Genomic DNA, 57671 nt, shown 5'->3' on the forward strand with positions numbered 1-57671 from the left:
GCGAGGTGCCGGCGGGCCGCCTCGGCGTATCCGGCCGGAGCGTTGAGTCCGGTGCCGATGGCCGTGGCGCCGAGGTTGATCTCATGGATCAACTGGACGGCCTCGTCAAGACGATTGCGGTCCTCGTCGATCATGACGGCATAGGCCGAGAACTCTTGGCCGAGCGTCATCGGCACCGCGTCCTGCAACTGTGTACGGCCCATCTTGAGCACGTCACGGAACTCGACGGCCTTGCGGGCGAAGGAGTCCTGGAGTACGGACATCGACCTGAGCAGTCGACGGACCGCGAAGACCGTCGCGATCTTGACGGCGGTCGGGTAGACGTCGTTGGTCGACTGGCCGAGGTTGACGTCCTCGTTGGGGTGCAGGAAGCCGTACTGCCCCTTCTCGTGCCCCAGCAGTTCCAGCGCCCGGTTGGCGACGACCTCGTTGGCGTTCATGTTGGTCGAGGTGCCGGCGCCGCCCTGGATGACATCGACGACGAACTGGTCGTGCAGCTTGCCGTCCCGGATCTCCCGGCAGGCCTCGACGATGGCGGCGGCCTTCCGCGGCTCCAGCAGTCCGAGCTCCTCGTTGGCGAGGGCGGCGGCCTCCTTGACGGCGGCGAGGGCGTCGATCAGATGCGGGTAGGCGGAGATCGGGGTGCCGGTGACGGGGAAGTTCTCGGTGGCGCGGAGCGTGTGGACGCCCCAGTAGGCGTCGGCGGGAACATCACGGTAGCCGAGCAGGTCGTGCTCGCTGCGGGTGACGGCGGCGGTCATGAGGGTACGGTTCCTCTTTCTGGGAGAGGGGACATGAGCGCCCCTGCAAGGGGCATGGTGGACTGCGCGCCGGCCACACCCGGCCCGCAGCCGTGAAACTGGACGTCCGGCAGGGCTCTGGGATCCGGCGTGTGGATCACCGAGGCGTCGCGAGGTCCGGCAAGCGCATCTCACGGCCTCGATGATCCGAACGACAGGCCCTGGGCGCGATCCCGGGCCGCGACCGGCTCCAGCGCACGGACGGGCCGCACGCGGCCGACCGCCTGCCCGCCTCCGAGGAGCGTCTCCCCCTGGAACTCGACGAGCAGATCGGGATCGACACCGGCCCGCGCCAGAGCGGCCGCGGCCACGGGCACCCGCGCCCGGTCCGCGCCGTCGGCGATCTTCACGGCGACGGCGCGCCCGTCCGGCAGCGCGGCGACCTGTACGCCCTCGAAGCCGTCCTTGGCGAGCAGCCCGGGCACGGCCCGCATCAGCGCCGCGACGTCCCGCCCGGAGCCGGAGGCCATCTCGGCGTGCTCGTGCATGGCGTCGGCCACGCGCGCCTCCGGCGTGCCGGGGGCGGCGCCGGTGACGCGGGCGGCGGCCCGAGCGAGGCCGTGCAGCGAGACGGAGAAGAGGGGTGCCCCGCACCCGTCGACACTCACCCGCGCGATCCGCTGTCCCGTGAGGTCCTCGACGATCTCGGCGACGGCCTGCTGCAAGGGGTGTCCGGGGTCGAGGTAGCCCTCGACCGGCCAGTCGTTGAGGACGCAGGTGTAGAGCATGGCGGCGTGCTTGCCGGAGCAGTTCTGGGCGAGCCGGGAGGGCGGCCGGCCTTCCCGGACCCAGGTGTCCCGAACGACCGGGTCGTAGGGCATGTCCGGGACGTTGCGCAGGCGGTCCTCGCTCAGCCCGGCGAGTTCGAGGATCCGCCGGGTCCCGGCGAGGTGCCGCTCCTCGCCCGAGTGGCTGGCCGCGGTGAGCGACAGCAGCTCGCCGTCGAGCGGCAGCCCGACGCGCACCATGGCGACGGCCTGGAGGGGCTTGAGGGCCGACCGGGGGTAGAAGGCGGCCTCGATGTCACCGAGCTGGAACTGCACGCGTCCCTCGGAGTCGAGGACGACGACGGAACCGTGGTGGGTGCCCTCGACGAGCCCGTCGCGTATCAGGTGGGCGACGGGGGCGTGGAGGGGCTCCCGGATCAGGGGTGCGTCCGCGACGGAAATGCTGAACATCACTGCCTCTTGTCGGGGGACGGTGCGTGGCTCACGCGTCGGTTCCGGTGGTGGGTCGGGTGGTGCGGGTCCGGGCTGTGACGCGGCCTCGGACGCCGAACCATCCGCCGACCAGCGCCGCGACGATCAGCGGCAGGCACAGCACGGTGCTGCGGCCGGCGCCTCCGTCGGCGTACATCAGGACCAGGACGGTGGCGAGGAAGGCCAGCGTCACGAGTTCGGTCCAGGGAGAGCCCGGCAGTCGGTAGCCGGGGCGGGTCAGCTCGCCCTTCTGGGTCTTCTGCCAGAAGAGGAGGTGACAGATCATGATCATGCCCCAGGTGGAGAGGATGCCGATCGCCGCGAAGTTCAGGACGATCTCGAAGGCGTCCGCCGGGACCACGAAGTTCAGGCCCACACCCAGGACACAGATACCGCTGGTCAGCAGGATGCCGCCGTACGGGACCTGGCTGCGGCTCATCACGCGGGTGAACTTCGGCGCGGATCCGGACATCGCCATGGAGCGCAGGATGCGGCCGGTGGAGTACAGGCCGGAGTTCAGGGAGGACATGGCCGCGGTGAGGACGACGAGGTTCATCACACCGCCGGCCGCGGGGACGCCCACCTTGGACAGGACGGTGACGAAGGGGCTCTGCCCGGCGGTGTACTCGTTCCAGGGCAACAGCATCGACAACAGCAGCACCGAGCCGACGTAGAACAGTCCGACGCGCCACATGATCGAGTTGATCGCCTTCGGCATGATCCTCTCGGGGTTCGGGGTCTCGCCGGCCGCGACGCCGACCAGTTCGACGGAGGCGTAGGCGAAGACGACGCCCTGAATGATCAGCAGCATCGGCAGCAGGCCGTTGGGGAAGACGCCGCCGTTGTCAGCGATCAGGGACGGGCCGGCGGCTGCGCCGTCGACGGGATGCCGGGTGACCAGCAGGAAGACGCCGATGCACATGAAGATCACCAGTGCGCTGACCTTGACGATCGCGAACCAGAACTCCAGCTCGCCGAAGATCTTGACCGAGATCAGGTTGACCGTCAGGACGACGACCAGGGCGATCAACGCGATCAGCCATTGGGGGATGTCGGAGAACATGCCCCAGTAGTGCGTGTAGGTGGCCACGGCGGTGATGTCGGCGATGCCGGTGGTGGCCCAGTTGAGGAAGTACATCCAGCCCGCGATGTACGCGCCCTTCTCGCCCAGGAACTCGCGGGCGTACGACACGAAGGCGCCGGAGGAGGGCCGGTACAGCACCAGTTCACCGAGGGCGCGCACGACGAGGAAGGCGAAGACGCCGCAGACCGCGTAGGCGACGAAGAGGGAGGGGCCGGCGTCGGCCAGGCGGCCGCCCGCGCCGAGGAAGAGACCGGTGCCGATGGCGCCGCCGATGGCGATCATGTTGACGTGCCGGGACTTCAGGGACTTGCTGTAGCCCGCGTCGCCGGCGTCGACATGTGCGGCCGGTGTGCGCGTCTCTTCCTTGAGGTGCTGCTCGCTCACGCCTCGGGTCCGCCTTCCGTGGGGGTTTCCGTGCGCGCGGGTCGCACGATGTCGGTGAGGGTCGTCTCGACGCGGTCGAGGTGGTGCGCCATCGCGTCCGTCGCGTCGAGCTCGGAACCGTCCATCAGTGCCTCGACGATCGCCCGGTGCTCGCAGTTGGACTGCTCGCGGCGGCCGCCCAGTTCGTTGAGGAAGGCCGACTGGCGCGCCAGTGCGTCGCGGATCTCCTCGATGACCCGGCGGAAGACCGGGTTCTGGGCGGCCTGGGCGACGGCGAGGTGGAACAGCGTGTCGAGGGCGACCCAGGAGGTGGTGTCGGTCTCCCGCTCCATGCGCTCCAGCAGGTGCGTGAGGTGGTCGAGGTCCTCGGGGGTGCGGCGCAGGGCCGCGTAGCCCGCCACCGGGATCTCGACGTGCCGGCGCACCTCCAGCAGGTCGCTGGCCGCGTAGTCGCCGAAGGTGGGGTCCTCCACGGAGCTGGCGACGACGAAGGTGCCCTTGCCGGTCTTGGAGACGGTCAGGCCCATCGTCTGGAGGGCGCGCAGGGCCTCACGCAGCACGGGCCGGCTGACCTCGAGGGTGCGGCACAGCTCCGCCTCGGAGGGGAGCTTGTCCCCCACCGCGTACTCGCCGTTCTCTATGGCGGCACGCAGATGCGCCAGGACCGCTTCCATGGCGCTGATCCGTCGCGGACCCTGACTGGCTGTCTTGCTGTCTGACAGGTTCACGGGAGTGATCCTGCGGGTGCCGTAGCGGCACTGTCAAGGCTCGGCGGATGAAAATATTCACGGGGAGCGGAGCCTGAAAACCGTCACCCTGCTCGTCTCCCAGGACGACCCGACCCGAGGGCTGCTGCCCTACGTGACGCTGCTCGGCCGCGACCCCGTCCGGGACACCGTGTCCAACCCCGCTACGGGTACGGAAGCCACGGCCGGCGCAGGGTCGCCGACGCCCTTCACCCGCGCCGTCCATCCGTGCCACCAGGACTTCGTGAGCGAGATGCCCGGTCAGGCCATCCCGCGCAGGACGACCTTTCCGGCGATGGTGCCGGACTCGGCCAGCCGCATCGCCTCGGCGGCCTGGGTCAGGGGCAGTTCGGCGGCGATCCTGGCGGTGATCTCACCTCGACGCAGAGCTTCGAAGACCTCTGCGAGGTCGGCGCGCAGCCGGTCCTGGAAGCGACCGCGGTTCAGGGCGCGGCCGGCCCAGACGTTGAAGAAGTAGGCGCGGCGGCCGTTGGGCAAGGCATTCCACAGCCACACCCGGCCCAGCAGCTTGAGGACGGGCCACTGCCTGGACCCCTCGTCGTCGCGGGTGGAGGCGCTGCCGTAGGAGACGAGGGTGCCCCCGGGGGCGAGGAGGTGCCAGGAGTCGACGATGCCGCGGCCGCCGACGTGGTCGAAGACGGCGTCCACGCCCCCCGGGGCGAGTTCGCGGACGCGGGCGGGGACGTTCTCGGAGCGGTAGTCGATCGGGGTCACCGCTTGTTCCCGCAGGGCGGCGTGGTGGCGTGCGGAGGCGGTACCGATCACGTTCGCCCCGGCGGCGTGGGCGAGTTGCACCAGGACGGAACCGACTCCCCCGTTGGCGCCGTGCACCAGGACGGTCTGCCCGGCGCGGACGCGAGCCTTGCGGTGCAGCATCTGCCAGGCCGTGATGCCGTTGATCACCACGGTCTCCGCCTCCGCCGCGCGGATGCCGTCCGGGACCGGCACCAGGTCGGCGGCGTCGGCGACCACATGGCTGGCCCAGCCGCCGACCTTCAGCAGCGCGGCCACCCGGGTGCCGACCAGACCCGCATCGACGCCCTCGCCGACCGCCGTCACGGTGCCGACCAGGTCGTATCCGGGGACGAAGGGGAAGGGCGGCTGGTCGTAGTAGCGGCCGCGGCGCATCTGCTGTTCGGCGAAGGAAACACCCGTGGCTTCCATGCGGACGACGACCTGCCCCGGGCCGGCGGCCGGGACGGCACCGCGCCGCACCTGAAGCCCTTCCGGCTCGACCTTGCCCGGCAGCACGACCTCGACCATCCCTGTGGCGTTCATGACGACCTCCCTCGACTCCACCAGCGTCGTTAGTAGCTGGCACTTTCGTTAGAGGCTATAACTCCCCCGAGTGACGGTCAAGTGCGTTCGTAATAGGGTCTAACCCTGGTTGCCGACCAGCCGCTCCGGCAGGAGAGCAGGCGGACACGACAAGGAAGGGACGAGCCCATGGCCATCGAAGGGAAAGAGACTCCACGCGAGCGCTACCGCGCCCAGCTGCGGACCGAGATCAAGGAGCGCGCCTGGGAGCAGATCGCCGCAGCCGGGGCGCCGGGACTGTCCTTGAACGCCATCGCCAAGCATCTGGGCATGAGCGGCCCCGCCCTCTACCGGTACTTCGCCAGCCGGGACGAGCTGATCACCGAGCTGATCCGGGACGCCTACCGCAGCCTCGCCGACACCCTCCGCGCCACCGCCGCCTCGGGCGCGGACCTGGCCGGACTGGGACACGCACTGCGCGCCTGGGCCCTGGACGACCCCCAGCGTTACTTCCTCATCTACGGCACACCCGTCCCCGGCTACCACGCCCCCGACGACATCACCATGATCGCCTCAGAGATCATGGACACCCTCCTCGATGCCGCCGAGCCGGCCGCCGGCCCCGTCGCGGCCACCGGGGAGGAGACTCCGCTCGACTCCCATCTCGCCGAACACCGGCAGTGGGCAGGCGACCACCCCGCTCCCCCAGCCGCCCTGCGCCGCGCCCTGCACTTCTGGACCCGCCTGCACGGCATCCTCTCCCTGGAACTGGCAGGCCACTTCGCCGGCATGGGATTCGACCCGGCCGAACTGTACGAGAACGAACTACGGCACCTGAAGGCCGTCCGCTGCCGGTGAGCGCCGGCGCCTCACATGCCGCGGTCCGGGCCGTACCAAGGCTCGGGACGTTCGCCGGCAGACATCGGGAGGTGCTGCAGTTTCACGGGGCCCGGACAGAAAGCTGTTCGTAGCGACGGTGCGGGCGACGGCACCCGGCCAATCACACCACCGTCCGATCCAGGGTCCAACGGTGGCGGCCCAGCCGCTCGGAGGACTCGATGTCCTTGCGAGCGATGCGCGGGACGATGCGTCGCGGTACGGAGCCCCCGTCCCAGGTGGACACCTCCGGAGCCCAGGTGGCGTACCCGATGACCCTGCCGTCCTGCGTCTCCTCGAGGAAGCACCGCAGGCGCGGTGGCTGCGTATCGAACAGCAGGGCCTCAAGCCGCTGGGCCAGGTCGGCCGGCGGTGCGGCCGCCCTTTCGTACGCGGCGTGCTCGGCAGCCAGCCGGGCGATCTGGGCTGCGACGCGATCGTCGTCGCCCCCTGGCGTGTACCGCGGAAGGGCACATGGAGCGTGGCATCGTCCGGGCACTCCGCTGCCGGCTCCGACAGGCTCCGCGACAGCGTTGATCGGGTTCCGGGCATGGCCAATGAGCTGGGACCGTTGACCGACAGAGTGTCCGGCAACGAGTTCGACTTCTGGCCGCCCAGGCCGGCCACCGCTCGCCTCGGCTACCGGGCCTTCGACCGGCAGTGGGTGGTGGCCGACCCCCGCGTGATGGATACGCCCCGCCAAGCCCTCTGGGCCGGCCCACGCAGGTTTTCGTCGTTGAGCGGTGCTGGTGGCGGGTTCCGCCCGGCGGCGGCCGGCTCTACGACGGCCCCGGCTCCGCCTCCCGAGCCATGACCCGGCGGGCCGCCTCGGCCTCCGCGGCCACCGGCGAGAGCTCGTCCAAGGTGTCGAGCGCGGTGTCCGACTCCAGTTCGCTCTCCCACACCGCCGCCAGCCGTTCCTGGTCTTCCTGAGGGCGAGAGACGACAGAAGACCTTTCCTCCGGGTCCAGGGCCTGAAGGAACCGTTCGACCGAGTGCGCTGGCATGCCGTGCTCCTTGTCGTCGTGGAGTGCCACCTCCGGTTCAACATGGCTGCCGGCGCCCCCGCCGACACCGCGCACGGCCCGCCGCCACTCCGATGGACGCGCTCTTTCCTCCCCATGCGTTCGGCACGCGCGTCGAGGACGGAGGCGGAGGGGGGATCTGGCGGCCCGGTATGAGGCCTACTGAGACCACAAAAATGGGCGCGCCCCCCCCTTGGGCTCACCGCGTGAGCGACCCGATACAGAAGATCGTGACGCGGCTGCCCGACTTGAAGAAGGCATCGTCTCCCTGGCCCGCCGATACGGTTCCTCCGCCGCTCGGATCTGGTAGTACCTCAGTCGCCCTGCACCTCGACGCCTTCGGGCCGCTCACGCCGGCACCCCCTCGATCCCGCGGCGCAGGAACCGTCAGGCTGCTGGCTCCAGCAGTCCCCACAGGAGAGTGCTGGATCCCAGCGCGAGACGGCGAAGGCGGGGAAGCGGCGGGAGAGGGAGCGGGGAAAGCCCCGGGGGCGCGAGACATCGACCGGCTGACCTACCGCGCCGCGCGGGCCCGGTGCTACTTCAGCAGACGGGCCGCCCTCACCCGCTGGAGGTGGATCACGACGTCGTGCGACTCCGCGAGCCGGATCTGCGGTGCGTCCACGATCCCGGGGTAGGTGGCGCCGATGTTCTTGACGGTGTGCGGCGTGGCGAGCCAGGTGCGGGCCGCCGCCGGGGCGTTGCGCAGGTCCGCCACGAAGTCGCGGTACCGTACCCGGTCGAGGGTGTACTCGACGGTGCCGGGCGCGGCCGCACCGACGGTGAAGCGGTGGACGCCGCCGTCCTGCCCCAAGGCGTTGAACGAGCCCCGGTCGAAGGTGAGGCCGACACTCAGGTAGCCGCGGCCCAACTGCTCGCGGAGGAAGCCGCCCTGGACCTTGGGATAGGTGACGGGGGCGTAGGTCCGAACTGCGATGTGGCCGTTGTGGGCGGCGAGCACGATCTTGTCGCCGGTCTGCCGCTGCCACCAGGCGACGTTCTCCGCCATGACTTGGTCGCGGTAGCGCATGGCGTCGGGGATGTCCTCGGGGTTGTCCAGGTCGAAGGCGTACAGCGTGGTCATCTGGTGGATCGCGGTGGCGTGCTGGAGAGCCCAGGCGTACGCGTCGGCGTCGGTGCCCGTGCCGGGCCGCTGCTTGAGCAGGTCCACCGCCCGGCCGGTCCGCTCGGCGAGTTCCTTGCGTTCGGCCAGTGGCTTGGCCAGGTAGTCGTTGACGTACGTCTCCGCGTCGGTGGCGGGCCGCAGGCCCCGGTACAGCTCGGTGAGCCGCGGGGCGAGTTCGGGGCGGGCCGTGGCCGCGTAGGCGTTCACCTTGTCGTACAGATCGGCACCGGCGAACCCGTTGTCGTCGCCGACGAAGCGGACCGGGTCCGTGGGGTGCTTGACGTTGTACGTGCGCATCCACTGGAGCAGATCGCGGTACTCGGCGTTGTTCCAGAACTGGTAGGTGCCCTGGAACTCCTCGTCCATGATCTGCTTCAAGTCGCCCTCGCCGCGCAGGAGGTAGGCGTCGAGCCGCAGACCGGTGCTCCAGGGGGCTTCGAGGGCGAAGGCCCTGAAGCCCTTCTCCTCGACCAGGTACCGGAAGACCCGGTGCTTGACGGTGAAGAACTCGTGCGAGCTGTGGGTGGCCTCGCCCAGGCCCACGACCCGGGCGTCGCCGACCATCCGGCCGAACGGCCGGAGGTCGGCCAGGCCGCCATGGGGCTCGGTGGTGCGCAGCGGATGGGCCACCCGGCCGAGGGCCGCCTCAGGGGAGCGGAACGCGGCGTCCGCGGCCCCCTCCGGGCCGGCGGGCGCGGCGGCATCGACGGAGGCCGATGCGGCGGTCGGAGCAGTCGGGGTGGCGGCGGAGGCGGCCGGTGCGACGGCCAGGGTGGCTCCCAGCGGGACGAGCAGGGCGGCGAGCAGGGCCTTGTGCGTGTTCATGGGCCCAACTCTCGCCGCACGGGGACGCACCGGACCATCCGCTGCGCCCCCCGATCGACCGGGGGGTTGGCTACACCCGTCGATGGGACCTGGTGCAGTGGAGACGAGCGGCTTTACAGGCAGTCGCAGCCTTGGGCGTAGAACCCCGGAAGGCTTCGGACTCATCGACGATGCGCCCTGAGCACGGTTCCCGACATGCGGAGGGCGCAATCAGCGCGGCCGAACGCGCATTCCGCACGGTGAGTAGGGTTGACGGGGTGTCCCTTGAGACAGGGCCACGCCGTTGGATGTCGTGGTGCGCGGCCAGGCCGGGGCGCGCAGATCTTCGTTGAAGGGTCTGGAGACGTGTTTGTCATCGTTGGATGAGTTGCAGGCCCTGCTGGGCGTGCCCGTCGCCGGGAATGCGATCCCGGGTGGCTGGGACGAGGTGGAGCAGTACGTCGGTTCGGCCCTGCCGTGCGACTTCAAAGCGTTCCTCAGCGCGTACGGCAGCGGGCTCATCTGCGGCGAGCTCGCTGTCTTCCATCCGCAGGGGTCGAGCCCGCTGCTGGAGCGGATGCGCAGGACGCACGAGACGTTCACCGAACGTCGGCAGCGGGCCTTGAGCAGCGGGAATGCCGAGCATGTCCCGTATCCCTTCCACCCCGAGCCCGGCGGGCTGATCTCGTGGGGGTACGACCACAGCGGGGACGAGCACTTCTTCTGGCCCTGCGACCCGGACTCGAGTCGGTGGAAGGTCGTCACGATGGTTCATGAAGAGGGCTGCGTGACCTTCGACGGGCCGTTCTCGGCCTTCGTCCTCACGTTCGTGCGGCGGCTGCTCGACGTGGACCGGTACCACGGCATCGACCCCGATGCCCTGGAGTACCTCGAGCCGGAGGACCTCGAAGAACTGGCCGCCGCCGGGGAGATCGGCCCCGTCCAGCCGGGCTTCGAACCGTTCTGACAGACCGAGCCCGGAGGCTCAGGGCACCGTCCGGCGGTGACCGGGCCAGCAGCGCTCGGACGTGGGCTGCCGCGCAGTGCGGGGACGGTCCTCGGCCCGACCCACACTTGTCAGGGACAGGGCAAACGACGCAGACCCGGCGGCCCGACCGGACGTGGCGGGGCCCCCGGACCCCCGAGGCGGAGGGCCGGAGTTCGGGGACAGAGGGTCGCTTGTGGTGGTCAGGTGACCGGGACGGTCAGCGGGTGGCGCAGCCGGTCCAGTCCGGTGGCGTTGCGCAGGCGTTGCTCGTGCTCTGCCCGGGCAGGCCTGGGCGCGGCGGTGCAGGACGGCGGGGTAGTGCTCGCGCAGCGGTGAGCGGACCTGGTTGGTGATCTGCCGGCGACTCCAGAGGCTAGTGCCGGGCCCGGGCCGGCACTGCTGTCGAAGTCCGTCGGGCGGGACCGGCCGGCCGGCCGCAGCGGGACGCCGTTCGCGGTCACGCCGTCCGGCCGTCAACGGGGAAGCCGGCCGAACGAGGACGGACGTGTGGTCATTCATGATCGCTTCATCGGGATGTCATTCGGAACGCACCGCAGACCGGCACGATCGCCATGGCGACTCTGGACCAGACCGGTTATCTGTGCGTTATCAATCCGTGCGGGGAAGCCGCGTCCACGACCCCGAACCGAAGGAACAGGAAACCCGTGAGACTCACCCCTCTCGTGATCACCGCGGCCTCCGTCACGCTCGTCTCCCCGGCCGTGGCTCACGCCGACTCCCCCAGCTCCTCCCCCGCCGCACCTCGCGTCAGCGTCCCCGGCGGGCGGTACGAGGGTGCCGTGGAGCTGAAGTTCCAGGTCGAGCGCGGTACCACCGTCCGCTACACCCTGGACGGCACGACGCCGACCCGCGACAGCCGCGTCTACTCGCCCGGCAACCCGCCGCAGATCAAGAAGGACACCAACGTCACGGCGGTCGCCTTCCAGGGCAACCGCAGCAGCGTTCCGGTGTCGTACGGCTACCTGATCAGGACTCAGGAGAAGCCGCTCGCCCGCTTCGTCGTGATGTCCGATGTGCATGTCGGGGACCACGCCGGCAACGACGCGAAGTACGAGAGCTTCTTCGACACCATCGGGTCCGTCTTCCCCGATCCGGACGCGATCCTGTTGAACGGCGACATGATCAACGACAACGGCGACGGCAAGGGCCCCGACCACAAGATCGTCTCCGAGATCTTCCAGGCCAACCTCGCCCGCAAGGGCATGACCGGCACCAAGGTGCTGATCTCCAACGGCAACCACGACGCGAGCCTCGCCGCGATACGGGACGGGTACCCCAGGGAGTGGTTCCCCGACTCGGGCGACGGCTACTACGAGGCCGAGGTGAACGGCCTGCACGTGCTCACGGTCAACACCGAGAGGTACAACTCCGACGCGGCCCAGCGCACCTGGCTGAAGGAGCGCCTCGCAGCGATCACCGCCGACCCGGCGTACGCCGGCAGGCCCGTCCTGATCCAGGGGCACCGGCCCATCACCGGCACGGTCATGGACGGCCAGCAGACGGCCAACCCCCGCCTCGCGGAGGACCTGAGCGCCTACCCGCAGGCCATCTACTTCTCCGGCCACTCGCACCTGAACATCAACGACGACCGCTCCATCCACCAGCGCGACTTCACCTCGGTCAACGACGGTTCGATGTCGTACATCGAGATGGACCACGGCTACCAGATGGTCACCGACAACGGACTGGCGAACCGCTTCGAGTCGCCGACCGCACAGGCGCTCTTCGTCGAGGTCTACAAGGATCGTACGGAGATCGCGCGCGTGAACATGGCCGCGGACAAGCACGACATCTACACCGACGGCAGGTGGTCGGCGAGCTGGCAGCCGCCGTACGCCAGCGCGGGCACCCTGAGCGGCGCCACCTGGACCGTGCGTCTGAAGGGTTCGACGAGCCAGGAGATCAAGGACAACTTCCGCTACACGGATGCCGCGCGCAACACCGTGGCACCGGAGTTCACCACTCGTCAGCCGTTGTCCCAGGTGCAGGACGACAAGGGCGCCACGGTCCTGCGGATCGCCCAGGCCACCGACGACCAGATGGTGCACCACTACGACGTCGACATCACCGACGCCTCGACGGGCAAGCCGGTCGTCTCGTCCAAGGTCTTCTCGGACTACTACTTCATGCCCCGCCCGAACACCCTCGACATCCCCGTACCGGGCGCGGTCGAGGGCGGCCGGTATGTGGCCCGGGTCGTGGCCGTGGACGCGTACGGGAACGCCTCACCGGCCGCCTCGCTCACGTTCAGCAGGTAGGCAGCGCCGCGCGGATGCGGGTGACTGTCGCCGCTCCTGGGGCGAGTTCCGCAAGCAACGGCCCAGCACCGACGCCGGCCGACTGACCGATGACGGACACGGAACAGCGGGGCGCCGTCCTCTGGGGGGCGCCCCGTCTCCGTTCCGCAGGAGGGTGAGCGTCGGGCCCACGCGGATCAATTCGGGTGACAGCCCGCACGGGGGTCGGCTAGCCATGCCTCATGACCCTTCGTGTGCGCCTCGCCCACCTGTCCCGGGAGACCTGGGAGGACGTGGCCGAGCTGACGGTGACCGATGAGCAGCGCGACCACATCGCGTCCAACCTGTACTCGATCGCGGAGAGCCGCTTCCTGCCGGGCTTCGTGACCCGTGCGGTGATGTGGGACGAGCGTGCGGTGGGCTTCGCGATGTACGGCCCCGACCCCGACGACGGTCACATCTGGCTGTACCGCCTGATGATCGACAGGGATTCTCAGGGGCGGGGTCTGGGCAGAGCCGCGCTCCAGGAGATCGTGGCGCATGTGCGCGACGAGTTCCGAGCGCCCGTTCTGCGACTGGGGGTGAGTGCCGCCAACGTCGCGGCCAGGAACCTCTACACCTCCGCCGGGTTCGTCCCCACGGGGCTGACCTTCGGCGACGAGGACATCCTGGAGCTGCGTCTCCTCGCGGCCCTGCCCCCGCGGGCGCCACGGACGCCGTCCTGACCCACGGGGTTGGCCTTGGCGGTGGCCGGCAGGGACGAGGTCGGCCCGCCGTGCGGAATCCGGACGGTGCATGGGCGGCCATCCGCTGGGGGCCGGTCGTTCATCTCGCACGGGAAGAGGTGTGGCGGGGTGTGACCGGGCAGGACCGCGCGCCGGTCTTCGCCGGTGCGAGTGAGTCAACACAGGTGTAGAGAGGAGACATGTCGCAAGGTCTCGACGAACGTCACCGGCCGGCGCCTCCGGGCCGGGCGCTGGTCGCCATCCCGATCGCATGGATCATTGCGGTGACCGTGACGGACCTTCTTGTACCGCCCCACATTCATCTGGGACCGCTGCTCGTCGCGGCCCCGGCGATCACGCCGTTGTTCGGCGGCCCCTGGACGGTGGGACTGGTAGCCGCACTGGCCGTGATCGCGCAGACGGTCATCGGCGTGCTGCGCGACCCTGACGAATTACTTTCCGCCAACCACGAGGCCCAGGTCATCGCCCTGCTGCTGGTGGGAGCGAGCCTCGTCATCTTCAGCGTGGTGCGGGAGCGTCGGGCGAAAGAGCTGAAGCAAGTACGGTACGTGTCCGAGGCAGCCCAGCGTGTGGTTCTGCCCCCGCTCCCCCGACAGCTCGGACCGCTGCGCACCGCCTCCCTCTACCTCGCCGCGGAGGCCGAGGCCCAGATCGGCGGAGACCTCTACGCTGCGGCACGCACCGCCTCCGGCACCCGGCTGATCGTCGGGGACGTGCGCGGCAAGGGCATGACCGCGGTCAACGACGCCGCACTGCTGCTCGGAGCGTTCCGCGTCGCGGCACACCGCCAGGCGAGCCTCGACGAACTCGTGGCCTACCTCGACCGAAGCGTGTGCTGGGACCTCATGGAACCCGGCGAGACCAGCCGCTACGGAGAAACGTTCATCACCGCCACCGTCCTGGACATCCCCGACCAGGACGGCCGTATCCAGATGATCTCCTGTGGGCACCCCCCACCCATCGTCCTCCGCAACGGCCGGCCGGTCACCGTGCACGCCCGTCGTCCCGCACCGCCGCTGGGACTGGGCGAACTGACAGCCCCGCGCTACCACGTCGAGAGCTTCCCCTTCGGGCCGGGAGATCTTCTGCTGCTGTACACGGACGGCGTCACCGAGGCCCGCGACTCCGCCGGCATCTTCTATCCGCTCCCCGAGCGCATCACCGGGTGGACCGAGACCGATCCCGACGCCTTCCTGGGCCGTTTCCGACGCGACCTGCTGCACCATGTCGGCGGGCACCTGGACGACGACGCCGTCATGATCGTCATTGAGCGCCCGGCCACGCAGGAGCGCAGCGGAATGCCGAGCACGCGGTCGAAGATCTTCCGCCGGACGGGTGGAGGCGGGCCGGACCTCGGCCGGGAGGGGTGAGGCTGCGGAAACCTCGACCGGCGCATCTCAGCACCACTCCCGGTCACTGGGGACGCGCCGGCAGCGTGGTGGCGGGAAGCGACTCCTCCACCCAGATGACCTTTCCACTCACGGTGTACCGAGTGCCCCAGCGTTGGGCGAGTTGGGCGACCAGGAACAGACCTCGCCCGCCCTCGTCGGTGGTCGCGGCCCGCCGCAAACGCGGGGACGTGCTGCTGCAGTCGGAGACCTCGCAGATGAGAGCACGGTCGAAGATGAGCCGCAGCTCACTTGGCTGCGCCGCGTACCGGATGGCATTGGTCGCCAATTCGCTGACGATCAGTTCGGTGGTGAAGGCCAGTTCCCCGAGCTGCCATGCGGACAGTTGCCGAGCGACTTCCTGGCGCAGGTGGGAGACAGCGGCAGGATCGTCGGGCAGTTCCCAGCGCGCGATGTGCCGGTCGTCCAGGGACCGTGTCCGAGCGACGAGCAGGGCGACGTCATCGCTGCGCTGAGCAGGCACCAGCGCATCGACCAGGGCTCGGCACGTCTCGCCGGGCGGTCCGTGGGTTGTGCGGAGAAGTCGCCGCATTCGGTCGAGCCCGGTCCCGATGTCGCGGTTCCGGTGTTCGATGAGGCCGTCGGTGTAGAGGATCAACTGGCTTCCCTCGGGAAGTTGGATGTCGAGTGTCTCGAATGGCAAACCGCCCAGCCCGAGTGGTGGCCCGGCGGGCACCTCGAGGTAGTCGACAGCGCCGTCGGGGAAGACGACAGCCGGAGCCGGGTGACCCGCGCGTGCGAGGGTGCAGTGCCGCGACGTGGGGTCGTAGACCGCGTACAGACAGCTCGCGCCGACGATCTCTGCGGGGTCGGCCGCCTCGGTCTCCGGGTCCAGGTCGAGGCGGACCACCAGGTCGTCCAGCCGAGCCAGAACGTCCTCCGCGGGAAGGTCCAGGTCGGAGAAGTTACGGACGGCCGTACGCAGCCGCCCCATGGTGGCCGACGCCTGGAGGCCGTGGCCGACCACGTCGCCGACGACCAGGGCGACTCGCGCTCCCGACAGGGGAATGACGTCGAACCAGTCTCCGCCCACGGCCGACTGGGCAGGCAGGTAGTCGCAGGCCACCTCGACGGCGTTCTGTTCGGGGAGGGTGTGCGGGAGCAGGCTGCGTTGCAACGCCAGGGCGGTCGAGTGTTCGCGGGTGTAGCGACGGGCGTTGTCGACGCATACCGCGGCCCGGCTCGCGAGTTCCTCCGCGAGGGAAAGGTCGTCCTCTTCGAAGGCGCCGGGAAGGTCGGCGCGATAGAAACTGACGACGCCGAGAACGACGCCTCGTGCGCGCAGAGGAACGACGATGAGGGAGTGGATTCCGGCCTCACGGATCCTCTCCGCGCGTGCCGGGTCGTGAGCCTTCCACCCGTGGGCCGTCTCCAGTGCTGCTTCGAGCACCGACTGTCCGCTCGTCAGGCAGAGCCGCTGAGGTGTGGCCCGGTCGAACTGTATGCCGGACCCCGCCGGGTAGAGGTGGGAGCCGGGCCGGATGGCGCCGAGCGCCACTCGGCGCATGTCCTGGCACGGACTGACGGGTTCATCACCCGTGAGCACGCTCGCGGCGAGGTCCACTGCGGCATAGTCGGCGAAAGCCGGGACGGCGACGTCGGCCAGCTCCTGAGCCGTACGAGTCACATCCAGGGTGGTACCGACGCACTCCGCAGCCTTGCAGAGCAGTTCGAGGCGCTGCCGGGCTCGCACAGCCAGGCGTCCGATTCCCGGCTCGCCCACGGCCACCAGCCACCGGTCCACTGCCACGTTCTCTTCCGGGCGCGTCCGGGAAGGGGAAGCGATGCGAACGGAGCTGCCGTTCGGCGACGTCGGCGGACCGGGCGATGCGTCGGTACGCGGGCGGCCGGCCGGCTCGAGGGGTTGCAGGGCACCATCGCCGCGCAGGGCTTCGACGATCATGCCCGGGGGGCCGAGTCCGCCCTCCATCGTCCGGCTCCACAGGGCAGCTCGCCGGCCGTTGGGAAGGTGAACGTCGACGATCGCCACCCGTCCCGCGGAGATGAGTTCCGCCGCCTTGTGCCGCAGTACCTCCAGATCCGCGGGACGCAGTGGTTCTCCCGCCGTTCCGATGAGGTCGCCGGCGGAGAACGACGCCGGGGACGAGGTGCGACCCGTTGCGCGCTGGGCTTGCAGGAACAGCCGCAACAGCGACTTCTCATGGTCCTCCACTTCGTCCAGCAGGAGGCGCTCGACGGTGGCGGCCGTGTCCCGGGCCATGCTCAGCATCTTCGGATCGCCGAGGTCGCGCAGACTCGACACGTTGATCACACCGCGGATCCGACCGCTGAGCGGATCACGGACCGGAACGGCCGCACACGCGAAGGAGCGGTTGACGTCGGCGAAGTGCTCACTGCCCCGGATGAACGCCGGGCGGCGGTCCGCGAGGGCCGTGCCGATGCCATTGGTGCCGACGGCTCCTTCCAGCCAGCCGAACCCCGGATCGAGCCGCAGGGACTCCAGTTGCCGGCTGAGGGAAGGAACGCCTACCCACCGCTCGAGAACCTGGGCCCGGGAATTGCAGAGGGCGATGACGATGTCCATGCCCGAGAACCGGGACTGCAACTGCTCGAGGGCGGGGCGGGCCGTATGGGCGAACGCCTCGTCCCGGTCGACATCCATGAAGTACGGGATGCTGACACGGTCGGCGAGAATGCCACGATGTTGGCATCGCTGCCAGGAGGAGAGCACGACACTCCGTACAGCGCATTCCAGGGGCTCACCACTGAGGAATTTCAGCCGGACCCCTTCCAGATCCCGTGAGTCGTCCCAGATCGCCATATGACCCTCCAGACCAAAGTACCTCCGAGTGAAACTGGCGGCTGTTGTTTCTCACCTAAATGGTTTCGAATGAAAATGTCTGCTGAGCGCGCGCAAAGGCCTCGCGATGCTCTTCGAGATGCAGCGGACAGCGGGCCCGCGGCTACGGGACCGTCCGCCGTGACGCCTCCCGCAGCGAGTACGAGGGCGCCACGGCGACCAGCATCGATGTCATCGCCCGCGGCCGCACCGTCTGGTTGGTCGTCCGCCGCCACCCCGACAGGTCACCGGCTTCCGACGACTCGGCCTACGGGCACTCCGTCGAACGGGGGCCGGCGCTCACCGGACGGCTTCCGTCGCGGTGGATGCCGGCACCTCGGCCGACGCCGCCGTGCCGGGAGCCTCCTGCTCGGGAACGAACGCGATTTCGCCGTCGAGGACCTTGCGCACACGGTCGCGGTCGAGTGCCCCTTCCCACCTCGACACGGCGAACACGGCGACGCAGTTGCCGAGGAGGTTGGTCGCCACCCGCATGGTGTCCATGATCCGGTCGACCCCGAGCAGCAGGGCTACGGCACCGGCCGGGACGACCCCGAGCGCCGAGGCGGTCGCCGACAGCGCGAGGAACGCCGACCCGGGTACGCCCGCCATGCCCTTGCTGGTCAGCATCAGCACCAGTACCACGGTGACCTGCTGACCGAGCGTGAGGTCGATGCCCACAGCCTGGGCGATGAACAGGGTCGCGATCGAGAGGTAGATGGAAGCGCCGTCGAGGTTGAAGGAGTAGCCGGTGGGCAGCACCAGACCCACCGAGTCGTCGCGGCAGCCCGCCTGCCGCAGCTTCTGCATCATGCGCGGCATCACGGTCTCGCTCGACCCCGTTCCGAGGGCCAGGACGAGTTCCTCGCGGGTGTAGCGGACGAACTTCCACAGGCTCACACCGGTGAAGATCTTCAGCGCGGCGCTGAGCAGCAGCAGGAAGAGCAGCGCCACTGCGTAGCAGACGCCGATCAGCTTGCCGTACGTAGTCAGGGCGCTCAGACCGTACTCCCCGATCAGGTGGGCGGTGGCCCCGAACACCGCCAGCGGAGCGAGCCTCATGATGAACCCGACGACGGCGAAGATCACTTCCTGCGCCTGATCCACCGCGGGAAGGATCGCCGGCACTCTGGTGTGTCCCAGGTGCAGCAGAGCGGCGCCCACCAGGCAGGCCAGGACCAGTACCTGCAGCAGGGAGTTCTCGGCGAACGCTCCCACCGCGCTGTCGGGCAGCGAGTGCAGCAGGAACTCGCTCGTGGAGGGCAGCTCACCCCCTCCGGTCTTCTCGGTCACGGCCGAGGCGTCCAGCGAGGCCGGGTCCACGTTCATCCCGCTGCCCGGGCGGACGAGGTTTCCGGCCAGCAGTCCGATCACGAGGGCGAGAGTCGTGGCCACCTCGAACCAGATCAAAGCCTTGAGCCCGATCCGCCCGAAGGACTTCAGGTCACCCGCCTTGGCGATCCCGGTGACCACCACGCAGAAGACCAAGGGGGCGATCACCGCCTTGATCAGCCGGATGAATCCGTCACCGAGCGGCTGTACGACGGAACCCGCATCGGGCCACAGCCCTCCGACGGTGATCCCGGCGACCAGCGCACAGAGCACTTGCACGAACATCGATGTCCGGAGACTTCGAGCGAGACGACGAGCCAGGGACGGACTGGCCTTCGGCATGGATCACTCCCTCACGGCATTCCGTAATACGGAATAAGCATTTCGTTAGTGGCCAACTATCGGTGTGTGACCGGCATGAAGGAAGAGCCGAGTGCCGCAAGGTTGAAATTTTGGCGCAAGGTCCAACCGCGAAGCACAGTGAATCGATGCGAATCCGGACAGGCCCGACAGTCCGCGTCCGTCAGGGAGTTGGCGGGTCGGACACGCGGACGCCGGGCCGGCGAGATGGTCCAGAGTCCGGACTGTCCCTCAGGCGCCACCGGTGCGCGCCGGTCACTCCCGGCAGTTCGCGCAGAGAGACCACGTGTGCTGTCGTTCCGCTCCCCCACAAGCCGTGCATCACGGACCGGCCGTCGACATCCTTTGTCAGCACCTCGGCACGCAGCAGCGGTTGAAGGTTGCCGGAAGACGGCAGTGCGACAAGAGCGGCGCCGCCGACAAGATGGAGGCGGAGAGGCGCGCCGGATGACGCTCTGCCAGTCACGGGTTCATTGCCGACGTCAAGGTGCCCATCCCGTCGGCACCGTGGCGGGGCCGTCGGCGGTCGCCGTCGCACCGTCTCCGGCTGCCGTGGACTGGGCAACGTCGGAGGCGGCTCCCTGAATACCGCAGCGAAGAGGGAGCGAAGATGCTGACAGGGCACCGAGCGCCGTTCGCCGCCACCGTGCCGGTGAAGACACATCTGCGTGCCACGGTGTGGGGACCGGCGGAGTTCGCGGGACTGCCGCCCCGGCAGTTGGTCGCCGAGGGAGTTCTGATCGGGACCCTGAGCGTGGGAGCGGTGGTGGGCGTCACCTTCGTCGGCGCATGGACCGGCATGCCCGTCCTCGCGAACGGCGAGGCCGGGCTGGTGTGCGCCGCGGCCCCCCTCATCCACCTGGTGACGGTGCGAGCCGGCAGAGCACTGGTGGGAATCGCCGCTGTCCTGGCCGTGTGCCTCGCGCTGCATGCGCCGCAGGCCGCCGCGGGCGTAGTCCTCTCCGCACGTGGACAGGTCCAGTCCGGGGTCGTGACATCCGTGGAGGCCCGCCCGGACCATGCCGACCCCCGGGGCCGGTACCTCTGTTCCGTGATGGCGAGGGACGGGACGCTTCTCCGCGTGCGCTCCTGGAGAGGCTGCGGGCGGAACACGCGCCCCGGGGATGCCCTCGCGGTGGTCTCCGACCCGCATGGCCTGGTACTGCCCCGCGGCCTGGGCTCCCCCGACGGAGTACGCCGCGCGCTGTGGGAACTGGCGGGATGGGCCGGGGCCTTGTTGGCCACGTGTGTCATCGCCGTGGTGCGATCCTTCCGTATGCCGCCTCCACCCGCCGAAACCGTATCGAGGTAGAGAAGTGCCCATCCTGGGGAAAGGGCCGCTGACCCCAGTGGGCAGTCAGAACGCCGGCGGCCCCGTGTCGGCCCGGCCACTGCGTCGTCCTCGCATCCTCTGTCTCGCTGGGTCCGCGTACTGACCCACCGCCGGACCGGCCGTGCGACGGAATGCCGTACCGGCAGTAACTCCAATCAGTCGACGCGGAGTTGAGGCCTTCCCCCAATGGGTGCGGGTTGCCAGGGCTCGTAACGTCGGGAGCAGGACGTGCCGGGTGTGCCGCCGGGGTGGGTCGTGCCGCGGAACCTGCCTGGCCTGGGGAATGGACTCGGGTGACGAGGACAGTGGTCGCGGCGGAGCGGGCCGTGTTCCGGGGTGGGGTGGTGCCGGTTCTGGCGACGGCCTTCCTGTGGGGCACGGTCGGGCCCGCCCAGATTCTCGCCGGAACCGACGCGTCCCCGGTGGCGATCGGCGCGTGCCGGATGCTGCTCGGCGGCTTGGTGCTGGGTCTGTGCACCGCGCGGCCGGCCGGCATCCGGTCCGTCTGGCGGCGCCGCACCTGGGGCTGGACGGCCGTCAGCATCGCCGTCACGGCCGCCTTTCAGGCCTGCTTCCTGGAGGCGGTGGCCCGCAACGGCGCCGCTCTGGCGACGGCGGTCACCTTCGGCACCGTGCCGGTCGTCTCGGGGGTGTGCGGCCGGCTGCTGGCCGGCGAACGGCTCGGCGGGCGATGGGTGTGCGGTACCGCGGGCGCCGTCGCCGGCATCGTGCTGCTCCTCGTCCCGGACGGCGGCGCGGACACCGACGGCACGGGCGTGCTGCTCGGGATCGTCGCCGGAGCGGGCTTCGGGATCTACATCTCGGCGACCAAGCAGTTGGAGGAGCGCGGCGCGGACACCGCGACCGCGGCGCCCATCAGTGTGTTCTGCGCGGGAATCCTCGTCTCACCGTGGGTCTTCACCCACCCCCAGGGACTGGCCGAACCGCGGGCGTTGGCTTTGATCGGCTGGCTGGCGCTGGCCACGACGGCCCTGGGATATCTGCTGTTCACCCGGGGGGTCCGGCTCTTGAGCGGGGCCACCGTCGGCACGCTCAGCCTGGCGGAACCGCTGGTCGCCGCCGTGCTGGGGGTCGCGCTGCTGGGCGAGCGCCCGGGCGCGGCCGCCGTGGTCGGCGCGGTGTTGCTGCTCGGCGGCCTCGTCGTGGTCTCGCTGCCGGCCCGGCGCCGCACGCGCCCGGTGCCGGCCTTGGAGGGGGGAAGGAACTGACGCCGCCCTCCGGCCGACACCCTCCTCCGGTCAGGACCGTCTGCCGGGCGGCCCGACCACCCCGGGGCAGCCGGCCGTGTGCCTCCTCGCGCGGCCGGGGTCGGCGGCGCGCGAGGAGTCCGGGCCCCTGGAACGGGCGGCCGGCGCGGGTCAGCGGTCCTGGTAGGTGGCCATGGCCTCGTTCACCCGGGGCGAGAAGAACAGCGGACCGATGGCGTCCGCCCAGGCCATTCCCTCAGGGGTGAGCCGCAGCACCGCCTCGTCCCGCTCCACCCAGCCGCGCTCGGTCACCAGGGCGAACTCGGCGGGGAAGTCCTCCTGCGGCAGACTGCCGAACCGCTCGCGGTAACGCTCGACGGGCAGACCGCCCGACTCCAGCAGCATGCCCAGGACGAACATCCGGCGCCGCTCGCCGTCGTCCATCCGGAACGACCACTGCGCGCGCCGGAACTCCTCGGCCGGCGTCGCGATGTACTCGTCGATGATCCGCCTGACCTCCGGCACCGCGACGGCGTAGTCCGTGGTGTAGTGCAGGTCGGTGGTGAACGACCGGGCGCCGACCCCGAGACCCACCATCCCGGCCTGCTGGTTGTACTCGCTGATGTTGTGCTCGTCCGCGCCGTCGACCGCGGCGGACCCGATCCGGCTGAAGACCCGCATCGAGGTCTGCCGGTACCCGGCGGACAGCAGGTGGTCCCGTCCGAAGCGGTACAGCCGCAGCCGCTGCGCGTCCCACAGCTCGCCGCTCGTGTCGTGCCGGGCCATGAGCCCGGTCAGCGGCCGGACGTACAGCGGGTAGAGGTAGATCTCCTCGGGTTCCCAGGACAGCGCCGCGTCGAGCGACACCTGGAAGCTCTGCTCGGTCTGGCCTTCGATGCCGTAGATCAGGTCGATGTTGAGGATCGGGAAGGCGGCCTCCTTCAGCCGGCCGAGCGCGGCCTCCACCTCCGAGCGCTTCTGCGGCCGTACGGCGGCCCGTGCTTCTTCGTCGACGAAGCTCTGCACGCCGATGCTCAGCCGGGTGGCGCCCCGTTCCGCGAGGAGCGCGATCCGGTCGGCGGTCGCGGTGGCCGGCGAGGTCTCCACCGACCAGGGCACCGCCTCGAGATCCGCGCCCATCACCTGCTCGCAGATGTCGCACAGCCGGGCCAGTTCGTCGACGGTGAGATACGTCGGGGTGCCGCCGCCGAACGCCGCGAGGGTGAACCGCGGGGTGCCGTTGGCCTCCAGCGCCTCCCGGGTCGCACGCGCCTGCCGGGCCAGGGTGTCCAGGAACGCGCCGGTGACCTCCTCCGGCGCCCCGGTACGGGTGAAGAGGTTGCAGAACCCGCAGCGCATCTCGCAGAACGGGACGTGGACGTAGAGGGACAGGGCGTCGAGCCGCTCACCGGCCCAGACGTCGGACAACAGCGGCCGGTCGGTGCCGAGCCGGTACGCCTTCTGATGCGGATAGGCGTACACGTACTGCTTGTAGGGAGTCGTCGGTTCCTCGGGGACGGAAGAGGCTGTCCGGAGCGGTAACGAGGTTGCCACGTGCGGGAGTTCCTTCCGGGTTCGGACACATCGGAATGGATCACGTCGCGCCGGGAACAGCCTGGTCGACAACGGGGCACTGGTGACATGAGGCGAATCCCCTAAGTAACTCCCCCGATTCCCCACCACGTTGGACGCTTCCTCCCATTGCCCGAAGCTCCCATGTCTGGCATAGGCGACCGCCTGGGGCAGCCGGTGCGAAACACGACACCCTGGAATCGGCTACCGCTTTGGGATATCCATGTCGTCCATGAAGCGACTCCTGTTAGCGGCCGGCGGGGGCGGGGACGCCATCACGACGGCGATGGTGCACGCCGCCCTGCACGGGCCGGACGAGCCCGCCCTCGTCCTGACCTACGCCTGGGAACGACTGGTGGTGGACCCGGTGCCGGGGCCGCGCCGGCCATCCGACTTCACCGGCACCGTGCCGGCCGGTCCGACGCTGCGCCTCGTCACCCCGGCCACCGCGCCGCGCCCGCCGGCCGGCTCGCTGCTGCCCGGACTGGCCGCCGGACTACGGCCCGAACTGGGCCTGCTCGACCCCTACCAGGGCGCCACGGGACTGGCCCGGCAGATCGAGGAGGCCGCCGCGTACTGCGGGGCCGACCGGCTCGACATCGTCGATGTCGGCGGCGACGTCCTGGCCGACGGCACCGAACCCACCCTGCGCAGCCCTCTGGGGGACGCCCTGGCGCTGGCCGCCGCCGCCCACACCACCCTCGCCGTCTGGGTGCACGTCGCCGGCCCGGGACTCGACTCCGAGGTCCCCGAGTCCACCCTGCTGCCCAAGCTCGGCGCCCCCCTGCGCATCCTGACGACCGAAGACACCCTGGCTGTCGCCCAGGTCTTCGACTGGCACCCCTCGGAGGCGAGCGCGCTCCTGGTCGCGGCGGCCCGCGGCATCCGCGGAGTCTGCGGCACCCGGGACGCCCCGCACCCCGTCACCCTCACCGCCACCAGCCCCGCCGTCTACCGCCTCCCCCTCGCCCGCGCCCTCGAACTCAACCCCCTGGCGAGGGAGTTGGCCGGAACGACGAACCTCACCGAAGCCGAACGTGCCAGTGAACGAGTCTGCGGATTCTCCGAGATCGCCCGCGAACGCGCCCGCGCGACCCGCACGACTCCGCCCGCCACGCGACTACTCCCTCCGTCTTCCGAGCCTTCCCCCACCACTCAGCCCACCACCCCACCACCCCTGACCGACCGCTTCACCCAATGGGAGCGCCGCACCGCCCGCACAGGAATCTCCTACGTCACCTCGCGCCGCATAAACGAGGAACTGGCCCTGAACCACTCGGCCTGGACCGAACTCCGCACCCACCTCCGCACGACATCCCCCTCACGGGACGCCGCACCCCTGTGGCGACTGGCGGGATGACACCGTCCACGGAGTGCGGGGGAACGCCACGAGACCACCATCCTCACAACGGCTCAGAACGGCCCTGGTGCACACCAAGGCAGATCACAGTCATTCGAGGGCAGCGTCGCCAGCCCGACAGCGGTGAGGCTGCGGACTTCTCTCCCGCCCTTGGTGCGGGCTCCGTCCAGGAGCTGGCCCTGGCGACGAAGGGCATCACCGGGGGGACTGCCGACCGAGCATGTCTGCGACGATGTCGAGCTGAGTGCGGACCGCGCCCGCGGCGAAGACCGAGCGGATCGTTACGGCCACCATCTCCGCGGATCCCATCGGGATAACGGCGGAGACGTTATACGCAAAGAGGACCCAGGTCGTCTCCGACAAGGAGCACGCTGATCGCCGTCATGGGCCCTACGAAACCACGACCGCTGTCCCACCGGTGGGGCAGGCCGCCGAGCCGGTCAACGGCGCAGGACCACGCCGTACCGGGTGCGCAGCCGGTGAATCTCCCACCACCCCACGGCTGTCACCGAGGCCGGGCCGCCGAGCAGCGCACACAGCTGCATCGCCGGCGGTCCGGGCGGAGGCCCGCCCGCGACCAGGCCGATAACCGCGAACTCCCAGACGAGCACGCAGGTGAGCAGGGCGGGCAGGGCCGCGTGCACCTCCGCAGTGTTGAAGGCGCTGCGGACGGCGGGCCCAGAGGCGAACACCACGAACAGCAGTATCCAGAGCATCGGGACGAACGCGCCGAAGAAGAGCAGGGGCGCCAGGAAGACCTGCGCCGCGCCGACGGACGCCCCCTCCGTGAGGCCAGCGGTCGTCAAGCCGCCTGCGAGGGCAAGCACGGGTACGAGGCCGAACGCGCCGAAGTACCACAGCGCCGGCCGCCCGGCGGCGCGCAGGCGCCGCCGCATGACCCCGCGCACGTCCGACGGGGCCCAGTACAGCAGCACCGTCACCACCACGGGCGCGCTGAGCAGCAGCAGCCACGGCGTGATCACCAGCCGCATCCAGTACTGCTGCTGGGCCTGAGCCATGTCCTCCGGCTTGCCGTAGGCGATCAGGATGAGGAAGGACGTGACGGCGGCGGTCCAGGCGCGCACCTTCTGCACCCGCGCCACCTCCGGGTCCCCGACACGGCGGTGACCGCGCGCGGGGAAGAGCCGCCGCGCACGGCTGCGGGCCGAGCGGGCCAGCGGGTAGCACACCAGCAGGGGGAGGGTCATTCCCCACAGGCACGGCATCAGCAGCAGTGCCCACACACAGCCGTGCACGCGGTGCCGCCCACCCCGGAGCACCTCACCGAGGGTCGGCCACTCGTCGTCGCGCAGCCGCCGCCACACGGAGGTGTGCTGCGGGACCGGGCCATATGGGCCGGGCTGCGACGGGACGTACGGATCGTGCGGAGGCGTCCCCGGCGGTGTCGCGAACGGGTTGCCGCTCGGCGCCGGCGGCGGCTGGTAGGGGTTGCCGTGCGGTGCCCCCGGCGGCTGGTACGGGTTGCGTCCCCCGAAAGTCACGCTGCTGTCCTTCCTGATCTGTTGGTAGTGCTCCGGAGAAGTCAACTACTCTGCGGCTCATCGGACATGGGAACGCGTCAGGATGCCCCGCATCCGCCCTGGATTCGCCCTGCGCGTGCCCGGCAGCCCTGGCAGGATCTCCGCATGCGGACCGTGTACGCCCTGTTCGTGGGCATCGACGATTATCCCGGAGCACCACTGAGCGGATGCGTGAACGACGTACGGGAGGCGGAGGCATGGCTGCGGCGCCAGGGCCATGTCGCCTCCGACATCCGGCGGTTGCACGACGGTGACGCCACCCTGGCCGCCGTGAGAGCCGGGATTGAGCGGCATCTCGGCCGCAGCGGGCCGGGGGACACCGCGCTGCTCTGGTTCAGCGGCCACGGCAGCGAGGAGCCCACCGACGCACCGTGGGAGGGCACCGGCAAGTCGCAGGCGCTGGTGTGCTACGACAGTCTCGCCGACGGTCACCCGCCGCTGTGGGACACCGAGCTCGGTGCGCTGCTGGACGGTATCACCGCGCGCGGGGCGCATGTGGTGGCCGTACTCGACTGCTGCCACTCGGGCGGCGCCACCCGGGACGGTGCCGCTGTGCGTGCCGTGTCCTGGCGCCCCTGGTGGCCGTCGTGGACGACGCTCGGGGCACGGGACGGCGGGGGCCAGGGGCCGCTGCCGCGCCGGCACATCCTGCTCGCCGCCTGCCGGCCACAGGAGCGCGCCCACGAGGACGTCCTCGGCGGGCAGGTGCGCGGCTATTTCAGTCATGCTCTGCTGGAGGCACTCGGCAAGCTGGGTCCCTCAGCCACGTACGGCGGCCTGCACGCGCTCGTCGAGGAACGCGTGCGCCGATTGAGCTCGGTGCAGCACCCCGAGCTGCGCGGTGGCGAGGACCGGCGTTTCCTGTCCGGCGACCCGGCGCCGGACTCCCCCTTCCTGCTACGGCACACGGTGGCGGGCTGGGAGGTCAATTGCGGCCAGGCACACGGCCTGCGCGCGGCGGGAGCAGAGTTCACGCTGCTCGACGGCACCGGTGCACCGAGAGCGGTCGTCGTCCGAGAGGTCCGGGCGGAGTCGGCTCTGGTGGACCCGGCAGGCTGGTGTCCGGGGCCCGCCGACCAAGACGCGGTGTTCGGGGTGACGCCGTCGGCACTGGCCTTCCCCCCGGCGGCCGTGACGCTCGCCGGCGATCCCGGGGGCGTACGCCTGATCGAGGCGGCCGTCGCCAGCGCGCCCATGCTGTCGACGGACGCGGCCGGCGCGTCCGTGCCGTCGGCCAGCGCCGGCAGCCTGCCACTGCGGGTGGACGCGGGCCCGGGCTGGGCGCGGGTGTCCGGCGGGGCCGGCCGAGGCCTGCCGCCGCTACCGGTGCGGTCGCCCGCAGACGCGGACCGCGTCGCCGACTGCCTGACGCACCTCGCGCGCTGGCAGCATCTGCGCGACCTGGTCAATCCGGATCCCTGGCTGTCGTCACTTGTGCGGATCACGGTGGAGGCCACGGGGGTAGGCACCGTGCGGCACTCCCCCGACGGGGAAATCGTGTGCTCCTACACCGCCGATCACCGGCCGCCGCAGGTGATGGTGGGCATCCACAACGACTCCGACCGTCCCCTGTGGTGTGTCCTGCTCGACCTGACCGACAGCTACGCCGCCTCCGCGAGCCTGTACGACGGCGACTTCGTCGGCGCGGGGCGTACCGGCTGGGCCCGGCGCGGCCAGCCCGTGTGGCTGTACCTGCCGCCGGGGGACGCGGTGGTGCCGGGGGCGCTCACCCGGGACTGGCTGAAGGTGATCGTGGCGGAGACCGAGCTCAACACCGCCCCGTTCACCCTGGATCGGTGGTCCCCCAGCGCGGCCCCGGCCGCTCGGACCGGCGCCGCGCAGGGTGCCGCCGCGGACGGCTTGCTGCGGCTGACCGCGCCGTCGGGCGGCCGGAACGCGGGCGGCCCCCCGCAGGGCCCGGGCCGCTGGGGAACGGCCCAGGTACGCGTACGGACCGAGGTGCCCTGAGCCGGCCCCGGGGCCGGCTCACCAGCCGAGGTGGGTGAACCCGGCCCAGGCCGTCAGGTCGTCGCCGCGGATCCGTTCGACGCGTACCCTTAGGTAGGCGGGCATGCCGGGCGGGGGCGTGCGCAGGTCGTCCAGCATCCACATCTGGGCGCTGCGCAGCGCCTGCCCGGGTGGCAGCCCGTCGCGGTGCATGAAGTGGTGGGTCATGTACATCAGCAGCGAGGTTGCCTCGTCGGGCACCGGCCACAACGACCCAATGACAGAGCGTGCGCCGGCGACGAGAAACGCCGTGGACAGGCTGTAGGCCTCGTCGTAGCCGTGTCCGGACACATTGGTCCGGCAGGCGGCGAGGACCACCAGGTTCAGGTGGCGGTAGCGGGCCACCCCCTCGGTGAGCACTTCGGCGGCCAGATTGCCGCCCGACAGGGCGAGATGGGCGCTGTGCCGCTCGCCCTGACGTACCACGCCGTGACAGGCGAGGTGCAACAGGCCGCCTCGCTGCCGGCCCAGCCAGGCGGTGACGGCGGCAGGGGTGGCGGTGCCGGGGCCGAGTAGTTCGCCGTCTGGGTGGAAGGCTCGGTGAATCGCCTCGGCCTCCTCGCCGGCGTGCTGGAGGTCGCGGGTGGGGTTGCCGACGACGAGCGCCTGCCGGGTCGCGGAGACGGGCCGTGCGGCCACCTCGCACAGGAGTCGGGCGGAGGGCAGATAGGAGATGCGGGCGAGCTGGCAGGCGCGGCGCCCTCCGGGCAGGCGTGCCGCGTGCCACGGCACGGCTCCCAGTTCGGCCATGGGAACCATGATGAGGGACGGGGTGCGGCCGTACCCGCGCGGAAGCTCGGCGAGCAGCTTCTCCATCACCGCCTCGCCCGCCCAGTCGCACAGGCGCTCCAACGCGGCGCGGCTGTCGTCAGGGCGCGCCGCGGAGCCGGAGAGGGCTTCCGGCAGAGGCGGTCCGCCGGCGTCGCGGCCGGGGGTGCCGACGGCCCGGTAGGCGGCCAGCGGGCCCGCGGACACAGAGAGCCGGGGCAGGTCTACGACGCGGGTGGCACCGTCGGCGGTGACGATGAGGGCTTGGCCGGGATCGGGTCGTCGTCCAAAGAAGATCTGGTCCTTCAGGCCGGGCCGCTCCTCAGCGGCGGGCAACAGGTAGACCAATGCCGTGGCGCCCAGGGTGCCCAGAGCACTGGCGATCTCCTCGATCGAGGGGGCGTCCAACAGCCGCCGGCGCAGCGGCGAGGCGGCCAGCGCCCGCAGTACCCGGCGGCGCAGCCGGCTGTTGGGTCCACTGGTCGACTGCGGGGCGCCGCCCAGCGGGGTGTCCTCCGGCCCGGGGGCTGCCACTACGCCCGCCCGGCGCCACTCGTGGGCCAGGTCGTCCTGCCCTAGCGCGGCCAGCATGTCGGGCACCGTGGCGGCCACGCTCGCCGCGTGCAGGGCGAGTCCGCGTCCGGCGTCCAGGGCGCGGACGGCGTCCGCATGGGCTCCGTCGGCCAGGCACCAACGGGCTACGGAAACGGCCTCCTCACCGGCGCGCCGGGCGGTCTCGGCGGCGTGCACCGTACCGGACTGCAGGAGAACGGTCCAGGCGCGCGCTTTGAGAGACTCCAAGCCGATGCGCCGGGCCTCGTCGTGGTGGGGCCGTTTCGCCGACGGGTCGTACAAGTGCGCGGCGTCGCCGCGGAACCGGTGGGCGTCGGCGAGGATCGACCCGGTCCATCCCCAGCTCGGGTTCTCCGGTCCGGCGGCCAGCCGCCAGGTGTGCCGGAGCCAGGAGATGCCCTGGTCCAGGTGGTGGAACCGGTGCGGGTGCGGGGCAACGGACATCACGCCGAGGCTGCAGTGGCTCGTGCCGAGGGTGAAGGCGGAGCGGGTCCAGCGCATGTCGTCAGGGTCGTCAAGCAGGTCGAGGGCGTCCTCCAGCATGCGCTGGGCCTCCAGAGCGCCCTGGTAGTCCTTGGCCATCATGGCCTGGCTGGCGCGGGTGCTGCCCAGGGCGCTGAGCCGGTCGATCTGGGCGTCGCGAGGCAGGGCCGCGATCTGCCGCCGCACCTCCTCCGGCGAGGCGAGCGCGGGGTGCGTGTCCGCGCTCGGCATGCGTCCCGTGCGGCGGGCGCGGATAAGCTCCAGCCCTGTTCTGGCGTTGGCGAGATGGGCCTGGAGGCTCAGGGCGTCCATGTGGCCGGGCGGGAACCGGTCCAGCACCGACTCCAGCACGCGGATCTGCTCGGCCAGCGCGTCCTCGTCCTCGCGGCGCGCGGCCTGGTGGATACGGAACATGGCGAGCTGGCCCGCCGCGGCCGCGCGATGGTCGTCGCTGAAGAGAGACGAGTCGGACAACCGGGCCAGCTCCTCGACGGCCGAGTCGAAGTCGTCCTCCCCTCCGGTGAGCTGGGCGAGGTGGGCACGCAGCCCGGCGTGGTGGTACTCGAGGGCCTCGCGCTGCGTGCTGCCGGGAGGGAGCAGGACACGCGCCTTCTCCAGCCGGGCGATCTCGTCCTCCATCTGGGCCGGGTCGTCCATGTGCTGCAGCCCGGACGAGGCGCCCATGGTGGCGATTATGCCCTGCCAGTTGTCCTCGGCAGGCCCGAATTCCGCTGCTTCGCGTCGCAGTTCCTCCTCCCGCTGCGGGTCGGAGATGGTCTGGTCGAACCGAAGCATCGGCAGCATGGCGAGGATATGGCCCGCCCGCAGCCCCGACATCACGGTGCCCCTCGGCAGCTCCCGCCAATCCGCGTACAGGCGGCCGAAGGCCTCACGGCCCGTCGCACAGCCCAGGCGGTCGAGAACGAGCGCGGTCAGCCGGCTCAGGTCCCGGGAGTCGACCGTCCCCCCGCCGGCCGCCTCCTTCAGCTCGTACATCAGCGCATGCAGGTCGTAGGGCGGGTACGCCACGTCAGAACTCCCTTCCGGGCATGCGGGGCGCGGTCCGCGCCATGTACGGCGTAAGCACGCCGTTGAGCCAGCGCTCGCCCTCCTCCGTGCCGAAGTCGACGAGCGGGGCGCCGGTGGGTTCCAGCACCGGTGCCCGGCCCCGGTCGTCGAAGAGCACGGCGACCCGGTCGGCCGGATCCCGCTTGGAGGGCCAGACGAAGCCCTGCGCCCAGGGCTTGGTCCGGGTGCGGATCCAGTGGCCCCAGTCGCGGGTCTGCGGGTAGTCGGCGCCCTCGGCGTGGATGAGCCAGGGGTCCTGTGCGAGCGCCGCCAGGTCGGACGCGGACATCAGGGAGACGACCTCCGTGTCGTCGGCCAGCCGCAGGAAGGACAGGCTGCGCCGCTCGAACGCTTTACGGGGCAGCAGCCGCGGGCTGCCGTCACCGGGGAAGGCCAGCGAGCGCAGCAGCACCTCGCACACAGCGGCACCCGGGCTGAACCCGGCGTACAGGTAGCCGTAGCGGTCGTACAGGGTGCTGTCGAAGCGGCCGCCGAAGTAGAAGGCGTGCGAGGGACGGGAGTTGTACGCGGCCGGATCGCGGTGGGTGGTGTGAACCCGGTACAGGGGCGTGCCGGCGCGTAGCACGACGCGGGTCGGCTCACCGGGGAGGGTGTCGGGGGGCGGGTACTTGGGCATCGGCTATTCCTCCGTGTCCGTGCCCACCAGGGCGTGCGCGGCACCGCGCAGTTCCGCGTCGCGGCCCTGTCCGATGAGAGAGACCGGGGCGCCCTGCCACCAGGTGCTGTCGGACAGCCACCAGTCCGCCGCGCCCCACGGGTCGAGGTCGGCGCGCAGCACGGAGTTGACGTCGAGGACGACCTGCCAGGGCATGGTCCCGGCCTCGAACTGGAACAGCGGGAAGCGTCTGCGTCCGTCGTCACCGGAGAGCACGATCAGCAGCGGATCGCCGCCCGCGTGCCACGGCGCCGCCGGTTCGGACAGCAGGCGTTCGCGTACGGGGCCGTAGACCGGGCCGACCATTGGGTTGCCGTCGAGGACGAGCATGCACAGGTCCTGGACGCCGTAACCCTGGTGCAGGACCGTGGATGGCGGTCCCGAGAACCGCGCCTGGGCCCCGTCCTGCCGCAGTGCTGCGGCAGCGTCGGGTGGCAGGGCGTCGAGCAGGGTCTGTGCCGCGCGGTCGGCGGCCGCATCCCGGTCGCCGCCAGCCGTCCGCAGCTCGGCCAGCCGCTGTCCGAGCATCCGTGTCGCGGCGGGACCGAGCAGACTCCGGTAGCTGCTCCACTGCGCCGCGCACGCGGCGAGCACCTTGAAGGGGTTCACACGCACCTGTGCCTTGTCTCCTCGTTGTCAGGTGACTCGTCGTCCGCCTGGTGCAGTCGGCGCGCGCCGAGCACGTCGGTGACCAGGTCGGCGAGCGACGGCCTGCGGACGACCAGGTGGACGTCCCTGTCCTGGGCGGTGTCGGCCGTGAGGGCGGCCCACAGCGCGCTGATGCTGGTCTGCGGCGGCAGGCCGCCACGACCCGCGCCGAGGAGGGGGAAGCAGACTGACCGCAGTGGCAGTCCGAGACCTTCCCGTTCCTCGTCCATCAGGGCGAGCACGCGGGCGCTGGCAGCGGTGACGTCCTGCGGGGTGACGTCGTAGTCGTTCGTGCCGGACCGGGGGACGGTGACGGCCGCGTGGTAGATGCGGCGAACTCCCCGCGCCGCGAGGGCGCCGGGACCGGTAGGTGCCACCGTGCCGGGCAGGACGGGACGGCCGCGCAGGCCGTTGCCGGCACGCCAGTCGAGCAGTTCATCGTGGACGGGGTCGGCGATCACGTCGCCAGTGGCGCCGCGCAGGGCACCCGCGCGGCGCAGGGCCGCGGGCACGGAAGCCTTGTACATCTCGGGCAGGCTCAGGTGGGTGTTGAGCGGTGAGACGATCACGTCGACGGCACGCAGGAGTTCTACGGGGTGCACATGCAGGGTCAGCGACACAGGGCCCACGCGCAGCGCACGGTGCTGCAAGTACGGTGCGAGCAGGGGAACGTGTGAGGCGTCGATGTCGCGGCCCTGTGTCCCGGCGATCCAGCAGACCTGCTCGGCGATCTGCCCGAGGACCATCTCCTCATGGCTCTTCCGGAAGCGCTCGACACTGACGCTGTAGACCTTGGCGGCGAGCCGGCGGCGGTCCGCCGCCGGCCGGTCACGCATCCCGGGGACCAGCCCGAGCGTGAGTCCGGCCGCTTCCTGCAGGTCTCCCCCACCCAGGCCGGACACCGCCGTGCGCAGAAGGTTCTCGACCTCGACGGGCCAGGCGTCGGTGACAGCCGCGGATCGCGCGGCAGCCGCCTGGCGCAGCAGAGGTAGGGAGAGGTCGCGGATCCGGACCAGTCCTTCCGCCCGGATCATCTTCACCTCCCGAAGGACCGAGGCGACATCGAAGGGCGCGGCTCCGGACGACATGCAGCCATGGTCGCGGGCAGCCGACACGAGCCGCAAGTGCCTTAGCATGCAGCATCGTTCAAGCTACTCGATGCCGGCTCCGGCGGGCGGGGCGCCGGCTGGTCGTCATCCGGTCGGGGCGAGGTCGCCGCCCGACCGCGGCCCGACGCCGTGGTGTGTCCTGGGCCGGAAGTACGGGCGTGCGTCCGGCTCACTCCGAGGGCAGCCACACCGTGTCGCGAACCCGCCATCTCCTCCTGGGGATCTTATTTCCAGTCGGCCGCAGCACACGGCCGTCGTGAGGAAGTACGACAGCTCGGCCCATTCCGGAACGTCACCCGATACGGGCGCCCGGTGAACCGGTCCCCCTGCTGCGAGAAGTCGGCTTCCCTCCCACCTTCGAGGGAGAGCACGACAAGTGCGCCCCCGGACGTTGACCGGAAGGCGGCGGTCCTCGCGCAGGCCGAGACACTCACCGGCATACGCGTCACCGAATCCTTGCTCCAGGACGGTACGTACGAGCTGGGACTCGTCCCCGCCAGCCCGCGGAGGGGTGAACCAGGTGGTCATCAACATCACCGATGCCCACAGGGCCCGGGTAATGGTCCACGAGAAGATCGCGACGGCGTCGAGCCGCGCACAGGCGGAGGTAGACGCGCCGGTCGTGGTCCCTCCAAGCAGCCGATCACGGATCGTTCGGAGCATTAAACAGGTGTGCAGCGAGCGAAGCACGTGGGGGCTCCTCAGAACTGCCGCGACCTTCGGTGTGACCGCTGATCCGGATCGGGATGGGAGTCACCATTGCCGAGCATCCTCGTTCGCGAAGGCGCTCAGCGCGGTCGGAAGCCTCTACGTGTTGTGGTTGGCGGTGACGTTCGTCCGTGCCGCTCGGGCGAAGGAAGGCGACACGGCGAATGCGGACCTGAAGTCACGGTCCCTGCATGCTGTCGAACGGCTCGGTCAGGTCGTGGTTGATGACGCACTCGGCACATCACCCCGAGGACAGCTCCCCAGGACCCCAGTGAAGTGATCCGGCTCACACCCTGTCACAGCGGCCGGGAGCGCGGTGTCTTGAGGTCGAACAAGCCACACATGGACGCGGAGGAGAACATCATGACGGGCAACACGCGTGTGGTCGTGGTCGGCGGCGGATACGCGGGCGTGATGGCCGCGAACCGGCTGACGCAGCGCGATGACGTCTCCGTGACGTTGATCAACCCGCGACCGGACCTGGTCCACCGGGTCCGTCTGCACCAGCTCGTGGGCGGGTCCGACGACGCGGTCGTCGCCTACCGGGACGTCGTGGCCGAGCGCGTCCGGCTGGTGGTCGACACCGTGACCCGGATCGACGCGGCCGAGCGGGGGGTGACCCTGGCGACCGGCGGCACGCTCGGCTACGACTACCTGATCTACGCGGTGGGCAGCGCCGGCGCCGAACCGGGAGTGCCCGGGGCGGCCGAGTTCGCCTACCAGCTCGCCACCCTGGAGGAGGCACAGCGGCTGCGTGCGGTACTCGACGCCACGCCCGCGACGGCGCAGGTGACGGTGGTCGGCGCCGGTCCCACCGGCATCGAGACCGCCGCCGAGCTCGCGGAACAGGGCCGCCGGGTGACCCTGGTCTGCGGCGGCGTTCTCGGTCCGTACCTGCACACCCGGGGCCGGCGTGCGGTCGCCGAGCGGCTGGCCGGCCTCGATGTGACGGCCCTCGACGGTTCCGGCGCGAAGGTGACGGCGGTGACCGGCACGTCCGTGCGGCTCGCCGACGGCCGTGAGCTGCCGAGTGAGGTCACCGTCTGGACCGTCGGCTTCGGCGTTCCCGACCTGGCCGCGCGCAGCGGGCTGAGCACGGACGCCCTGGGCCGTCTGCTCACGGACGAGACGCTGACGAGCGTGGACGACCCGCGCATCCTGGCGGCCGGTGACTCGGCGGCGCCGTCCGGCCTGCCGCTGCGGATGAGCTGCCTGAACGCGACGCCGCTGGGTGCGCGGGCCGCCGACACGGTCCTCAGCCGGCTCGCCGGTGAGCAGCCGGACCACCTCCACCACGGCTTCTTCGCCCAGTGCCTCAGCCTGGGCCGGGAGGCGGGCATCTACCAGTTCGCCGACAGGTCCGACGTCGCGGTGCGGCTGCACATCGGCGGCGGCCTGGGCGCCAGGATCAAGGAGATCGTCTGCAAGGGAATCCCCCAGCACCTGGCGGGAGAGGCGCAGAAGCCCGGTTCGTACCGCCTGCACCGCGCGCCGGGAGGCGTCGCCAAGCGCCGGCGGCTGCTGGACGCCCACCGCGCCGAGGTACCGGCCACCGCCGGCCGGGCGGTGTGACCGGAGCGTGCCGGAAGGCTCGCGCCGTGGGAGGGGACGACGGAGGAGCGACGACACCACCGGGCCGCCGACCGGGGCGTTCGTCGCCCTCCGCGACCTGCTCTTCACCGTCGCCCACGAGACGCTCGGTCGGCTGCCGACACGGAGGACGTCCTGGGACTGCCTCCGATGAGGAGCCTGGGGCGGTCGGGGATCGCTCGGTCGCGGATCCCCGGGTGTCCCGCCGGGATCCCGGTCCTGCTCCGTGGCCTCCTAGTCGTCGGCGCCTCGTCACCCGGTGGGCCGCCGTGGGGGCTTGACCGGCTTCACCTTCGTGTCGACGCCGTTCACCCGCACGGCGACCTTCCGCTGTGTCCGCGCCCGGTCGGCCACGATCCTGTAGGAGGTCACCTTCCCGTCTCGCCACGCGCAGTCGACCTCGTAGCCGCCGCGGGCGCGGAGTCCGGTGAACGAGCCCTTGGCCTTCCAGTCGTCCGGCAGAGCTGGCAGCAGGTGGATGACGCCTTCGTGGCTCTGCAGGAGCATCTCCGCCACGGCGCCCGGGATGCCGAAGTTGCCGTCCATCTGGAAGGGCGGGTGGACGCAGAACATGTTCGGCAGCGTGTTGTAGGTCAGCAGTCCGCGCAGCATGATCTGGGCGCGGTGTCCGTCACCGAGGCGGGCGAAGAGTGCCGCGCGCCAGGGCCAGGTCCACGAGCGGCGGCTGTCGCCCGACACCGTGCCGGCGGTGAACGGGACACCGTCCTTCTCGCCGCACCGGGCCTTGAGCGAGACGAGGGCGGCGGCCGCGAGGTCGGGCGTCCTCGGCGTGATCTGGCGGCCCGGGTAGACCGCGAAGAGGTGGGAGGTGTGGCGATGGATGTCGGTGGGGCTGTCGATGTCTTCCTGCCACTCCTGCAACTGCCCCCATCGGCCGATCTTGTTCGGTGCGAGACGCGCCTGCATGTCGGCGACCTTGGCCCGGTGGGCGGGATCCGCGTCGAGAGCGTCCTCGCAGTCGAGGTAGTTCTGGAACAGGTCCCAGATGATCTGCTGGTCGTACATGACGCCGTCCTCGCGCGGCCCGTGCTCCGGGGACCAGCCGTCGGGCGCGACGAGGAATCCGTCCTCCCGCTCTTCGAGCCGGTCCTCCCAGAACTCGCAGATCTCCTTGATCATCGGGTGGGCGACGGTGCGGAGGTAGTGCTTGTCCTGGGTGAACGCCCAGTGCTCGTATAGGTGCTGCGCGTACCAGGCGCTGGCGACGGTGTTCCACTCCCAGGCGTTGCCGCCGAAGATGCTCTGGCTGGTGCGGGCGGTCCAGCCCCGCGTGTCCGTGCCGAAGGCGTTGCGGGTCGCCGCCCGGCTGGGCACCGCGACCTGCTCGATGAAGCCGATGAGTGCCTTGTGGCACTCCGGCAGGTTCGTCGTCTCCGCCGCCCAGTAGTTCATCTGGACGTTGATGTTGGTGTGGTAGTCCGAGGCCCACGGCGGCTGGTTGCTGTCGTTCCACAGGCCCTGAAGGTTGGCGGGCAGGCCCCCCGGGCGGGACGAGCTGAGGAGGAGGTACCGGCCGAAGGCGAACATCGTCTGCTCCAGGGACGGGTCCTGCCCGCCCGCCGCGTACCGCGCCAGCCGGGCGTCGCTCGGCAGGGCGGCCACGGCGTCCTCCGATGTGCCCCAGTCCACGGAGACCCGGTTCATGACCGCGCGCGTCTCGGCGGTGTGCTCGTCGCGGAGGTCGTCGTAGGGACGGGCGGCCGCTTCGGCGAGCGCTCGGGCGATGAGCGGCCGGGGGTCGGCTCCGCGCCACCCGGCGGCCGCGTCGAGCTGGTAGTCGGTGCGAGCGTCGAGGAGCAGGGTGAGGGTCGTACACCCGGTGAAGCGGAGTACCGGCCCGTCGGTGGTGAAGTCCCCGTCGGTGTGCGCCACCTCGACGGTGCACGCGTGCTCGAGTCCGTTGCCCATGACACCGCGGAACGCGAGGCGCCGGGCGTCGGCGGTCGTGGGGGACCCTTCTTGCGCGGACGTCAGGGAGATGGCTCCGGAGAGGCCCCGAGCGCTGTCCGACGTGTACCGGAAGACCATGACGTCGGCGGACCGGCTTGCGAAGGCCTCCCGCACCACGCTCCGCCCGGGCGTGCCGAAGCGGGTGGTATGGACGCCGTCGACGAAGTCGAGCGCGCGCCGGTAGTCGACGACCGCGCGCCAGGTGCGCGTGTCGAACCCCTGCCCCTCCAGGGCGATCTGCGCGATCTGCAAGCCGGTCGAGGACGCTCCCGGTGTCAGGGTGAGGCGGTAGGAGCGGTAGGCCGTGCTGTTCGTGAACCGAAGGGTCCGTGACGCGCCGCGGCCGGCGAAGGGGGCCCCGGGATCCTGCGTGTCGAGGGTCACCCAGACGGATCCGTCCTGCGACGCCTCGAGCACCCAACGCCCGGGGTCGTCCTGCGGGCGGTCGGCGGCCGCCGTCAGGGTGTACGAGGTCACGACGGTCTTGCGGGGAAGGTCGGCCTGCCAGACGACCGGCGACGCAGCGGCCTCGACCCTCCAGACGGTGGCCGGATCGCCGTCCACCGACCGTGAGATGTCCACGGCCCGGGTACCGCCGCCGGATCCCTCGGAGTGGCCGCTCGGCGACGAGAGGTAGACCGGGCCGGGTCCGCCGAGGTCGACGCCGGACAGACCGATCTCGCTCACCTGGAAGTGGCTCACCCCCGCCTCGGGCACGAAGTCGAACCGGTAGTGGCGGTAGGCGGCGGTGTTCGCGCAGGTGAACTCCTTCTTCTGGAGTCGGCTCTCGAACGGCGTTGCCAGGGTACGGCGGTCCAGCGGGGTCCAGGTGAGGCCGTCCTCGGAGCCGGAGAGCGTCCACTCCCGCGGGTCGCGCCGCGGCACGTCGTTGGCGCTCGTGAGGCTGTAGGCCCCGACAGCGACGGCCTCGGGGAGCTCGACCTGCCACTGCACCTTCGAGCCGGGCGCCTCGATGCACCACTTGGTACGCGGATCACCGTCGTACGTCCTGTCCACACCCTCCGAGGCAGAGGTGCGGTACGGCCCGCCGGGGGCGGTGATCTTCGGGCGGGGGCGGAAGGTCACGACGAGGTCGCCGAAGTTCCGGTACGAGCCGAAGCCGGTCATGCCGGTGTCGAAGGCGCTGTCCGGTTCGCCCGCGAGGGCGTTGTCGTAGTCGTTGACTCCGCCCCACAGACTCTGCTCGTTGAACTGGATGCGCTCGTCGTCGGGGTCGGCGAAGAGCATGGCGCCGAGCCGGCCGTTGCCGATCGGCAGGGCCTGCGACTGCCAGTCCGCGGCGGGGACGGGGTAGGTCAGGGCCGTGCGGGACAGCAGCGGCCACGGGACGGCCGCCGGCGCGGAGACCCCGGCCGCGTCGGCGGCGACGGCCTGTGCTGCCGGGGTCCCGCCGGCCAGTTGCGTGATGAGGGGCGTGAGGGCGAGGGCACCGCCGAACTTGAGGACGCTCCGTCGGTGCGGTCGGGGATCACGGGTCATGGCGGAACCTCTCGACAGGGTGACCGGTTCTTTCGCTGACAGAGGCACCGGGTCGGCGCCCGTTCGTACTCCTCGCCGGACGAGACGACGGTCCCGTCACCCGGGCGGACAGAGGTCGGTGAGGCCGTAGACGCGCAGGGCGTTGCGGTGGAACACCGCGTCCTTCTCATCCGGGCCGAGTGCCTCCGTGAGCCTGTCGGCGGTCCCGACCACCGACGTGTAGTCCGCCCGCAGGGTGCAGACCGGCCAGTCGGATCCGAACATCAGCCGCTGTGGTCCGAAGGCGTCCAGGGCGATGTCGGCGTACGGCCGGAGGTCCTCGGTCCGCCCGTTGCCGGGGGCGGCCTCGGTGACCAGGCCGGAGAGTTTGCCGACGGTGTTGGGCAGGGCGGCCAGGCGGCGCAGGTCCGCGCCCCAGGGTTCGAGCTCGCCGGTGGCGATCGGGGGTTTGCCGAGGTGGTCGAGGACGAAGGTCAGGCCGGTGAGCCGGGCCGCGGCGTCGGCGGCCGCGGCCAGTTGGCCCGGCGTGACCACCAGGTCGTACACGAGCCCGGCCGCGGCGACGGCGGTCAGCCCGCGCCGCACGTCCGGGCGCAGGAGCCAGCACGGGTCGGGCTCTTCCTGGACCTGGTGCCGGATGCCCACCAGCCGGTCACCGCCGGGCCGTTCACGCAGGGCGGCGATCGTGTCGGCGACGTCCGGTGCGGTGAGGTCGGTCCATCCGACGACGCCCGCGACGAGGTCGCTGCCGGCGGCGAGGGCCAGCAGTTCGGGCGTCTCCTCGGGCACGCAGACCGTCTGGACGACGACGGTGCCGGTCACTCCCGCGGCCCGCGCCTGCGCGGTGAGGTCCGCGGCCGAGAAGGACCGGGCGAGCGGGGCGAGGGCCTCGCCCGTGATCCATGGCTGCGGCCGTGCCCCGAGGTCCCAGACGTGGTGGTGCGCGTCGATGATTGGCCGGTTCACAGGTGCCACACCACCGGGAGTCCCGCTTCGGCGCCTGCCTCGGAGTAGTCGTGGACGACGTCGAGAAGGCCGGCCATGCGCGCCTGCCAGGCGATGTTGACCGGGAGGTGTTCCAGCTCGGCGAGCAGGCGGGCGTAGTCGTCGCACTCCAGCAGGTGGAACAGGTCGCGGCCGCTGCGCCAGATGGTCCACGAGGCGCAGCCGGCGGCCCGGATGGCGGTGGTGAGTTCGGCGGGCACCTCGCCGTGCGCGGCCTCGTACTGGGCGATCCGGTCCTCGCGTATGCGGGTGTGCAGGGCGATTCTCATGGTTGCTCCGGGTGGGTGGAGGGGCCGACGACGACGGCGACGCGCATCAGCGCTCCCGTGCGGGGGTGGGGACGTCCGGCGCAAGCAGCCCGCGTTCCCTGAGCTCCGCCCACAGGTCGGCCGGGACGGGGTGGTGGAGCAGGGCGGCGGCGTCCTCGGCCTCGGCGGCGCTTCGCGTGCCGACCAGGACGCTCGCGACGGCCGGGTGTCCGAACGGGAAGTGCAGGGCGGCGGCGCGCAGCGGTACGCCGTGCCGCTCGCAGACGGTCTGGAGGTCGAGGGCGCGTGCCACGAGGTGATCGGGTGCGGTGGCGTAGTCGAAGGTGGCGCCGGGGCGCGGGGCGGCGAGCAGCCCCGAGTTGAAGACGCCGCCGATGACGACGCCGACGCCGCGGTCGGCGGCGAGCGGCAGCAGGCCGGCGAGTCCGCGCTGGTCGAGCAGGGTGTACCGGCCGGCCAGGAGGACGGCGTCGACGTCGGTGTCGCGAACGAAGCGGGTCAGCGGTTCGGCCTGGTTCATGCCGACGCCGATCGCGCCGAGGACGCCTTCGCCGCGCAGCCGTTCCAGCGCGGGGTACGCCTCGTCCAGGGCCTGCTCGGCGTGGTCGTCGGGGTCGTGCAGGTAGGCGATGTCGATGCGGTCGAGGCCGAGGCGTTCGAGGCTGTCGGCGAGGGAGCGGCGGACGCCGTCGGCGCTGAAGTCCCACACGCGGCGGTGGGTCGCGGGGACGGCGAAGCCCGCCGCGAGGTCGGTTCCGTCCGCGTCCGCCGGTTCGAGCAGCCGGCCGACCTTGGTCGACAGGAGGTAATCGTCCCTCGGGCGGTCGCGCAGGGCGGCGCCGAGGCGCCGCTCGGACAGGCCGAGACCGTAGTGCGGGGCCGTGTCGAAATACCGCACGCCCGCGTCCCAGGCGGCGGTCACGGCCCGTTCGGCCTGGTCGTCGGTGACCGGGGTGAAGAGGTTGCCGATGCCCGCCGCACCGAAGGCCAGCTCGCTCACCGTCAACGCGCTGCGCCCGAGCCGGTTCTGGCGCAGCCTCACGACTGCGGCTCCGGTCGCAGGCGCAGGCCGGCCATGCCGCCGTCGACCGCGAGGGCGGTGCCGGTCGTGCTGCCGGCGGCCGGGGAGGCGAGGTAGGCGATGGCCGCGGCCACCTCCTGCGCGGTGACGAGGCGGCGGGTGGGCTGGCGGGCGGTGAGCGCGGCCCGTTCGGCGGCCGGGTCCTCGGCGGCGTCCAGCAGCCGCCCGACCCAGGGAGTGTCGACGGTGCCGGGGTTGACGCAATTGACCCGGATTCCCTCGCGCACGTGGTCGGCGGCCATCGCCAGGGTGAGTGCGAGCACGGCGCCCTTGCTCGCCGAGTAGAGGGCGCGCTGGGGCAGTCCCGCGGTGGCGGCGACGGAGCAGGTGTTCACCACGGAGGCGAAGTCGGAGTCGCGCAGGTGGGGAAGGGCGGCGCGGGTGGTGCGGACGATGCCGAGGACGTTGACGTCGAGGACGCGGTGCCACTGCTCGTCCGGGTTGTCCGCGACCGTTCCGGCGGCGCCGATCCCGGCGTTGTTGACCAGGATGTCGATCCCTCCGAGTTCCTCGGCCGCCCCTTCGACGGCCGAGCGGACGGAGCGGTCGTCGGTGACGTCGGCGGTGAGGCCGCGCAGCGGGGCGGGCAGGCCGCTCGGGTCGAGGTCGAGGACGGCGACGTTCGCGCCGCGCCCGCTCAGCAGTCGGGCGGTGGCCAGTCCGATACCGGAGGCGCCTCCGGTGACGAGGACGGTCAGTCCGTCGAGGTCGGTCTTCACGCGTGGTCCTCCTCGTCCGTGCCGGGCTGGTCCAGGGCGGCGTCGGCCGTCCAGAACGCTCCCCCGGGGTAGGTGTAGGTGTCGATGCTCGCCCGGTGCATGGTGGCTGAGAAGCCGGGCGAGACGGGTGCCCGGTAGTGGCCGTCGGTGATCACCACGGGGTCGAGGAAGTGCTGGTGGAGGTGGTCGACGTACTCGATGACGCGGTCCTCGGTGGTGCCGGTGAGAGCGACGTAGTCGAACATCGACAGATGCTGGACCAGTTCGCACAGCCCCACTCCCCCGGCGTGCGGGCACACGGGTACGCCGAACTTCGCGGCGAGCAGCAGGACGGCGAGGTTCTCGTTGACGCCGGCCACGCGGGCGGAGTCCAGTTGGAGGACGTCGACGGCGCCTGCCTGGAGGAGTTGTTTGAAGACGATGCGGTTGTGCACGTGCTCGCCGGTGGCGACCTTGACGGGGTGGACGCCGCGCCGGATGGCGGCGTGCCCGAGGACGTCGTCCGGGCTCGTGGGCTCCTCGATCCAGTACGGGTCGAACTCGGCGAGTGCCTTCGTCCACGCGACCGCCTCGTCGACGTTCCACCGCTGGTTGGCGTCGATGGCCATCCGGATGTCCGGTCCGACCGCCCGACGGGCCGCGCGGCAGCGGCGGACGTCGTCCGCGAGGTCGGCGCCGACCTTGAGCTTGATCTGGGTGAAGCCGGCGGCGACGGCCTCCTCGGCCAGGCGGGTGAGCTTCTCGTCGGAGTAGCCGAGCCAGCCCGGCGAGGTGGTGTAGGCGGGGTAGCCGCGCCGCAGCAGATCGGCGGCCCGCTCGTCTGCGCCCTGCTTGCCCTTGCGCAGGAGTTCCAGGGCTTCTTGCGGGGTCAGGGCGTCGGTGAGGTAGCGGAAGTCGACCTGGGACACCAGCCATTCGGGGTCGGCGTCGGCGAGGAACCGCCACAGCGGCTTGCCCTCCCGCTTGGCCGCCAGGTCCCAGGCCGCGTTGACGACCGCGCCGATGGCCATGTGCATCACGCCCTTCTCGGGCCCGAGCCAGCGCAACTGGCTGTCGCCGATCAGGTCGCGGTAGAGGGTGCCGGGGTCGGCGCACAGTTCGTCGACCGGGCGTCCGACGACGTGTTCGGACAGCGCGTCGATGGCGGCGACCTGGACATCGTTGCCGCGGCCGATGGTGAAGGTGAAGCCGTGGCCCTCGTGGCCGCCCTCCGATGTCCGCAGGACGACGTAGGCGGCGGAGTAGTCGGGGTCGGGGTTCATCGCGTCGGACCCGTCCAGTTCCCGCGAGGTCGGGAAGCGGATGTCGTAGGTGCGGACGGCGGTGATCCGCGCCGTGGTTGCGGACAACTCGGTGCCTTTCACGCGTTGATGAGCGTCTGGCGCTGGGTGCCGAGCCCGTCGATGGACAGCTCGACCACGTCCCCCGCGCGCAGGTACGGGGTACCGGGCAGGCCGAGGGCCACGCCGGCCGGAGTACCGGTGTTGATGACGTCGCCGGGGCGCAGGACCATGTACTGGCTCAGGTACCAGACGAGGTGGGCGACGCCGAAGATCATGTTCTTGGTGTCGCCGTCCTGGCGGCCCCGGCCGTTGACGGACAGGCGCAGGCCGAGTGCCTGCGGGTCGCCCACCTCGTCGGGGGTGACCAGCCAGGGGCCCAGGGGGTTGAAGGTCTCGCAGGACTTGCCGAGGTCCCATTGGGCGGAGTATTCGAGCTGGAACTCCCGCTCGGAGACGTCGTTGCTGATCGTGTAGCCGGCGATGTGACCGGCGGCCTCGGCGGGGCTCGGCAGGTAGCGTGCCTCCGTGCCGACGACGACGGCGAGTTCGACCTCCCAGTCGGTCTTGGCCGAGCCGCGGGGGATGCGAATCGCGTCGTAGGGGCCGACGACGGTGGAGGGGTCCTTCATGAAGACCACCGGCCGTTCCGGGGCGGCCGCGCCGGTCTCCTCCGCGTGGTCGCGGTAGTTGAGACCGACGCACACCACCTTTCCGGGACGGGCGACCGGAGCGCCGATCCGCCGGCCGGCCGTGTCGAGGCGCGGCAGCGCTCCTTCGGCCAGCGCCTGCCTGACCCGGTCGACGCCGCCGGAGGCGAGGAACGGTCCGTCGATGTCGGCGGTGAAGCCGGTGAGGGCGAAGGGGACGCCGTCCTCGTCGAGCACCGCCGGTACTTCCGCTCCCGGCTCCCCGACGCGCAACAACCTCATGGCTTTCTCCCGTCGTCGCTCCAGAGACGCAAGAACCCTCCGACGGTGGATACATCGGAGGACTGTGCGGAGCCCCGACCATACGAGCGACCGTCACGCCGCCGCAAGCAGTCCTCCGACCTTTCTTCCCACACGCGCTGCCCCGACCTCGCCGGACGCTCGAAACAGGGCCAATTCGGCGCTGGAACACCATGTTTTTGCAGTGCGGCGAGAAATTGCTGTATGGCGACATGGATTCATCCGAGGTCTCCCCTTGTCAGTCATGTTTCGGGCTCGTAAGGTCTCGATACCGCAAGGCATCCGACGACACCGCGGGCGGCTCGCCCCTGCCGCCCGCCGCCCGAGGGACGAGCAGCCCCGCCGTCCCCGCGCCGGTCCCCGGCAGGTTCACACGCAGTTCAGCACTGGCACTCACCGTCCCAGGCAAGGAGAACAGCACCGTGAAGTTCCGCTCCTCCAGACTCGCGGCCACGGCCGCCGCCGTGGCCGTCCTGGCGGGCTTCGCCACGGCCTGCAACCGCGACGGCGGCTCGGCGGCCACCGGCAAGCCCGCGATCGGCATCGACCTGCCCCGAGCCGACTCCGACTTCTGGAACTCCTACGCGCAGTACATCAAGCGGGGCGCCGACGCCGAGGGCCTGAAGACGCTGCCGGTCAGCAACTCGCAGAACGACGTCACGAAGTTGGTCTCCAACGTCAAGGTGTTCCAGAACACCGGCGCGAAGGCCGTCGTGATGGCCCCGCAGGACACCGGCGCCATCGCCTCCACGCTGGACCAGTTGGCCGCCGAGAAGATACCGGTGGTCAGCGTCGACACCCGCCCCGACAAGGGCGACGTCTACATGGTGGTCCGCGCCGACAACAAGGCGTACGGCACCAAGGCGTGCGAGTTCCTCGGCGAGCAGCTCGGCGGCAAGGGCAAGGTGGCCGAACTGCAGGGCGCCCTCAGCTCCATCAACGGCCGTGACCGCTCCGAGGCGTTCGCCGCCTGCATGAAGCAGAAGTTCCCCGGTATCAAGGTGATCGAGCTGGCCACGGACTGGAAGGGCGACGTCGCCTCCGCCAAGCTCCAGTCCACCCTGGCCGCCCACCCCGACCTCGACGGCATCTACATGCAGGCCGGCGGTGTCTTCCTGCAGCCCACTCTCGCCCTGCTCCAGCAGAAGGGGCTGCTCAAGCCCGCCGGACAGCCCGGCCACATCACCATCGTCTCCAATGACGGCATCCCGCAGGAGTTCGACGCGATCCGCAGGGGCCAGATCGACGCCACGGTCTCCCAGCCCGCCGACCTCTACGCCAAGTACGCGCTGTACTACGCGAAGGCCGCCGCCGAGGGCAGGACGTTCGAGCCCGGCCCCACCGACCACGGCTCGACCATCGTGGCCCTGCCCAACGGTCTGGAGGACCAGCTTCCCGCTCCGCTGGTGACCAAGGAGAACGTCGACGACAAGGCCCTGTGGGGCAACAGCGTCAGCGAGTGACCCCACGGGGAGTCTCCTGCGCGGCGGCCCGGGAAGGCCTCTCGCCGCCCTCCCCTTCAGGTCCGCCGCTCAAGAGCCCCCCCAGCGGAAAGGACAACCCGCCATGGCGGACCCCAGCCCCGTCCGGGTGCCTGTCGTCGAGGCCGACGGGATCACCAAGCGCTTCGGCGCCACCGTCGCGCTCAGTGACGCCCGTATCTCGGTCGCGCCCGGCGCGTCGCATGCCCTGGTCGGCCGCAACGGAGCGGGCAAGTCCACGCTCGTCTCGATCCTCACCGGACTGCAGAGCCCCGACACCGGGACCCTGCGCTTCGACGGCGAGCCGGCCCCGTCCCCCGGGGACACCGACGCCTGGCGCTCCAAAGTGGCCTGCGTCTACCAGCACTCCACCGTCATCCCCGCCCTGACGGTCGCCGAGAACCTCTTCCTGGACCGGCAGAGCGACGGCACTCTGCGCCCGATCCGTTGGAAACGGCTGCGCCGTCGTGCGACGGAACTGCTCTCCGAGTACGACGTGGACGTCGACCCGACCGCACGGGCCGAGAACCTGACCGTCGAGCAGCGACAGTTCGTGGAGATCGCCCGGGCGCTGTCCTTCGGCGCCCGGTTCATCGTCCTCGACGAGCCGACCGCCAAACTCGACGCGCGCGGCATCGACAGGCTCTTCGACAAGCTGCGCGCCCTCCAGCGCCAGGGTGTCGCCTTCCTGTTCATCTCCCACCATCTGCAGGAGGTCTACGACCTCTGCACCACGGTCACCGTCTACCGCGACGCCCGGCACATCGTCACCGCACCGGTCGCCGAACTGGACCAGCACGCTCTGGTCGAGGCGATGACCGGGGAGAGCTCCCACAGCACCGCGCCCGTGTGGTCGGTGAGCGGGCGCGCCTCCTCCGAAGGAGCCCCTCTGCTGGAGGTCTCCGGCCTGAGTCTGGACGGTGCCTATCGGGACTGTTCCCTGACAGCGCGGGCCGGCGAGGTGGTGGGGCTCGCCGGCGCGGCGGCCAGCGGCAACGTCCAGCTCGGGGAGACCCTCGCCGGTCTGCGCCGGCCCGGGGCCGGGACGGTCGCGGTCGCGGGCCGCCGGGTGCGCACCGGCCACGTGCCCGCCGCGCTCGCGGCCGGTATCGGTTTCGTGCCGGAGGACCGGCACGTCCAGGGCCTCGTCCCGCAGCGCAGTGTCGCCGAGAACGCCACGCTGACCGTCACCGACCAGCTCGGTCCGTACGGCACGGTGCTGCCCTCGCGGACCCGGGTCTTCGCGCGGCGGATGATCACCGCGCTCGACATCAAGACGCCCGGCCCCTCGACCCCGGTGTCCGCGCTGTCCGGCGGGAACCAGCAGAAGGTCGTCGTCGCGCGCGCACTCGCCACCGAACCACACGTGCTGGTCGCCGTCCGGCCGACCAACGGCGTCGACGTCAAGTCCAAGGAGTCCCTGCTGGGCACCGTCCGCGAGGTCTCCGACGCCGGGAAGACCGCTCTGATCGTGTCCGACGAACTCGACGACCTCCGGGTCTGCGACCGCGTCGTGGTCATGTTCCACGGCCGGGTCGTCGCCGAGTTCGCACACGGCTGGAGCGACGAACAACTGGTCGCAGCCATGGAGGGCATGGCCGGCCCGACCGACACGAAGGACAGCCATGTCTCCCACCACTGAGCTCAGCACGCAGCCGACCGCGGTCGTCCCCGTACCCGAGGGCCGCCGTATCGACCTCGCCCGACTCCGTGACCTGTCACTCGTTCCGGTACTGCTCGTCCTGGGCGTCATCGGTTTCGTCGTCTCGCCGGCCTTCCTGACGTCCGACAACCTGCTCGGCGTCGGCCAGCAGGCCACCGAGCTGAGCCTGCTCGTCCTCGCCCAGGCGCTGGTCCTCATAGTCGGCCGGATGGACCTCTCCCTGGAGTCCACGATCGGCGTCGCACCGGTCGTCGCCGTCTGGCTCGTCCTGCCCGACCACGGCGCCCGTTTCCTCGGCCTCGGACTGTTCCCCACCTGGGCCGCCATCCCGCTGTGCCTACTGGTCGGCGCGCTGATCGGCCTGACCAACGGATTCCTCGTCCTCAAGCTCCGGCTGAACGGCTTCATCGTCACCCTGGGCATGCTCACCCTGCTGCGCGGCCTCCAGGTCGCCATCTCGGAGGGGCAGTCGATCGTCAACCTGCCCGGCTCCTTCACCTACCTGGGCCGGGCGAGCTGGCTGGGGATCCCCGCCGGCATCTGGATCTGCGCACTCCTCTTCCTGATCGGCGGCAGCGCCCTCTCCTGGCTGCGTCACGGCCGCGCCCTGTACGCGATCGGCGGCAACGCCGAGGCCGCCCGGGCGGCGGGCATCCGCGTCGACCGGATCGTGTGGTGCGTACTGGTGATCGGCAGTCTCCTCGCCGCCTTCGCCGGCATCCTCTACACCGGCCACTACGGTTCCATCTCCGCCGACCAGGGCAACGGCTGGATCTTCCAGGTCTTCGCCGCCACCGTCATCGGCGGCGTCAGCCTCAACGGCGGCCGGGGCACCCTGTTCGGCGCCCTCACCGGTGTGCTGACCCTCCAGCTCGTGGTCAACGTCATGACCCTCGCCGGTGTGCCGCCCCTGTGGAACCAGTTCCTCAACGGCGCGATCATCATCGTCGCACTGGTCATCTCCCGCTTCGCCTCCGGCGAGAAGCAGGAGTAACACGCTCCCGGAGCCGTCGCCCGGTGACCGTGTGAGGCAACTCCGAGGCGGCAGGACCGGGACCGGCGTGCCACCCCCGCCCACAGAACGGAGGCACCTCATGGCGGTGACCGACCAGGCCATCGGCAGGATCAAGGAGATGATCCTCTCCGGCGCCCTGCGGCCCGGTTCCCGGCTGCCCAACGAAGCCGATCTGGCCGAGTCCCTCGGACTGTCCCGCAACTCCCTGCGCGAGGCCGTACGGGCGTTGACCGCGATGCGCATCCTGGTCTCCCGCCAGGGTGACGGCACCTACGTCTCCGGCCTGGAACCGCACCTCCTGCTGGAGACCATGGTCTTCGCCTCCGACGTCTCCCACGGCCACACCGCCCACCAACTCCTGCAGGTGCGCCGTCTGCTGGAGCCGCAGGCGACGGCCCTCGCGACCGGCCGGCTCACCACGGAGCAACTGGACGGTCTCCGCGAGATCCTCGACCGGAGCGCCGCCGCCCGGGGCATCGAGGAGTTCGTGGGGCTGGACATCGAGTTCCACCGCACCATCGTCGACGCCGTCGGCAACCCGGTCCTGTCCACCCTCCTCGGCATCCTCTCCACCCACACCCAGCGACTGCGCATCGTCCGCGGCGCGCAGTACGCGCCTGCCCGCGAACGGGCCCAGCGCGAACACGAGGCCATCTGGCGGGCGCTCACCGCCCGCGACGCGGGTCTCGCCGCCGGCGCCAGCGCGTTCCACGTGGCCGCCGTCGAGGACTGGCTGACGGACGGTGCGGCGGGAGACGTACGCCCGGCCCCTGAGGAACCGCGTGCACCGGGCGCCGTCAGGGCGTGAACCCGCTCCCGCCGAGGGTGGTCCGCAGCCATTGCTCGACGCCGGCGACGTGCACCGTCATCCAGGACCGGGCCAGTTCGGGGTTCCGGTCGGCGATGGCCTCGCAGATCGCCCGGTGCTGATCACGGGTGCGTTCCACCGCTCCCTCCTCGGTCAGCCCGCGCCAGATACGTGCCCGCGCGGTGGGACCGGAGATCCCCTCGATCAGCGAGCAGAGCACCGGGTTGCCGGCTCCGGAGGCGATCAGGCGGTGGAACTCCAGGTCGTTGGCGATGAGTTCGTCCAGCGACGGCTCGCTCGGAAGACTCTCCAGGACCTCCGCCAGGGCGGCGACGTCCTCCTCCGGCATCGCCCGGGCCGCCCCGGCAGCGGCGGCGGGCTCCAGGATCCGGCGGACTTCGAGGAAGTCCAGCACCGTGTCGTCCTGGTGGAAGTCGACGACGAAGCCGAGCGCGTCCAGCAACAGCCCCGGCTCGAGGCTGGTCACGTACGTTCCGTCACCCTGCCGCACGTCGAGCACCCGGATCAGCGAGAGCGCCTTGACCGCTTCTCTGAGCGAGTTGCGGGACAGACCGAGCCTCTCGGCCAGGACAGCCTCCTTGGGCAACCGCTCGCCCGGGCGCAGCTCGCCGTCGATGATCATTGCCTTGATCTTCTCGATCGCCTCGTCGGTGACCGGCACGGTGGTACCTCCTCGTACTGCCGGCGGCCACTATACGTCCGATGAATACGCTGCCGGGCCGGTCGTCGCCGCACCGACCCGGCGCAGTCACCGGCGCCCGTCGAGCAGGAGACACGAAGCCGGCGGAGAGGAGCCCCGGCCTGCGGTGATCCGCTCTTGCCTCACACCGGGCGCCAGCCTAGGGTGAATGCGCTTTCATTCACCTGTTGTCCATACGAAAGACTCGGGGGACCGACCCAGTGAGTACCACCCCCACGGTGTACGACGTCGCCGAACGGGCCGGCGTCTCCATCGCCACCGTGTCCCGGGTCTACCGCAACCCCGACTCGGTCCGCGCCCAGACGCGCGAGCGAGTCCTGGCGGCCGCCCGCGATCTCGGCTACGTGCCGAGCGGCAACGCGCGCGGCCTCGCCAGCCGTTCCACCGGCGTCCTCGGCCTCTGCTTCCCCGACTACTCCGATCCGGACGCCGAGTCCGAGGCGAAGGCCGGTGCCGCGGGCTCCGGCGACGAGGCCGACGACGAAGCGGCGATGCTCTACTCCGACCAGATCATCCGCGGTATGGAACGTGCCGCGCGGCGCCACGGGTACGCGCTGTTGATCGCGGCCTCGCTGAAGGGCGGTCCGGAGAGCCTCGTGGCGAAGGTCGCAGGGCGTGTCGACGGGTTCGCGGTGCTCGCCCGTACCGTGCCGACGGAGGACCTGGAGGTCATATCGCGTCGGCAGCCCGTGGTGATGCTGGCCGGGCCGCGCGAGTCGAACCAGTTGGACCACCTGGACCACGTCGAGGTCGCGAACTCCGACGGGCAGCGTGAGCTGACGCGTCACCTGATCGACGACCACGGCTTGCGGCGGCTCGCCTACGTGGGGTCCGCGGAGGACTCGCCGGACGTCGAGGCGCGGTTCCGGGGGTACGCCGAGGCGTGCCGGGCCGCGGGCATCGCCGTCGGAACCGCTCCGGACCTGCGGGTGGCGATGATGACGCAGGCGGAGGGCGCGCGGGCTGCCGACGCGCTCCTCGACCGGCCGGGAGAGCGGCCCGAGGCGCTGCTGTTCGCCAACGACCAGATGGCCGTGGGGGCGCTGCACACGCTGGAGCGGCGCGGTGTCCGGGTACCGCAGGACGTGGCCGTCACGGGCTTCGACGGGATCGCGCTGGGCCGACTGGTGCGGCCGGCGCTCACCACGGTGCGGCAGCCGATGAGGCGCATGGGCGAGGAAGCGGTGGAGCTGCTGGTGCGCCGGCTCAGCGGTCGGGCGGAGGCGGGGTCCGGCGAGCCGGTGTCCGTGACACTGCCGGTTTCCGTGGTGCGGCGGGCGAGCTGCGGGTGCGGGTCCGCGCGATGAGGGCAGGGCGACTGCCCGGCGTTGTGGACTCGGCTCTGCGCTGATCTCCGGCGTGGGCGGGACCCGGCCCTGCCCACGCTCACCCACTGCCGACATCTGCCCCGCGGCGTCCTTCGACAGCGCTCGCCGCTCCCTGCGCGCATCCCGACGGTCGCGCTCCCGGGCCGGCAGCACGCGCGGCGTCACACCCGGCCCCACGGTGTCCCCCGGTCGCGGCGGGCCCGGGTCGGGCTCGCCGCTCCAGTACCCGCCCGAAGAACTCCGTTCTGGCCGAGGCGAGTCGAGCTGCGGAGCGCTCGGCCCCGGGCCAGTCGAAGTGTCCCGCCTCGAGTACGTGGAGCTCGCGTCCGCATTCCTTGGGCAAGCCGTTGAACACCGCGAACTGTCCGGGCGGCGGCACCGACGGGTCGAAGAGTGCCGCAGCCGTCAGAACGGGTTTGCGGATCCGGGTCGCGGCCGTCGCGGCGTCGAAGTACCGCAGCACGTCGACGACTTCGGGGTGCGCCTCGTAGTACCGGCGCACCGAGGCGCCGCTGCCCACGCAGTCGAGCGTGAGCCGCAGCGGATGGTTGCCGAACGTCGGCACGGTGAGCTGGCCCGCCGAGAACCGTTCGTCCCAGGGCAGGGCCAGCGCGCCGAGGCCGCCTCCGAAGCTCTCACCCAGGTACCCGAGGCGCGGGGCCAGAGCGGGCACGAGTTCCAGCAGGGCCGTCGCCGCGCACCAGAGGTCGGCGACGCATCCCCCGATGACGTACGACTCGGCGGACGGGATGCCGTGCAGGACGTGCCTGGCCGCGTCGGAGGGCACCCCGCTCAGCAGGCCGCGCTTCCCCATGCCGCGTACACAGGGCAGGATCGCCGCCGAGCGCCGCAGCGGCAGAGGTACGTCGGGACCGGGGGCGTCCCGGCCGCCATAGCCGTGGCCGATGACGAAGCCGTGCTCCGCCGGCCCGCCTTCGGGCAGCGCCAGCCAACCGCCCAGGCGTACGCCTCCGACGGAGGTGTACGCCACTTCGTGGATCCGTACGCCGTCGCGCGTCTCGACGAGACGACCCACTTCGGGTTCGGGTCGTACGCGCAGCGCTTGGGCGTAGCGGCCCCGCCAGAAGTCGTCGAAGTCCGCCGGTGCCTCGGGGACCGGCACGTCCAGGAGGTCCTCCGGGCCGCATCCATGGGCGGGGTCGAAAGGAAAGCCATGAGCGAAGGCGTGACGGTCGCGGGCCATGGGCCCGACCTTAGCGCTCGGACGCCGGGCCGATCCGGCGGCTCCTCTCGAGGCACGGCCTGCCGGGCGGTTGTGGTCCGCGCACCGCCGACGGCGTTTCCCTCCCGTTACGGGAGTGTGACCAAGGCCCCTCTTGCCACATCCGGATGGTTGCCACAGAGTGATGTATGCGCTTACAGACAGCGCATACATCGGAAACGTCCGAGGAGGAGCCGTCCATGAACCGCGCCGCCGCCACCACTGCCGTGGCTGTCACGTTGGCGTCCGCGCTGACCCTCACCGCCTGCAGCGGATCGGGCGGTTCCCAGGTGTCGGCGGACTCGAAGCAGACGCTGACCGTCTGGGCCATGGGCACGGAGGGCGAGAAGCTCGCCGACGTCGCCGAGGTCTACGAGAAGGCCAACCCGCACATCAGCGTCGAGGTGACCCCGATCGGCTGGGACGTCGCCCACCAGAAGCTCGTCGCCGCCGCGGCCGCCGACAAGCTGCCCGACGTGATGCAGATGGGCGGCAGCTACATGACCGAGTTCGCGGACATGGGTGCCCTGGAGCCGGTCGACACGGAGACCTTCCAGGAGAAGGACTACTTCCCGGCGGGCTGGGAGCAGGGGCAGTACGACGGCAAGACGTACGGCGTGCCGTGGTACGTCGACACGCGCGTCCTGTACTACCGCACCGATCTCGCCGAGCGGGCGGGCATCGACAAGCCGCCGGCCACCATGGCCGAGCTGCAGCAGGTCGCGCAGCAGTACCAGGAGAAGGCCGGCACCGAGTACGGCCTGTCGATCCAGCCCAACGGCCTGGACTCGGTGCAGAGCTTCTACCAGTTCCTGTACTCGGCCGGCGGCGAGATCGTCACGAAGGACGGCAAGGCCGTCGCCAACAGCCCGGCCGCCGTCAGGGCCTTGGAGAACTACACCAGTTACTTCACGAAGGGCATCGCCGCGAAGTCGGTGCGCCCCGGCTACGATGTCACCAAGGACTTCAACAACGGCTCCGTGCCCATGTTCTTCGGCGGCCCCTGGCACATGGGTCTGCTCGACGACAACTACCCGGGCCTGAAGGGCAAGTGGGCCATAGCCAACGTCCCCGCCGACAAGACCTCGGCCTCCATGGCGGGCGGCTCGTCCCTGACGGTCTCCTCGGACAGCGAGCACAAGGCCGCCGCCATGGAGTTCATCAAGTACCTCACCGGCACCGAGGGCCAGGCCGACTGGTACCGGCGCACCAAGGACCTCCCGGCGAACATGAACGCCTGGAAGTCGGGCGAGCTGGCCACCGACCCGGACATGAAGGTCTGGAAGACGCAGATGGAGTCGGCGAAGGTCTCGCCGAGCCAGCCCAAGTGGTCCGAGATCACCTCGAAGATCGACACCGCGATCGAGAAGGCCGCCCAGGGCAAGGCCACTCCCAAGGAGGCGCTCGACGAGGCCCAGAAGGCGATCGAGGGCCTGGTCCAGTGACAGTGCCGTTCGCCGCCCTCGTGAAGTAACCCCCCGTACAGCGAAGGTACGTTCATGTCCACCACGACACCCACCCCGAAGCGCTCCGGGGCCGTCAAGGTCACGGGCGGCGAGCCCGACGCAGGCAGGGGACGGCGCAGAAGACGCCCGACGGGGAAGCAGAACCTGGCCGGCTGGCTGTTCTCCACTCCGTTCCTGGCGCTGTTCGCGGTCTTCATGCTCTTCCCGATCGTGGCGACGCTCGTCATGAGCTTCACCGACTTCGGGCAGCGCGACGTACGGCGCCCGACGGAGGCCGAATTCGTCGGCCTGGACAACTACACCAAGCTGTTCGGCGACGACCAGTTCCTGACGGCGCTGTTCAACACCGCGTACTTCGTGGTCGTCGGCGTGCCGCTGACGATCGGGCTCGGGCTGCTGGTCGCGATCCTGCTGAACAGCGGCATCGACAGGGCCCGGACCTTCTTCCGCGTCGGCTTCTACGCCCCCGTGGTCACGACGATCGTGGCCGTGGCGATCGTGTGGCGGTTCGTACTCGACCCCTCCGACGGGCTGATCGCGGGGCTCGGCGACGAACTCGGCTTCACCGCACCGGACTTCCTGGGGTCGGAAGCCTGGGCGATGCCGTCGCTGATCGTGATGGCGGTGTGGCGCAACCTCGGCACGGTGATGGTCCTGATGATCGCCGGTCTGCAGGCCATCCCCGCCGAGGTGCGCGAGGCCGCACGCCTGGACGGGGCGAGCGCCTGGCAGGAGCTGAGCCGCGTCACGGTCCCACTGCTTCGGCCCACGCTCCTGTACGCGACCGTCATCACCACGATCGGCTACCTCAACGTCTTCGAGGAGCCGTTCGTGATGACCCAGGGCGGCCCCTCCGACTCCACGCTGACCGTGTCGCTCGACATGTACTTCCAGGGCTTCCGGTTCTTCAACATGGGCTACGCGAGCGCGATGGCGTACGTCCTGTTCCTGGTGATCATGGGCATCACCGTGCTGCAGCTCCGACTGATGAAGGACAACACGAAATGAGCGCCGGCATCTCGCCCCGACGCCCGGAGAGCCGCGTCCGCAAGCCCCTGCTCTACGTCGTCGCCTCGCTCGGCCTGCTGGTGACGGCCGCGCCCTTCCTGTGGATGGCGCTCAGCGCCTTCAAGACCAAGAGGGACCTCACGGCCAGCCCGCCGGTGTGGATCCCGTCCGAGTGGACGCTGCGCAACTTCCGGGATCTGCTCGACCAGCTCGACATGCCTCAGTACTTCCTGAACTCGGTGATCGTCGCGGTGCTCGTGACCGTGTGCAATCTCCTGTTCTGTTCGATGCTCGGCTACGCGCTGGCCAAGCTGGACTTCACCGGCCGCTCGAAGGTCTTCGGCATCGTCCTCGCCGCCCTGATGGTGCCGGCGAACCTGATGGTCCTGCCGCTGTTCGTGCTGATCAACCAGCTCGACCTGCTCGACACCTACGCGGGCCTCGTGCTGCCCTTCGCGGCAGGCGCCTTCGGTGTCTTCCTGATGCGGCAGTTCATGCAGGCCATCCCGGACGAGCTGCTCGAAGCGGCCCGGATGGACGGCGCCGGCGAGTGGTACATCTTCTGGCGGATCGTCCTACCGCTGGTCAAGCCCGCGCTCGCGACGCTGACGATCTTCACGTTCCTCGGGTCGTGGAACAACTTCATCTGGCCGCTCATCGCGACCAACGACCCGGACAAGTACACGCTCCCGGTGGCCCTCGCCACCTTCGCCAACGACCCCAACCGGACGGTCGGCGGCGGCAACGGAATGCTGATGGCGGGCTCGCTGCTCGTCGTCCTGCCCGTCCTGGTCGTCTTCGCGGTCCTGCAACGCCACTTCACCCAGGGCATCGCCACCGCCGGCCTCAAGTAGCCCTCCCCCAGGGGCCCCCTCCCCCACGCACGCAGAAAGACAGGCATCACCACCATGACGCTCACCCCTGCCCGCACGCCCTTCCCCGACGGCTTCCTGTGGGGCGCCTCGACCGCGGCCCACCAGATCGAGGGCAACAACGTCAACAGTGACTGGTGGCGCAAGGAGCACGACCCGGCGGCGAGGATCCAGGAGCCCAGCCTGGACGCCTGCGACAGCTACCACCGCTGGGAGCAGGACATGGACCTGCTCGCCGGACTCGGCTTCACGGACTACCGGTTCAGCGTCGAATGGGCGCGCATCGAGCCCGCGCGCGGTCACTTCTCGCGCGCCGAGATCGCCCACTACCGCCGCATGGTCGAGGGCGCGCTCGCCCGCGGCCTGCGCCCGATGATCACGCTGCACCACTTCACGGTCCCGCAGTGGTTCGAGGACCTGGGCGGCTTCACCGCCGAGAACGGCGTCGAGCTGTTCGCGCGGTACGTCGAGGAGTGCGCGCCGATCATCGCCGACGGCGTCAGCCATGTGTGCACCCTCAACGAGCCGAACATGATCGCCGTGATGGCCGGTCTCGCCAAGCGCGGCGAGCAGGGCTTCCCGCCCGCGGGGCTGCCCTTTCCGGACGAGGAGACGACGCACGCGGTCATCGCCGCGCACCACGCCGCGGCCAAGGCCGTGCGCTCCGTCAACGCCGGCATCCAGGTGGGCTGGACGATCGCCAACCAGGTCTACCAGGCCGAGCCGGGGGCCGAGGACGTCACGGACGCCTACCGCCACCCCCGCGAGGACGTCTTCATCGAGGCGGCGCGCGGCGACGACTGGATCGGCGTGCAGTCCTACACCCGGACCAGGATCGGGACGGACGGCCCGATCCCGGCCCCGGCGGACGCCGAGCGCACCCTGACGTCATGGGAGTACTACCCCACCGCCGTCGGCCACGCGATCCGGCACACCGCGGAACTGATCGGCTCGGACACGCCGTTGATCGTCACCGAGAACGGCATCGCCACCGACGACGAGCAGCGCCGCATCGACTACTACGCGGGCGCCCTCGACGCCGTCGCCGCCTGCATCGAGGACGGCATCGACGTCCGCGGCTACCTCGCCTGGAGCGCGCTCGACAACTACGAGTGGGGGACCTACAAGGCGACGTTCGGGCTCATCGGCTGGGACCGCGAGACCTTCGCGCGCACGCCCAAGCCGGCCGCCCATTGGCTCGGCGGCCTGGGTCGCGAGCGGGCCCTGCCGCGCCTGTGAGCCCCGAGGGGCCCCCTACTCCGCAAGAAGTCCCTGCCACACGAAGAAGCCCGTTCCGGGGCGGCACTCCCCCGAGCCGTTCCGGAACGTACGGGACCGGGCCCGCACATCCGCCCCGCCGACCCGGCCCCGGGGCCTGCGAACCCTGACCTCGCAGGCCGGACCGGCGGGGGCCGACGCATCCCTGACATGCGCCGGCCCCCGCCCACCCTGC

At 70.8% G+C, this 57671-nt stretch carries 44 protein-coding genes and 1 pseudogene (1 of these 45 only partly in view); 20 read left to right on the forward strand and 25 right to left on the reverse strand.

All coding sequences use genetic code 11. From position 1 onward, the window contains the following. The 5 genes from aspA to ACH499_RS05005 all read right to left on the reverse strand — a co-directional run. Positions 1-761, reverse strand: partial view of an aspartate ammonia-lyase gene (gene aspA / locus ACH499_RS04985; RefSeq protein WP_356198272.1) — the 5' portion only. The gene continues 652 nt to the left of window position 1, outside the view; the window shows 761 of its 1413 coding nt (coding positions 1-761); it begins with the start codon at positions 759-761; its stop codon lies off the left edge, out of view. 170 nt (positions 762-931) lie between these two features. Then, on the reverse strand, positions 932-1978 hold the full coding sequence (locus ACH499_RS04990; protein WP_399013858.1) for an asparaginase: 1047 nt from the start codon (positions 1976-1978) through the stop codon (positions 932-934). A 31-nt stretch (positions 1979-2009) separates the two neighbouring features. Continuing rightward, the gene (locus ACH499_RS04995; protein WP_399013859.1) at positions 2010-3467 is read right to left on the reverse strand and encodes an amino acid permease; all 1458 of its coding nucleotides are present in this window, start codon (positions 3465-3467) and stop codon (positions 2010-2012) included. Beyond that, entirely contained in the window at positions 3464-4141 is a 678-nt protein-coding gene (locus ACH499_RS05000) for a FadR/GntR family transcriptional regulator (protein WP_399013860.1), read from the reverse strand. Before ACH499_RS05000 ends, ACH499_RS04995 begins: the two co-directional genes overlap by 4 nt. A gap of 333 nt (positions 4142-4474) precedes the next feature. Beyond that, entirely contained in the window at positions 4475-5512 is a 1038-nt protein-coding gene (locus ACH499_RS05005; RefSeq protein ID WP_399013861.1) for a medium chain dehydrogenase/reductase family protein, read from the reverse strand. 168 nt (positions 5513-5680) lie between these two features. On the opposite strand from ACH499_RS05005, the gene ACH499_RS05010 reads away from it, so the two are divergent. After that, the gene (locus tag ACH499_RS05010; RefSeq protein ID WP_399013862.1) at positions 5681-6349 is read left to right on the forward strand and encodes a TetR/AcrR family transcriptional regulator; all 669 of its coding nucleotides are present in this window, start codon (positions 5681-5683) and stop codon (positions 6347-6349) included. Between the two features lie 148 nt (positions 6350-6497). Here ACH499_RS05010 and ACH499_RS05015 read toward each other — a convergent pair. The 3 genes and pseudogenes from ACH499_RS05015 to ACH499_RS05025 all read right to left on the reverse strand — a co-directional run. Next, positions 6498-6584 (reverse strand): annotated as a pseudogene (locus ACH499_RS05015) (IS5/IS1182 family transposase); the annotation flags it as partial. A gap of 562 nt (positions 6585-7146) precedes the next feature. Beyond that, a complete protein-coding gene (locus ACH499_RS05020) occupies positions 7147-7374 on the reverse strand; it encodes a hypothetical protein (protein WP_356198282.1) in 228 nt (75 codons plus the stop codon). A 556-nt stretch (positions 7375-7930) separates the two neighbouring features. Next, complete coding sequence (locus ACH499_RS05025) at positions 7931-9343, reverse strand: erythromycin esterase family protein (protein ID WP_399013863.1); 1413 nt, start codon at positions 9341-9343, stop codon at positions 7931-7933. A gap of 349 nt (positions 9344-9692) precedes the next feature. Here ACH499_RS05025 and ACH499_RS05030 point away from each other — a divergent pair, with 349 nt between their 5' ends. The 4 genes from ACH499_RS05030 to ACH499_RS05045 all read left to right on the forward strand — a co-directional run bounded on the left by ACH499_RS05030 (position 9693) and on the right by ACH499_RS05045 (position 14684). Next, positions 9693-10289 carry an SMI1/KNR4 family protein gene (locus ACH499_RS05030; protein ID WP_399013864.1) on the forward strand — a complete coding sequence of 199 codons (597 nt, stop codon included), beginning with the start codon at positions 9693-9695 and terminating at the stop codon, positions 10287-10289. A gap of 686 nt (positions 10290-10975) precedes the next feature. Then, positions 10976-12589: a metallophosphoesterase gene (locus ACH499_RS05035; RefSeq protein WP_399013865.1), complete on the forward strand. Its 1614-nt coding sequence runs from the start codon at positions 10976-10978 to the stop codon at positions 12587-12589. Positions 12590-12810: 221 nt separating this feature from the next. Then, entirely contained in the window at positions 12811-13293 is a 483-nt protein-coding gene (locus ACH499_RS05040) for a GNAT family N-acetyltransferase (RefSeq protein ID WP_399013866.1), read from the forward strand. Positions 13294-13493: 200 nt separating this feature from the next. After that, positions 13494-14684: a PP2C family protein-serine/threonine phosphatase gene (locus tag ACH499_RS05045; RefSeq protein ID WP_399013867.1), complete on the forward strand. Its 1191-nt coding sequence runs from the start codon at positions 13494-13496 to the stop codon at positions 14682-14684. A gap of 43 nt (positions 14685-14727) precedes the next feature. On the opposite strand, the gene ACH499_RS05050 is transcribed toward ACH499_RS05045, so the two are convergent. Both ACH499_RS05050 and ACH499_RS05055 read right to left on the reverse strand, forming a co-directional pair. Next, positions 14728-17505, reverse strand: coding sequence for a SpoIIE family protein phosphatase (locus ACH499_RS05050; protein ID WP_399013868.1), 2778 nt, complete (start codon positions 17503-17505; stop codon positions 14728-14730). Positions 17506-17823: 318 nt separating this feature from the next. After that, positions 17824-19197 (reverse strand): cation:dicarboxylate symporter family transporter, encoded by a 1374-nt coding sequence (locus ACH499_RS05055; RefSeq protein WP_399013869.1) that lies wholly within the window; start codon positions 19195-19197, stop codon positions 17824-17826. Between the two features lie 628 nt (positions 19198-19825). On the opposite strand from ACH499_RS05055, the gene ACH499_RS05060 reads away from it, so the two are divergent. Both ACH499_RS05060 and ACH499_RS05065 read left to right on the forward strand, forming a co-directional pair. Continuing rightward, positions 19826-20527, forward strand: a complete 702-nt coding sequence (locus ACH499_RS05060) for a hypothetical protein (RefSeq protein ID WP_399013870.1) — start codon at positions 19826-19828, stop codon at positions 20525-20527. A 314-nt stretch (positions 20528-20841) separates the two neighbouring features. Continuing rightward, positions 20842-21777 carry a DMT family transporter gene (locus tag ACH499_RS05065; protein ID WP_399013871.1) on the forward strand — a complete coding sequence of 312 codons (936 nt, stop codon included), beginning with the start codon at positions 20842-20844 and terminating at the stop codon, positions 21775-21777. 150 nt (positions 21778-21927) lie between these two features. On the opposite strand, the gene ACH499_RS05070 is transcribed toward ACH499_RS05065, so the two are convergent. Continuing rightward, entirely contained in the window at positions 21928-23310 is a 1383-nt protein-coding gene (locus ACH499_RS05070) for an STM4012 family radical SAM protein (protein WP_399013872.1), read from the reverse strand. Positions 23311-23560: 250 nt separating this feature from the next. Between ACH499_RS05070 and ACH499_RS05075 the strand changes: the two genes are divergently transcribed. Then, positions 23561-24688, forward strand: coding sequence for a DUF1152 domain-containing protein (locus tag ACH499_RS05075; RefSeq protein ID WP_399013873.1), 1128 nt, complete (start codon positions 23561-23563; stop codon positions 24686-24688). A 440-nt stretch (positions 24689-25128) separates the two neighbouring features. On the opposite strand, the gene ACH499_RS05080 is transcribed toward ACH499_RS05075, so the two are convergent. Next, complete coding sequence (locus tag ACH499_RS05080; RefSeq protein ID WP_399013874.1) at positions 25129-26190, reverse strand: hypothetical protein; 1062 nt, start codon at positions 26188-26190, stop codon at positions 25129-25131. A 144-nt stretch (positions 26191-26334) separates the two neighbouring features. Here ACH499_RS05080 and ACH499_RS05085 point away from each other — a divergent pair, with 144 nt between their 5' ends. Then, the gene (locus tag ACH499_RS05085; RefSeq protein ID WP_399013875.1) at positions 26335-28197 is read left to right on the forward strand and encodes a caspase family protein; all 1863 of its coding nucleotides are present in this window, start codon (positions 26335-26337) and stop codon (positions 28195-28197) included. Between the two features lie 18 nt (positions 28198-28215). Here ACH499_RS05085 and ACH499_RS05090 read toward each other — a convergent pair whose 3' ends face one another. From ACH499_RS05090 to ACH499_RS05105, 4 genes are read right to left on the reverse strand one after another with little or no spacing between them, the layout of a single operon-like run. Beyond that, positions 28216-31089 (reverse strand): CHAT domain-containing protein, encoded by a 2874-nt coding sequence (locus ACH499_RS05090; protein WP_399013876.1) that lies wholly within the window; start codon positions 31087-31089, stop codon positions 28216-28218. Position 31090: 1 nt separating this feature from the next. Next, a complete protein-coding gene (locus ACH499_RS05095) occupies positions 31091-31765 on the reverse strand; it encodes an RES family NAD+ phosphorylase (protein WP_356198313.1) in 675 nt (224 codons plus the stop codon). Between the two features lie 3 nt (positions 31766-31768). After that, positions 31769-32419: a hypothetical protein gene (locus ACH499_RS05100; protein ID WP_399013877.1), complete on the reverse strand. Its 651-nt coding sequence runs from the start codon at positions 32417-32419 to the stop codon at positions 31769-31771. Then, positions 32410-33540, reverse strand: a complete 1131-nt coding sequence (locus ACH499_RS05105) for a hypothetical protein (RefSeq protein WP_399013878.1) — start codon at positions 33538-33540, stop codon at positions 32410-32412. Before ACH499_RS05105 ends, ACH499_RS05100 begins: the two co-directional genes overlap by 10 nt. A gap of 333 nt (positions 33541-33873) precedes the next feature. Here ACH499_RS05105 and ACH499_RS05110 point away from each other — a divergent pair, with 333 nt between their 5' ends. Further along, a complete protein-coding gene (locus ACH499_RS05110) occupies positions 33874-34227 on the forward strand; it encodes a DUF6461 domain-containing protein (protein ID WP_399013879.1) in 354 nt (117 codons plus the stop codon). A gap of 405 nt (positions 34228-34632) precedes the next feature. Beyond that, positions 34633-35841 (forward strand): NAD(P)/FAD-dependent oxidoreductase, encoded by a 1209-nt coding sequence (locus ACH499_RS05115; RefSeq protein ID WP_399013880.1) that lies wholly within the window; start codon positions 34633-34635, stop codon positions 35839-35841. Between the two features lie 270 nt (positions 35842-36111). On the opposite strand, the gene ACH499_RS05120 is transcribed toward ACH499_RS05115, so the two are convergent. The 7 genes from ACH499_RS05120 to ACH499_RS05150 form a co-directional block, all read right to left on the reverse strand. After that, positions 36112-39330 carry a glycosyl hydrolase family 95 catalytic domain-containing protein gene (locus ACH499_RS05120; protein ID WP_399013881.1) on the reverse strand — a complete coding sequence of 1073 codons (3219 nt, stop codon included), beginning with the start codon at positions 39328-39330 and terminating at the stop codon, positions 36112-36114. Positions 39331-39426: 96 nt separating this feature from the next. Then, positions 39427-40296 carry an amidohydrolase family protein gene (locus ACH499_RS05125; protein WP_399013882.1) on the reverse strand — a complete coding sequence of 290 codons (870 nt, stop codon included), beginning with the start codon at positions 40294-40296 and terminating at the stop codon, positions 39427-39429. Further along, positions 40293-40604, reverse strand: coding sequence for an L-rhamnose mutarotase (locus ACH499_RS05130; protein WP_399013883.1), 312 nt, complete (start codon positions 40602-40604; stop codon positions 40293-40295). The genes ACH499_RS05125 and ACH499_RS05130 overlap by 4 nt, the downstream gene beginning before the upstream one ends. Positions 40605-40650: 46 nt before the next feature. Continuing rightward, on the reverse strand, positions 40651-41640 hold the full coding sequence (locus tag ACH499_RS05135) for an aldo/keto reductase (protein WP_399014314.1): 990 nt from the start codon (positions 41638-41640) through the stop codon (positions 40651-40653). 2 nt (positions 41641-41642) lie between these two features. After that, a complete protein-coding gene (locus ACH499_RS05140) occupies positions 41643-42404 on the reverse strand; it encodes an SDR family NAD(P)-dependent oxidoreductase (protein ID WP_399013884.1) in 762 nt (253 codons plus the stop codon). Beyond that, positions 42401-43753 (reverse strand): L-fuconate dehydratase, encoded by a 1353-nt coding sequence (locus ACH499_RS05145; RefSeq protein WP_399013885.1) that lies wholly within the window; start codon positions 43751-43753, stop codon positions 42401-42403. The genes ACH499_RS05140 and ACH499_RS05145 overlap by 4 nt, the downstream gene beginning before the upstream one ends. Positions 43754-43764: 11 nt before the next feature. Further along, positions 43765-44616 (reverse strand): fumarylacetoacetate hydrolase family protein, encoded by an 852-nt coding sequence (locus ACH499_RS05150; RefSeq protein WP_356198331.1) that lies wholly within the window; start codon positions 44614-44616, stop codon positions 43765-43767. A 440-nt stretch (positions 44617-45056) separates the two neighbouring features. On the opposite strand from ACH499_RS05150, the gene ACH499_RS05155 reads away from it, so the two are divergent. The 4 genes from ACH499_RS05155 to ACH499_RS05170 all read left to right on the forward strand — a co-directional run bounded on the left by ACH499_RS05155 (position 45057) and on the right by ACH499_RS05170 (position 49601). Next, positions 45057-46097, forward strand: coding sequence for a sugar ABC transporter substrate-binding protein (locus ACH499_RS05155; RefSeq protein ID WP_399013886.1), 1041 nt, complete (start codon positions 45057-45059; stop codon positions 46095-46097). A gap of 103 nt (positions 46098-46200) precedes the next feature. Next, entirely contained in the window at positions 46201-47757 is a 1557-nt protein-coding gene (locus ACH499_RS05160) for a sugar ABC transporter ATP-binding protein (RefSeq protein ID WP_399013887.1), read from the forward strand. Beyond that, positions 47741-48772, forward strand: a complete 1032-nt coding sequence (locus tag ACH499_RS05165) for an ABC transporter permease (RefSeq protein ID WP_399013888.1) — start codon at positions 47741-47743, stop codon at positions 48770-48772. Before ACH499_RS05160 ends, ACH499_RS05165 begins: the two co-directional genes overlap by 17 nt. Before the next feature lie 100 nt (positions 48773-48872). Continuing rightward, positions 48873-49601, forward strand: a complete 729-nt coding sequence (locus ACH499_RS05170; RefSeq protein ID WP_399013889.1) for a FadR/GntR family transcriptional regulator — start codon at positions 48873-48875, stop codon at positions 49599-49601. Here the strand turns inward: ACH499_RS05170 and ACH499_RS05175 are convergent. After that, positions 49591-50283, reverse strand: coding sequence for a FadR/GntR family transcriptional regulator (locus ACH499_RS05175; protein ID WP_356198337.1), 693 nt, complete (start codon positions 50281-50283; stop codon positions 49591-49593). The genes ACH499_RS05170 and ACH499_RS05175 overlap by 11 nt on opposite strands. 239 nt (positions 50284-50522) lie before the next feature. Between ACH499_RS05175 and ACH499_RS05180 the strand changes: the two genes are divergently transcribed. Next, positions 50523-51629 carry a LacI family DNA-binding transcriptional regulator gene (locus ACH499_RS05180; protein WP_356198339.1) on the forward strand — a complete coding sequence of 369 codons (1107 nt, stop codon included), beginning with the start codon at positions 50523-50525 and terminating at the stop codon, positions 51627-51629. 79 nt (positions 51630-51708) lie between these two features. Here the strand turns inward: ACH499_RS05180 and ACH499_RS05185 are convergent, their stop codons facing one another. After that, positions 51709-52854, reverse strand: coding sequence for an acetylxylan esterase (locus tag ACH499_RS05185; protein ID WP_399013890.1), 1146 nt, complete (start codon positions 52852-52854; stop codon positions 51709-51711). A gap of 218 nt (positions 52855-53072) precedes the next feature. On the opposite strand from ACH499_RS05185, the gene ACH499_RS05190 reads away from it, so the two are divergent. The 4 genes from ACH499_RS05190 to ACH499_RS05205 are packed head-to-tail and all read left to right on the forward strand — an operon-like array spanning position 53073 to position 57457. Further along, positions 53073-54317: a sugar ABC transporter substrate-binding protein gene (locus ACH499_RS05190; RefSeq protein ID WP_356198343.1), complete on the forward strand. Its 1245-nt coding sequence runs from the start codon at positions 53073-53075 to the stop codon at positions 54315-54317. A 54-nt stretch (positions 54318-54371) separates the two neighbouring features. Next, positions 54372-55346 (forward strand): carbohydrate ABC transporter permease, encoded by a 975-nt coding sequence (locus ACH499_RS05195; RefSeq protein WP_399013891.1) that lies wholly within the window; start codon positions 54372-54374, stop codon positions 55344-55346. Continuing rightward, a complete protein-coding gene (locus ACH499_RS05200) occupies positions 55343-56200 on the forward strand; it encodes a carbohydrate ABC transporter permease (RefSeq protein ID WP_399013892.1) in 858 nt (285 codons plus the stop codon). The genes ACH499_RS05195 and ACH499_RS05200 overlap by 4 nt, the downstream gene beginning before the upstream one ends. A 54-nt stretch (positions 56201-56254) precedes the next feature. Further along, positions 56255-57457, forward strand: coding sequence for a family 1 glycosylhydrolase (locus ACH499_RS05205; RefSeq protein WP_356198348.1), 1203 nt, complete (start codon positions 56255-56257; stop codon positions 57455-57457). The last annotated feature ends 214 nt before the right edge of the window (positions 57458-57671 follow it).

Origin of the sequence: Streptomyces sp. NPDC018947 (genome assembly GCF_044390505.1) — a bacterium.
GTDB lineage: Bacteria > Actinomycetota > Actinomycetes > Streptomycetales > Streptomycetaceae > Streptomyces.

Excerpts from the sequence above, each read along its gene's own strand:
- ACH499_RS05150 (WP_356198331.1), bottom strand. The coding sequence starts at position 44,616 with ATGAGGTTGTTGCGCGTCGGGGAGCCGGGAGCGGAAGTACCGGCGGTG.
- ACH499_RS05050 (WP_399013868.1), bottom strand. The coding sequence starts at position 17,505 with ATGGCGATCTGGGACGACTCACGGGATCTGGAAGGGGTCCGGCTGAAA.
- ACH499_RS05205 (WP_356198348.1), top strand. The coding sequence starts at position 56,255 with ATGACGCTCACCCCTGCCCGCACGCCCTTCCCCGACGGCTTCCTGTGG.
- ACH499_RS05105 (WP_399013878.1), bottom strand. The coding sequence starts at position 33,540 with ATGTCGTCCGGAGCCGCGCCCTTCGATGTCGCCTCGGTCCTTCGGGAG.
- ACH499_RS05085 (WP_399013875.1), top strand. The coding sequence starts at position 26,335 with ATGCGGACCGTGTACGCCCTGTTCGTGGGCATCGACGATTATCCCGGA.
- ACH499_RS05020 (WP_356198282.1), bottom strand. The coding sequence starts at position 7,374 with ATGCCAGCGCACTCGGTCGAACGGTTCCTTCAGGCCCTGGACCCGGAG.
- ACH499_RS05040 (WP_399013866.1), top strand. The coding sequence starts at position 12,811 with ATGACCCTTCGTGTGCGCCTCGCCCACCTGTCCCGGGAGACCTGGGAG.
- ACH499_RS05045 (WP_399013867.1), top strand. The coding sequence starts at position 13,494 with ATGTCGCAAGGTCTCGACGAACGTCACCGGCCGGCGCCTCCGGGCCGG.
- ACH499_RS05165 (WP_399013888.1), top strand. The coding sequence starts at position 47,741 with ATGTCTCCCACCACTGAGCTCAGCACGCAGCCGACCGCGGTCGTCCCC.
- ACH499_RS05025 (WP_399013863.1), bottom strand. The coding sequence starts at position 9,343 with ATGAACACGCACAAGGCCCTGCTCGCCGCCCTGCTCGTCCCGCTGGGA.
- ACH499_RS05005 (WP_399013861.1), bottom strand. The coding sequence starts at position 5,512 with ATGAACGCCACAGGGATGGTCGAGGTCGTGCTGCCGGGCAAGGTCGAG.
- ACH499_RS05095 (WP_356198313.1), bottom strand. The coding sequence starts at position 31,765 with ATGCCCAAGTACCCGCCCCCCGACACCCTCCCCGGTGAGCCGACCCGC.
- ACH499_RS05000 (WP_399013860.1), bottom strand. The coding sequence starts at position 4,141 with ATGGAAGCGGTCCTGGCGCATCTGCGTGCCGCCATAGAGAACGGCGAG.
- ACH499_RS05010 (WP_399013862.1), top strand. The coding sequence starts at position 5,681 with ATGGCCATCGAAGGGAAAGAGACTCCACGCGAGCGCTACCGCGCCCAG.
- ACH499_RS05200 (WP_399013892.1), top strand. The coding sequence starts at position 55,343 with ATGAGCGCCGGCATCTCGCCCCGACGCCCGGAGAGCCGCGTCCGCAAG.
- ACH499_RS05190 (WP_356198343.1), top strand. The coding sequence starts at position 53,073 with ATGAACCGCGCCGCCGCCACCACTGCCGTGGCTGTCACGTTGGCGTCC.
- ACH499_RS05060 (WP_399013870.1), top strand. The coding sequence starts at position 19,826 with ATGCTGACAGGGCACCGAGCGCCGTTCGCCGCCACCGTGCCGGTGAAG.
- ACH499_RS05115 (WP_399013880.1), top strand. The coding sequence starts at position 34,633 with ATGACGGGCAACACGCGTGTGGTCGTGGTCGGCGGCGGATACGCGGGC.
- ACH499_RS05130 (WP_399013883.1), bottom strand. The coding sequence starts at position 40,604 with ATGAGAATCGCCCTGCACACCCGCATACGCGAGGACCGGATCGCCCAG.
- ACH499_RS05195 (WP_399013891.1), top strand. The coding sequence starts at position 54,372 with ATGTCCACCACGACACCCACCCCGAAGCGCTCCGGGGCCGTCAAGGTC.
- ACH499_RS05160 (WP_399013887.1), top strand. The coding sequence starts at position 46,201 with ATGGCGGACCCCAGCCCCGTCCGGGTGCCTGTCGTCGAGGCCGACGGG.
- ACH499_RS05170 (WP_399013889.1), top strand. The coding sequence starts at position 48,873 with ATGGCGGTGACCGACCAGGCCATCGGCAGGATCAAGGAGATGATCCTC.
- ACH499_RS05120 (WP_399013881.1), bottom strand. The coding sequence starts at position 39,330 with ATGACCCGTGATCCCCGACCGCACCGACGGAGCGTCCTCAAGTTCGGC.
- ACH499_RS05185 (WP_399013890.1), bottom strand. The coding sequence starts at position 52,854 with ATGGCCCGCGACCGTCACGCCTTCGCTCATGGCTTTCCTTTCGACCCC.
- ACH499_RS05075 (WP_399013873.1), top strand. The coding sequence starts at position 23,561 with ATGAAGCGACTCCTGTTAGCGGCCGGCGGGGGCGGGGACGCCATCACG.
- ACH499_RS04990 (WP_399013858.1), bottom strand. The coding sequence starts at position 1,978 with ATGTTCAGCATTTCCGTCGCGGACGCACCCCTGATCCGGGAGCCCCTC.
- ACH499_RS05055 (WP_399013869.1), bottom strand. The coding sequence starts at position 19,197 with ATGCCGAAGGCCAGTCCGTCCCTGGCTCGTCGTCTCGCTCGAAGTCTC.